This is a genomic window from Streptomyces sp. NRRL B-1347, from assembly GCF_000720325.1.
GTDB lineage: Bacteria > Actinomycetota > Actinomycetes > Streptomycetales > Streptomycetaceae > Streptomyces.
Genome location: NZ_JOJM01000026.1, coordinates 1 through 57,671, shown reverse-complemented (window position 1 = coordinate 57,671; position 57,671 = coordinate 1). Strand labels below are relative to the sequence as shown.

The window sequence follows — 57,671 nt, the reverse complement described above, 5'->3', positions numbered from 1 at the left end:
AACAGCGCGTCCGGGCCCGTGGCACGGCTCTACGGTGCGGCCCATGGGACTTGACTGGAGGGCGCGGGCCACGGCGCACCGCGACGCGGTCCGTGGGGGGACGCGCACACACCGGATGCCGACGCGGGACGAGGTGGTGACCGACCGGCGATGGGGGGCCGACCTGCGGGCCGCCGTCTTCTGTTCGCTCGCCCTGCTCGTCCTGATCGTCCTCGTCGACCTGGGCGCGGGCACGCTGAGCACGCCCCGCGTCGGCCTGTGGGCTGCGCTCGCGGTCCTCCTGTACGTGATCCTGCACCCGGCGCGGGTCACCGCGGGCCCCGGCTGGCTCGCGGTGCGCGGCCCGCTGCGGCGGCGGCACGTGTGCACCAACCTGCTGACCAGCGTCCACGTCAGCGAGACCGTCGCCGCGCGGCTCGTCCTGTGCGACTCGCTCGGCCACCGGGTCGAGTTCGACCCGCGGGTCCTGGCCGAGAACCCGCTGCTGCTGCACCGCCTGGACGAGGGGGCTCGTGCCGCCCGGGCCTGCGGGCTGCTGAGCTGCGGCGCGACCGAACTCGACCGGCTCATGGCACGCCTGGACGGCGGGAGCGCGAAGGCGGTGTTCAAGGCGTCCGGGATGTGCTGATGCATGGCCGAGGCGCGGTGTTTTGTCTGTGGGGCGTGGCTGGTCGCGCCCGCGCGGCGGAGCCGCATATCGGGACAGCCCCGCGCCCCTACGGGGCGCCGTCGTACCGCACGCCCGTCAGCTGCTCAGATGCCTCCCACAGGCGGGCGGCGGCCCGGTCGTCGAAGGTCCACTTCGCGCGCAGGGACGGTGCGGGGGCGCCGCGCCAGTTGAGCAGCCGCGGCCCGGTGAAGGAGTCCGGGCGCACGCCGGGCGCCGTGGCCGCGTAAAGGGTGGGCAGCGCCCCCGCCTCCGCGGGCTGGGCGACGAGGCGGTTGCCGAGCGCCATGACCGTCTCCGCCGCCTTGCGGCCCTCCATCCGGGGCCCGGCCGCCTGGAGGTTCGTCGAGGCGTAGCCGGGGTGCGCGGCGGCCGCGACGACGTCGGCCCCCGCGGCCGCGACGCGCCGCGCCAGCTCGTGCGTGAACAGCAGGTTCGCGGTCTTGGAGCGGCCGTAGACGAGCCAGCGGCGGTAGCGGCGCTCGCTGTTGAGGTCGCGCATGTCCACGTTCGCGAGCAGGTGGAGCATGCTGGACACGGTGACGACGCGGGCGCCGGGCGTCCGCAGCAGCTGCGGCAGGAGCAGCCCGGTGAGCGCGAAGTGCCCGAGGTGGTTGACGCCGAACTGCGTCTCGAACCCGTCGACGGTGCGGCGATGGGGGAGTGCCATCACGCCCGCGTTGTTGACGAGCAGGTCGAGCCGTCCGCCGTGCTCGCGGTCGTGGCGCTCGGCGAACTCCCGTACGGAGCCGAGGTCTCCGAGGTCGAGCCGCCACACCGCCGCGTCGGCGGACGGCACCTCGGCGGTCAGCCGCTCCAGGGCCTCGGCGCCGCGGGTCTCGCTGCGGCAGGCGAGCACCACCCGCGCGCCGTGCCGGGCCAACTCCCTTGCCGTGCAGTAGCCGAGCCCGCTGTTGGCCCCGGTGACCACGGCGTGGCGCCCGCTCAGATCGGGCATGTCTGCGGCGGTCCATCCCATGCGGGCGAGCGTACGCCGCAACGGCAGGGCGGACGAGCGGCGAATTCAAGCCCGTCCGGCGTTCGAGGACGAGCCGACGCGGCCGAGTGTAGGAGGGAATGGACGCCGGAATTCAAGCCTGTCCGGCGTCCGGGGACGAGCCGACGCGGCCGAGTGTAGGAGGGAATGGACGCCGGAATTCAAGCCCGTCCGGCGTTTGAGGACGAGGCCGAAGGCCGATATCCCGCGCAAGACGCCCACGTCAGGAAGACGCCCACGTCAGGAAGAGGCCCCGCCGTCCACGACGAGATCCGTGCCCACTACCGACGCCGCGTCGTCCGACGCCAGGTACAGCACCGCGGCCGCGATCTCCGCCGAGTCCACGATCCGGCCGAGCGGCGACTCGTTCCGCATGCGCGCGGCGCGGTCCGCCTCGCTCTCGCCGGGCCGCAGCGACATGGAGGTGGCGGACGCGCCGGGGGACACGGCGTTGATGCGCACGCCGTCCTGGATGTGGTCGAGGGCGGCCGCGCGCGTCAGGGCGGACACCGCGGCCTTGGAGGCGACGTAGCCGGCGATGCCCGGGCGGCGCTTGTGGGCGCCCAGGTTGGAGGCGATGTTGACGATGGCGCCGCCGCCCGGCTGCTCGCGCATCTGGCGCACCTGGGCCTGGAGGGCGAACAGCACGCCGCTGACGTTGACGTCGAGCAGCGTGCGCCAGTCGTCCTCGGAGATTTCGGCGACGGGCGCGCCGCCCTTGAAGACGCCCGCGTTGTTCACCGCCACGTCGAGCGAGCCGAAGCGGTCGACGGCGGCCCGCACCAGGGCCTGGACCGCGGCGGCGCTCGCGACGTCGGCGACGTGCGCGAGCCCCGTGCCGTCGGCCTCCTCGATCAGTGCGACGGTCTCCTTGAGCGGGGCCTGCGAGCGCCCGGCGACGACGACGTTCGCGCCCTCGGCGGCGAGGGCGAGCGCGACGGCGCGGCCGAGTCCGGACCCGCCGCCGGTGACGAGGGCGGTGCGGCCGGTGAAGCGGTTGCGGGAGGCGACGGGCATGGCGGACTCCTGTGGAGGCGGGCGCGGCGGGACCCGGCCCCCATTTTGGACCGAGCGATCCAATACTAGGCCCCGAGCCGTGCCGCGTACACCCCCACCCGCACCTCGTCGTCGTCCAGGCACTGCCCCGTCACCAGGTCGAAGCGCTGCTTCAGCAGGGGCGAGGCCACGAACACCCGGCCGTCCGCCGAGCCGAGCAGGCCGCGCGAGAGCACGGTCGCGCCGGAGAACGGGTCGCGGTTGTCGATGGCGTACACGCGCCCGGACCGGTCGAGGAACAGCGCCGCCTGCCGCCGCCCGTCGGGGAGCAGCACGGCCACCCCGCGCCCCGGCGTGAGGCAGGACGCGGCGCACACGGTCAGCCACCCCCCGTCGAGCCGCAGCTGCACACTCGTGTCGGTCGCCGTACCGGTAGCCGTCTCGGTTGCCGTCGTCACGCGGAGGTTCCTTCCAGGTCGGCGGCCCGGCGGGAGCCGATGGCCAGCAGGGGCAGGTCCGGCTTGATCTGCTCGCGCTCCGGCACGAAGGCCACCGTCGGGTCGGGGGCCCCGGGCGCGTTCACGAACGACACGAAGCGCGCGAGGCGTTCGGGGTCGTCGAGGGTGGCCGCCCACTCGTCGCGGTAGTGCGCCACGTGCTCGGCCATCAGCGCCTCGAGCTCCGCGCCCAGGCCCAGCGAGTCGTGCACGACGACGTCCCGCAGGTGCTCGACGCCGCCGTCGATCCGCTCCAGCCACGTCGAGGTGCGCTCCAGGCGGTCCGCCGTACGGATGTAGAACATCAGGAACCGGTCGATCAGCCGCACGAGGGCGGCGTCGTCCAGGTCCTGCGCGAGCAGGTCGCCGTGGCGCGGGGTCGCGCCGCCGTTCCCGCCGACGTACAGGTTCCAGCCGCCGGACGTGGCGATGACGCCGAAGTCCTTCGAGCGGGCCTCCGCGCACTCCCGCGCGCAGCCCGACACGGCCGACTTCAGCTTGTGCGGCGCGCGCAGGCCCCGGTAGCGCAGCTCCAGGTCGATGGCCATGCGCACCGAGTCCTGCACGCCGTAGCGGCACCAGGTCCAGCCGACGCAGGACTTCACCGTGCGCAGCGCCTTGCCGTACGCGTGCCCGGACTCGAAGCCCGCGTCCACGAGCCGCGCCCAGATCCGCGGCAGCTGCTCGACCCGGGCCCCGAACAGGTCGATGCGCTGCCCGCCCGTGATCTTCGTGTAGAGCCCGAAGTCCCGCGCCACCTCGCCGATCACGATGAGCTTCTCCGGGGTGATCTCACCGCCGGGCACGCGCGGCACGACCGAATAGGAGCCGTTCTTCTGGAGGTTGGCGAGGAAGTGGTCGTTGGTGTCCTGGAGCGCCGCCTGCTCGCCGTCGAGGACGTAGCCGTCCACGCCGATCGCGGGCGCCAGCGAGGCGATGATCGAGCCGACGGCGGGCTTGCACGTCTCGCAGCCCTCGCCGCCGCGCGCGCCCTCGCGGCCGTGGGTGTCGAGCAGCTCCGCGTACGAGGTGACGCGGCGGACCCGGACGATCTCGTACAGCTCGGCGCGGGTGTGCGGGAAGCAGCCGCACAGCCCCTGGTCGGCGGAGTCCGGCAGGAGCCGGCCGATGAGCTGCACGCAACTGCCGCAGCCCGTACCGGCCTTGGTGCACTTCTTCACCTCGGGCAGCGTCGCGCAGGACTGGATCGCGGCCTTCGTGACGTTGTGGCAGGTGCAGATCACCGCGTCGCCGGGCAGCGCCTCGGGGCCGAGCGCCTGCGCCGCGCCCGCGCCCGCGGGGAGCACCAGCTGCTCGGCGGGGACCGGCGGCACCTGCCCGGTCAGCGCGCGCAGCGTGCCGTACGCCTCCGCGTCGCCGACGAGGACGCCGCCGAGCAGCTCCCCGCCCGCGCCGACGACCAGCTTCTTGTACGTGCCCGAGCGCGAGTCGGAGTAGACGACGTCGAGACAGCCCTCGGCGGCCCCGTGCGCGTCGCCGAACGACGCGACGTCCACGTCGAGCAGCTTCAGCTTCGTGGACAGGTCGGCGCCGGTGAACGCCTGCCCCGTGCCGGACGCGATGGCGTCCGCGGCCGTGCGCGCCATCTCGTACCCGGGCGCGACCAGGCCGTACACGCGGCCGTCGGCGGCCTGCGCGCACTCGCCGATCGCGTACACCGCCGGGTCGCCGGTGCGGCACAGGCCGTCGACGGTGATCCCGCCGCGCTCGCCCACCGGCAGGCCGCAGTCGCGGGCCAGCTGGTCGCGGGGGCGGACGCCTGCGGAGAACACCACCATCTCGGTGGCGAGCTCCGAGCCGTCGGACAGGCGCATCGCCGCCACCGTGCCCTCGTCCGACGCGACGACCTCCTGCGTGCCGACGCCCGTGTGCACGCTCAGGCCACGGCCGGTCAGGGTGCGCAGGAGGGCCGCGCCGCCGCCCTCGTCCACCTGCGCGGGCATCAGGCGCGGCGCGAACTCCACGATGTGCGTGGCGAGTCCGAGCCCCTGGAGCGCGCCCGCCGCCTCCAGGCCGAGCAGTCCGCCGCCGACCACCGCGCCCGTCGTGGCGTGCTTCGTCGCGTACTCCTCGATGGCGAGGACGTCCTCGATGGTGCGGTAGACGAAGCAGCCCGTGGTGTCGCTGCCGGGCACCGGCGGCACGAAGGGGTACGAGCCGGTGGCGAGCACGAGCGTGTCGTACGCCACCGTGAAGCCGGAGCGCGCGGTGACCGTGCGCGCCTGCCGGTCGATGCGCTCGACCGGGTCGTCCACGCGCAGCTCGATGCCGTGCCGGGCGAGGAACTCCGGGTCGGTGAGGGAGAGTTCGTCGGGGGTGCGGCCCGCGAAGTACGAGGTGAGCTGGACGCGGTCGTAGGCCGGGCGGGGTTCCTCGCACAGGACGAGGACGCGGTGCGTGGCGGTGACCCCGCGCTCGGCCAGCTCCTCCAGGAAGCGCTGGCCGACCATGCCGTGGCCGACGAGGACGAGGGTGGGCGGCATGTCAGTGGCCTCCGTCGTGGGTGAGCAGATGCAGCGGCGGGGCGCCGTCGTCCGGCAGGGGCTCGTCCGCCTCCCAGGCGCGGGCGAGCGCGCCGACCGCCGCGAGATCGCCGAGCAGGACGCCGCCGACGAGCCGGTCGCCGCGCACCACGACCTTGCGGTACGTGCCGCGCGTGGCGTCCGCGAGCCGCAGCACGTCGTCGTCGGGGCGGGCGTCGGGCTCCCCGAACGCGGCGACGTCCAGGGGGCGTTCGGCGTGCGGGAGCGTCAGCCGGGTCAGCGAGCGGGTGCCCGTGTACGGGCGGGCGGAGCCAGGCGCGGTGAGCGCCGCGGCCAGCGCGTCGGCCTGGTCGAGCGCGGGCGCGGCCAGACAGGGCGCGCGGCCCGCGTGCTCGGCGCAGTCGCCGACGGCGTGGACGCGGGGGTCGGCGGTGCGCAGGGCGTCGTCGACGACCACGCCCCGGCGCACGTCGAGGCCCGCGGCCCGGGCGAGCCCGACCCGGGGGCGGACGCCGCAGGCGAGCACGGTCAGATCGGTGTCGAGCACGAACCCGTCCGCGAGCTCGACGGACGTCACGGCGCCCTCGCTCTGGCGCACGCCCCGCACCCGGCACTCGGTGTGCACCTCCACGCCGAGCCGCGTCAGGTGCTCGCGCACCAGGTGCGAGGCGGCCGGGTCCAGCTGGCGCTCCATCAGCCGGTCGCCCTGCTGGGCGAGCACGACCCGGGCGCCCCGGTCGGCGAGCGCGCGGGCCGCGCAGACGCCGAGCAGGCCGCCGCCGATGACCACGGCGCGGCAGCCCGGCGTCACCGCGGCCGAGAGCGCCAGGCAGTCGTCGAGGGTCCGGAACGCGTGCACGCCGCCGGGCAGGTCCGTGGCGCCCGGCGGGAACAGGCCGCGCAGCGGGGGCAGGACCGGGTTCGCGCCGGTGGCGAGCACCAGCGTCCCGTACGGCACGCGGGAGCCGTCCGCGCACTGGACCACCCGCTCGGCGCGGTCGATCCGCACCGCCCGGGTGCGCAGGTGCGCGGCCGGGGCGGGCAGCGCGATCACCTCGGGGGCGAGGCGGCCCGCGAGCACGTCCGTGAGCAGGACGCGGTTGTACGGGGCGTACGGTTCCTCCCCGATCAGCAGCGCGTCCGCCCCGAGCCGCGCGGCGAGCCGGGCTCCGGCGAGCCCGGCCCCCACCACGACGACCCGGGGCGCCGGGCCCTTCCCGCAGTGACTGGTCATGCCCCGCAGCCTGCGGGCCGGGTGTTACCCGACGGCCACCACGGTGTTTCCCCGGGGGAACGGTGACCTCCGCGCTCGGCCCGGGGCGCTGTGAGGGCCCGGGGCAGCTCCGGGCTGTGCCCACCCGTCCCGCCCCCTGGGCGGACCAGCTGCCCACAGCGGGAAGCTAAGGCCGGGTGCCCGTCAGGTGGGCGAAGACGACTACGTTGCCCTGGTAGCCCGTGCGCTTCGAGTACGCGCCGCCGCAGGTGATCACCCGTAGCTCGGCCCGCGCCGCGGCCCCGTACACCTTCTCGTCGGGGAAGGCCTTCGCGGCGTAGACCTCCACCGCGTCCACCGCGAAGAGCGCGACCGTGCCGTCGCGCCGCTCCACCTCGATGACCTGGCCCTTCTTGAGCGCGCCGAGGCGGTAGAAGACGGCGGGCCCGTCCGCGTTGTCGACGTGCCCGGCGACGATCGCCGTACCGCGTTCGCCGGGCGTGGTGCCCGCCTCGTACCAGCCGGCGAGGTTGTCGTGCCGGGGCGGCGGCACGTCGAGGCTGCCCTGGCGGGTCAGGCCGAGCCCCATGAGCGGCGCGTCCACGCCGATGGCGGGGACCCGGACGCGGTCGGGCGGCGAGGGCGGCAGCGGCGCGGCGGCGGGCGCGGACCGGGCCCCCGGCGACGCGGCCTGCGCGGCCGAGGGCTGCGGCGGCGGATGCTCCGCCGTGCCGCTGTGCAGGAGCCACGCGCCGGCGCACAGGGCGAGCGCGGTGACGGTCCCTATGAGCGCGGTCCCGGCCTTGCCGCGGGCCGCGCGCGGGCGGTCTGCCATGGCGTCCCCTCGGGGTTCGGGGCCCCTCCCCGCCGCCGCGGCCGCGAGGGACGCTGCGGCCCGGCGGGGGGAGGGGACGGTGGTACCTGCGGACTGCGGAGGGTGTCCGTCAGATCCTGTCGCCTCTCGCCCGGCGATGCAGGAGCCAGGTACCGCCCGCGGCGGCGACGGCGAGAGCGGCCACGCCTGCCGCGGTCTGGACGGGATCGGGACCGAGCGCGCCGCCGACCCCCGTCTTCACGTGCCCCCTGGGGTGCGCGGGCTGCTGCTCGCGCGCGGCCGCCGTGGAGGTGAGCGTCACCGTCAGATCACCGGCGACCTGGCGGCCCCGGGCGGCGGAGCCGGAGCAGCGGGCCACGATCTCGTACGTCCCGGGCTGCGCCGACGGCGGCACCTTGAACCGCCCGGAGGCCTCGGCCGCGCCCGCGGCGGACGCCAGGGCGAAGGTGCCCGCGCCCACCGCGCTCGCGTCGCCCGCGGCGGTGCCGTCCGCGCCGCACGCCGCCGTGCGCACCGTGACCGTGGTGCCGGGCGTCACCGGCGACGGCGAGATGTCGAGGCCGCCCGCGCCCGCGGCGGCCGCGGGTCCCGCGAGCAGGACCGCCGAGGTGACGGCGAGCGCGGCGGTGGTCGTCAGCTGGCGGGCGGTGCGCATGGGGCGTGCTCCTGTCGGGCCGCGTACGGGACACACCTCCGAGGTAACGTGCCCTGCGGCCCGCACGCCTGCTGATGCCCCATCAGAAATGCCGCGCCGGTCCGGCCCCCGATGGACCGGCGGCCGCGTTCCAGCAGGTCACCGGCGTACGGGCGGAAAGACACCGAAGGCGTGGCGCGGCACCTGTGAATGGGTGACCCGGCCTCAGATCACGTCCCGGGGCGCGCCCTCGTACAGGTCGGCGACCGTCGCCATGAGCCGCTCGTCGAGGGGGAAGTCCTGGTCGTCGACGCGCCGGACGGGGGAGACGCCCCAGGAGTTCGTGACGAAGGCGGCCCGGTAGGCGGGCAGGTCCCGCAGGAAGACCGGCCCCCGGCGGGTGGGAAGCCCGGCGTCCGCGAGCAGCGGTTCGAGCAGGCGCATGGTGATGCCGCCCAGGTGCGGCGCCTCGGGCCAGACGACCTCGCGTCCGTCGAAGAAGGCCACGTTCGTCACCGCGCCCTCGCTGATCGCGCCGTCCGGGCCGGTGAGCAGCGCCTCGTCGTAGCCGAGGCGGGCCGCCTCGCGCCGGTGGTAGACCTGCCCGAAGCCGCCCAGGTGCTTGATGTGCGCGACGGGCCGCACGTACGGGACGGACTTCAGGGACTGCGCCCGCCCGGCCATGGTCGCGGGCAGCTCGACGGGCGGGCGGACGGTGACCATCAGGGACGGCTCGCCGTCGGGGGCGTGCACGTAGACGCGTACGGCGGCGTCCCGGAGCGGCTCGCGGCCGGAGCCGTCCGCGGCGAGCGCGTGCCGGATCGCCGCGCGCACCCGCTCGCCGTCCAGGCCCTGGTCGAAGAGCTCGCGGGTCGCCGCGTCGAGCCGGTCGATGTGGAGCGCGAGGCCGCGCACCGCGCCGCCCCTGACCTGCATCGCGGTGAAGTGCCCGAAGCTGTCGAGGGCGCGTGCGCGCAGCTGCTCCGCGGTGGCGGGGGCGCCGTCGATCTCAAGTCGCTCGGGGGCGGCGGGGTTCGATGTCGTCATGGGGGACACCGTACGTACGTGATCATCGGTGCGGGCGGGAGGGCGGACGGCGCCCGCGGCCGGCCTGCCGTCAGCTCGCGCTCGGCGCGCTCGGCCCACACCCGGCCCGCGGTCAGTCCTCGATCAGGCGGCGCGGGCCCGGTCCGTGCGCGGCCAGCTCGTCCCACGGGTTCGACAGGGCGCACTTGTCGAGCGAGAGGCAGCCGCAGCCGATGCAGTCCGCGAGGTTGTCGCGCAGCCGCTGGAGGGTGCGGATGCGCCGGTCGAGGTCGTCCCGCCAGCACTCGGATATCCGGGCCCAGTCCGCGCGGGTCGGCGTGCGGTCCTCCGGGAGCAGGGCGAGCACCTCGCGGATCGTGGCCAGCGGGATGCCGAGCCGCTGCGAGGTGCGGATGAAGGCGACGCGGCGCAGCGTGTCCCGGCTGTAGCGGCGCTGGTTGCCGGTGGTGCGACGGCTGTTGATGAGCCCTTCCCGCTCGTAGAAGCGCAAGGCGGACGGTGCCACTCCGCTGCGCTCGGCGAGCTCGCCGACGGTGGCTTCCTTGGCGTCCGGTGCGAGATGCGAGGTCATGCCGCCACATTAGTCAGCGAAGCCGCTTGACCTGAACCAAGGTTTAACTAAGAGGCTTGCCGCATGAACACCACCACCGATGCCTCCCCGTCCCCCGCCGCCCTGTCCGCCACGGCCGACAAGCCCTTGAAGGTCGCCGTCATCGTCGGCAGCAACCGCGAGGGCCGCTTCGGTCCGGTCGTCGCCGAGTGGCTGCTGCGCCGGGTGCGCGAGCACCAGGGCTTCGAGGTCGATGTCGTCGACCTCGCCGACGTCGACCTGCCCACGTCCCTCTCGTACCGGCCGGACGCCGCGACCCGCGCCGAGCTCGACAAGGTCTCCCCGAAGCTGGCCGCCGCCGACGCGTTCGTCGTCCTCACCCCCGAGTACAACCACTCCTACCCCGCGTCCCTGAAGAGCGTGATCGACTGGCACCGCCCCGAGTGGGAGGCCAAGCCCGTCGCGTTCGTCTCCTACGGCGGGCTCTCCGGCGGTCTGCGCTCGGTCGAGCACCTGCGCCCGGTCTTCGCCGAACTGCACGCCGTCACCATCCGCGAGACCGTCTCCTTCCACAACGCGGGTGCCCTCTTCGACGACGAGGGCACGCACAAGGACCCCGCGGCCGCCGACGCCGCCGCGAAGACGATGCTGGACCAGCTCGCGTGGTGGGCGTGGGCGCTGCGCGCGGCCAAGGAGGTCCGCCCGTACGGGAGCTGAGCCCGTGCCCCGGCCGCGGCGGGGCTCAGGCCGCCGGCAGCCGGACGACCGCGACCGCACCGCCGTCCGGCGCGTTGGCCAGCTCCACCCGGGCGCCGACCACCGCCGCCTGGCCGAGCGCGATGGTCAGGCCGAGCCCCGTGCCCTGGCCGCGCTCGCGGGCGCCGGTCTCGAACCGCCGCGGGCCCTCGCGCAGCAGGTGCTCGGGGAAGCCGGGACCGTGGTCGCGCACGGTCACCACGGCCCCGTCGACGCTGAGGTCGACGGGGTCGCCGCCGTGTCTGCGGGCGTTGCCGACGAGGTTCGCCAGGATCCGCTCCAGACGGCGCGCGTCCGTCCGTACGAGACGCTCGCCGACGCGTCCGAACCGCACGTCGCGGTCCGTGGACTGCCCCGCGAAGAGCCCGCGCTGGACCATTGCCTCGACCAGCGCGCCGAGCGGGTGCACGTCCAGGTCGGGCCGTTCGACGTCCGCGTCGAGCCGCGCCACCTCCAGCAGGTCCTCGGTGAGCGTGCGCAGCGCGCACACCCGGTCGCGCACCAGCTCCGTCGGACGGCTCGGCGGAAGCAGCTCGGCGGCGGTGTGCAGACCGGTCAGCGGGGTGCGCAGCTCGTGCGCCACGTCCGCCGTGAACCGCTGCTCGGCCTCCAGGCGCCGCTGGAGCGTCGCGGCCATCGTGTCGACGGCCGTCGCCAGGTCCGCGACCTCGTTGCGGCCGTGCCGGAAGCCGGGCGGCAGCGGATGGCCGATGCGGGCGTCCAGGTCGCCCTGGCTGATGCGGCGGGCGATGGCGGCCGCGGCCCGCAGGTCCCGGCTGAGCCGGCTGGCGAGGGCCGCGCCGCCGAGCGCGGCGAGCGCCACCACGACGGCGCCCGACACCAGGAGCTGCTGGTCGAACTCGGCCATCTCGTCGGCCTGTTCGCGCAGGGGGAGCCGCACGGACAGGACCCGGTCGCCGACCGGGCGCGCCGCCCACACCGCCGGATCGCCGGACTCCATGTCGAGGTACGTGCTGCGCCGCCCGGCGAGCGCGGCCGCCCGCAGCGGCTCCGGCAGGCCGGGCGCGTCGATGGCCGCCTGCGTGCCGTCCCGGGTGCTGTCCTGGTCGACCTGGCCCGTCAGCTCGTACAGCTGCCGCACCCGCACCAGCTGCGCGGACGCACCGGAGCGCGCGCTCGTGCCGACCTGGTCGAGCCGTGCCTGGTGGATGAGCAGCCCGATCGCCACGGCCACGACCGCGCAGCCCGCGGCGAGCAGCGCGGCGATCTTCCAGCGCAGGCCGAGCGTGTTGAGCGCGGCGAGCACGCGGCGCGGGGGGTGCGCGAAGCGCGTGAGGCGCGTGAGGCGCCGGAGGAGGGCGGGCGTGCGGCGCTTCCCGGAGGCGCGGCCCTTCCCGGAGGCGCGGTCCTTCTCGGCATGGTTCTGCTCGGGGTGGCCCTCCTCGGTGCGGCTCGTCTCGGTGCGGCTCTTCTTAAGGGTGCGGCCGTCCATGCCGTTGATCTGTCCGGGCGTCACGAGCGGGTTCCCGGGCGGGCCGACGCGGTGGGTGACGCGGGACCGCCGTCGCCGTGGTCGCCGTGGTCGCTGTCGCTGTGGTCGCCGTCGCCGTGATCGGGGGAGCGGTCCGGCTTCTTGTAGTTCTTGGTGTCGCTGACCGTGGACATCCGCTTGCCGTCCCAGTGGTAGCGCACGGCCTGCTCGCCGCCGTCGGCGCACGGGCTGCGCACCAGCAGGTCGGTGCCGATCACCTCGACGGAGATCCGTTTGCCCGCGGTGAAGAGGACCGGGTAGACCTTGCCGCCGCGCTCGGCGTAGACGACGACCGCGCTGCGCCCGCTCTCCAGGTCGATCGCGAGCAGCAGCTCCGGCTTGCCGTCCCCGGACAGGTCGACGAGCACCGGCGGCCGGATCCCGGAGCGCCCCGGCTTCTTGATCATCGGCCGGTCCGCGAGCGTCTTGATGCGCGGGTCCGCGCGCAGCAGCTCGCGCACGTCGAGCCCGGCGAGCCCGCGGGGGCCGAGCTCGCCGATGCCGTCGAGCGGCTCGGGCGGCGGCAGCTTCGTCGCGGTCTCGGCGCCGGGCGCCGAAGGCGTCGTGCCCGACCAGTCGGGCCACAGCGGCTTCGGGCTCGGCTGCACCGACACCGGCGGTGCGGGCTCACCGGCGTCGAGGCCGTCCGTGGTCCCGCAGGCGGAGAGCACGACGGCGGTCAGGACGGCCAGGGGCGCGCCCAGGAGGAGGCGGAGTCGCAGAGTCATGGCGGGACCGATGGACGAAAGGGGCTTGGCGGCGGCCGGCCCGGGGAAGCACCGGGGATCCGGCGTGGGACCGGCCACCTGGGGTCGACGGTAGGAAGGACGCATCACAGGAACCGGGAGGTTGTGTAACAGTCGTCACCAAAGCCGTGAAAACCCCCAGCTCGGGACCTTCGGCCAGGCCGGTAGCCTCCCAGCGCGCAGGGCTTTCCCCGCGCCCAGGACATTCCCGTACGAGAGGAACACGCGCCGTGACGGAACCGGGCAACCCCACCTTCCTGCTGGTCCTGACCACCACGGACACCGCCGACAAGGCGGACACCCTGGCGCGCGGCGCGATCGAGGCCCGCCTCGCGGCCTGCGCCCAGATCAACGGACCCGTCACCTCCGTCTACCGCTGGCAGGGCGCCCTGGAGACGGCCCGCGAGTGGCAGCTGCTCCTGAAGACGACGGACGAGCGGTACGCCGCCCTGGAGTCCTGGCTGGTCGAGGCCCACGACTACGAGACGCCGGAGATCATCGCCACCCCGGTGACCCGCGGCACCGCGGCCTACCTCGACTGGGTCGCGGCGGAGACGGCCGAGTGACCGAGCGACTGCCGTTCTTCGTGTACGGAACGCTGCGCCCCGGTCAGCGCAACCACGCCTTCCTGCACGGGCGCGTCCTGACCCGCACGCCCGCCCGGCTGCCGGACGCCGTCCTCTACGACGGGCCCGGCTACCCGTACGCGGTGCGGACCCCCGGCGCGGGCCCCGTCCACGGGGACCTGCTCACCGCGCGCCCCGAGACGTACGGGCGGCTGCTCGCCGACCTGGACCACCTGGAGGAGTACGTCCCCGGCGACCCCCGCAGCCTCTACCTCCGCGTGGCCCGCGACGTCGTCCGCGAGGACGGCACGACGGCGCGGGCCTGGGTGTACGTGGCGGGCCCGCAGCTGGCCGCCCGCCTGCGGGCCACGGCGACACCGCTGCCCGGCAACACCTGGCCGGTCCTGGACCGGATCACGCAGGCACCTCCAGGCGGACCGCGCACACCTTGAACTCCGGCATCCGCGACACCGGGTCGAGCGCGGGGTGGGTCAGGACGTTGGCCCGCCCCTCGCCGGGCCAGTGGAACGGCATGAACACGGTGTCGGGCCGGATGCCCGGCGTGACCCGCGCGGGCGCGGTGGCCCGGCCGCGCCGCGACACCACGACCACCGGATCCCCGTCGGCCACCCCGACCCGCGCCGCGAGCCGCGGATGGAGCTCCACGAAGGGCCCCGGCGCGGCGGCGTTCAACTCGGCCACGCGCCGCGTCTGCGCCCCCGACTGGTACTGGGCGAGCACCCGCCCCGTGGTGAGCAGGACCGGGTACTCCGCGTCCGGCTCCTCGGCGGCGTCCCGGTGCGTCACCGGCACGAACCGCGCCCGCCCGTCCTCGGTCGCGAACCGCTCCAGGAAGAGCCGGGGCGTCCCGGGGTGCCGGGCACCGGCCGCGGCTGTGCTCTTCCCGTCCGCGCTCGCTCCGTCCCCGTGGCCCACCCCGTCCGCGGCCTCCGGGCAGGGCCAGAACACCCCCTCGCCGTCCCCCTCCATCAGGCGTCCGTACGTGATCCCCGCGTAGTCCGCGACGCCGCCCGCGCCGGCCCGCCGCAGCTCGTCGAAGACCTCCTCCGGCTCGGTCGGGAACCCCTTCCCGTGCCCGAGCCGGTCCGCGAGCCCGTGCAGCACGTCGAGGTCGCCGCGCACCCCGGCCGGGGGGTCCACCGCCTTGCGGCGCAGCAGCACCCTGCCCTCCAGGTTCGTCACCGTGCCCGTCTCCTCGGCCCACTGCGTGACCGGCAGGACCACGTCGGCGAGCGCGGCGGTCTCCGAGAGCACCACGTCCGCGACGGCCAGGAAGTCCAGGGACCTGATCCGCTCCTCCACGTGCGCGGCCCGGGGCGCCGACACCACCGGGTTGGAGCCCATGAGCAGCAGCGCCCGCACGTCCCCGCCGAGCGCGTCAAGCAGTTCGTACGCCGAACGCCCGGGCCCCGGCAGGGAGTCCGGGTCCACGCCCCACACCGCCGCCACGTGCGCCCGCGCCGCGGGGTCGGTCAACTTGCGGTAGCCCGGCAGCTGGTCGGCCTTCTGGCCGTGCTCACGGCCGCCCTGTCCGTTGCCCTGGCCGGTCAGGCAGCCGTACCCGGAAAGCGGTCGCCCGGGTCTGCCCGTCGCCAGGCACAGGTTGATCCACGCGCTCACCGTGTCCGTGCCCTTCGCCTGCTGCTCGGGGCCGCGCGCGGTCAGCACCATGGCGTGCTCGGCGGTGCCGAACCTGCGTACGGCCTCCCGCAGTCGGGGCACCGGCACGCCCGTGATCCGCTCCACGTGCTCGGGCCAGTGCGCCATCGCCGCCGCCCGCGCCTGCGCCCAGCCGCTGGTGCGCGCGGCGACGTACTCCTCGTCCACGTGCCCCTCGGCCACCACCAGGTGCAGCAGGCCGAGGGCGAGCGCCAGGTCCGTGCCGGGGCGCGGCGCCAGATGCAGATCGGCCTGCTCGGCGGTGCGGGTGCGGCGCGGGTCGACGACGATCAGCGAGCCGCCGTTGTCCTTCATCTCCGTCAGATAGCGCAGCGCGGGCGGCATCGTCTCCGCCAGGTTCGACCCGACGAGGATCACGCACCCGGTGCGGGCGACGTCCGCCAGCGGGAACGGCAGCCCACGGTCCACCCCGAACGCCCGCTGCCCCGCCGCCGCGGCGGACGACATGCAGAACCGTCCGTTGTAGTCGATCTGCGACGTCCCCAGCACCACCCGGGCGAACTTGCCGAGCGCGTACGCCTTCTCGTTGGTGAGCCCGCCGCCGCCGAACACCCCGCACGCGTCCGCGCCGTGCGCCGCGCGCGTGCCCGCCAGGCCCTCGGCCACGCGGTCCAGGGCCTCCTCCCAGGTGGCCGGTACGAGCCTGCCCGTGGCGTGGGATCGGACGAGGGGCTCGGTCAGACGCACCCGGGAGGAGAGCACCTCGGGTGCCGTACGGCCCTTGCCGCACAGCGCGCCCCCGTTGACGGGGAACGCGGGCCGCTCCACAACCTTCACGCCTTCGCCCTCGCGCGCAAGCCCCATGCCGCACTGGAGCGCGCAGTAGGGGCAGTGGGTGGGCGTGACGGTGCCTTGCGCGGCGGCCTGGGCGGGGCGGGAGGGCTGCATGCCCCCACCCTCCGCCGCCCGTGTTTCCCTCCGGCCCCCTCCCGGTTACACCTGCGGTACGCGGACCTCCACGCCTCTCCACGGCTGCTGTGAGGAAGGGCCTCAGCGGGCGGCCGCCAAGGCCCGGGGTATGCCCGGTTCCTCGCGGCCGAGGAAGCGGGGGTCCGGTTCGAACACCGCGTCCGCCGCGGCCTTGCCCGCCGCGAACACCTCCCGCACCGCGCCGAAGTACCAGGTCGAGTCGTGCCGGTCGTCCACCCCGACGCCGTACGGCTCGATTCCGGCCGCCCGGCACAGCGCGACCGCCCGGCGGATGTGGAAGCCCTGGCTGATCAGGACCGCGCGGTCCACGCCGAAGACCTTCTTGGCGCGCACGCACGAGTCCCAGGTGTCGAAGCCCGCGTAGTCACTGACGATGCGCCGGTCCGGCACGCCGTGCCGGGTCAGATAGGTGCGCATGGCGTCCGGCTCGTCGTAGTCCGTGCGGCTGTTGTCGCCGGTCACCAGGACGACCTCGATGCGTCCCGCCTCGTACAGCTCGGCCGCCGCGTCGAGGCGGCGGGCCAGATACGGCGACGGGCCGCCCTTCCAAAGACCCGCGCCGAAGACCACCGCGACCGGCGTGCGCGGCACGTCCGCCGTGGTGCGCAGGCGGCTCTCCGACGTCACGAACAGCCACGCGGACGGCAGCAGCGCGAGCACGCACACCGCCATCACGCCCTGCACGAGCCGCCGCCTGCCGCGCCGCGTCCGCGGCAGCCGAGGCCGCAGCCGCGCCCATCGAGGTCGCGCCCACCGAAGCCGCGGCCCCGTCCACTTCCCGACCATGCCCAACCCCCGTCCCCCCGGCCCCCGCCCGTGAGCCGGACGAAACGAGCCGTGATCGCGCCGCAACAGCCAGGCAACGCGCCCTCGCCATGCTCGCTCCATGACGCCGTCGCCCCCGCACCCGGACACCAGGGCCCAGCTCATGCCCCCCATCGGCAGTCAGCCCGGCGCCCGGTCCGGTCCCGTATCCCTCAACGGCTCCCGCCGCCCCAGGAGTTCCCGGCCCGCGCACCTCGGCCCCGACCCCTCCCTGGTCGTCGTGGCGCACGGCAGCCGCGACCCCCGCGCGCTCGCCACGGTCACCGCGCTCCTCGACGCCGTCCGCGCCCGGCGCCCCGGACTCGACGTCCGCCTCGGCCACATCGAACTCAACGAACCCCTGCTCGGCGACGTCCTCCACACCCTCGGCACCCTCGGCACCCTCGGCACCCTCGGCACCCGAGCCCGCCCCGCGGGCGCCGCCCCGTCCGCCGTCCTCGTACCCCTCCTCCTCGGCCACGGCCACCACGCCCGCCACGACATCCCCGCCACGGCCGCCGCCGCCCGCGCCGTACACCCCCGGCTGACCACGCGCGTCGCCGCCCCGCTCGGCCCGCACCCGCTGCTCGCCGAGGTCCTGCACGCCCGGCTCACCGAAGCGGGCTGGCCCGCCGCGCCCGCCGCCACCGGCGGCCACGGCGTCGTCCTCGCCGCCGCGGGCTCCCGCGACCCCGCGTACGCCGCCGACACCCGCCGCGCCGCCGCCCTGCTCGCCCGGCGCCTCGGCGTCCCCGTCACCCCCGGCTACGCCGCACCCACCGCCGCGACGCCCACCGGCGTGCCCGCCGCCGTGCGCGCCCTCGCCGCCACCGGCGTCCGCCGCGTCGCCGTCGCCTCCTACTTCACCGCGCCCGGCCGCTTCGCCACCGAGGCCGCCGCCGCCACGCCGTGGCTCGCCGCCGCCCCGCTCGGCGCGCACCCGGCCCTCGCCGCGCTCCTGCTGCACCGCTACGACCAGGCACGTTCCGCCGCGCCCGCCCCGGCGCCGCCGCTCCACCCGACGCCCGCCTGACGGGGCCGCGGCGCGCCCTGTCGGCGCCTGCGTCTACTGTCGGTGCATGGCAGGCACCGCACCGCACGCGCAGACCGAGCACCCGGCGTACTCCTCCGCCTATGACGCCGCCGCCGCCGAGCGCTGGGCCGCCGAGCCGGACAAACGGCCGGGGCGCACCGCCTTCCAGCGGGACCGCGCCCGCGTCCTGCACTCCGCCGCGCTGCGCCGCCTCGCGGGCAAGACCCAGGTCGTCACCCCCGGCACGAAGAGCCAGGCCTGGGACGCCAGCGCGCGCACCCGCCTCACCCACTCCCTGGAGTGCGCCCAGGTCGGCCGCGAGCTGGGCGCCGCCCTCGGCTGCGACCCCGACCTGGTGGAGACGGCCTGCCTCTCCCACGACCTCGGCCACCCGCCCTTCGGGCACAACGGCGAACAGGCGCTGAACGACCTCGCCCAGGACTGCGGCGGCTTCGAGGGCAACGCCCAGTCCCTGCGCCTGCTCACCCGCATCGAGCCCAAGCGCTTCGTGCCGAGCTCCGCCACCGGCGACCTGGTCAGCGTGGGCCTGAACCTCACCCGGGCCGCCCTGGACGCCGCCACCAAGTACCCCTGGCCGCGCGGCGCCCACCCCACCGACCCGGACTCCGCGAAGTTCGGGGTCTACGAGGACGACCGGCCCGTCTTCGACTGGGTCCGCAAGGACGCCCCCGGCCACCGCACCTGCTTCGAGGCGCAGATCATGGACTGGTCGGACGACGTCGCGTACTCGGTGCACGACGTGGAGGACGGCCTGCACGCGGGCCACATCGACCCGAACGCGCTGCACGCCGAACCCGAGCGCCAGGACGTCTACGCGGTCGCCATCGGCCGCTACGTCCCCGCGGACACCGACCCCGAAGAGCTCGCCGCGGCCCTCGACCGCCTCCAGGACCAGGAGTGGTGGCCGCACGGATACGACGGGTCCGCCGTCGCCCAGGCCCGGCTGAAGGACGCCACCAGCCAGCTCATCGGCCGCTTCTGCCTCGCCGCCGAGACCGCGACCCGCGCGCGGTACGGCACGGGCCCCCTCACGCGCTACGCCGCCGAACTCGTCGTCCCGCGCGAGGCGCGCCTGGAGTGCGCCGTCCTCAAGGCCGTCGCCGACCGTTACGTGATGCAGCGCCCCGCCCAGACCCGGCTCCGCGCCGACCAGCGCGTCTGTGTCGCCGAGCTCGCCGACGCGCTCACCCGGCGCGCCCCCGAAGGGCTCGACCCGCAGTTCCGCGCCCTGTACGACGCGGCGCCCGACGACCGCGCCGCCAAGCGCGTGGTCATCGACCAGATCGCGTCCCTCACGGACGCCGCGGCCCGTTCCCTGCACGCACGGCTCACCACCCCGCACCGGAATGCCCACAGCGGTGAGTGACCATGGAGGTGAGCACTGGATGTGACGGAAAGTGGCCGGATTGGGGTACAGCCCCTTCCGTCATCACGCTGCGTGCGGGACTCTCCCAGTGGACTCAAAGGTTTCGAGGAGGCATCAAGTGGTCGACGCGGATCAGACGTTCGTCATCGTCGGAGGAGGTCTCGCGGGTGCGAAAGCGGCGGAGACGCTCCGCGCCGAGGGCTTCACCGGCCGAGTGATCCTCATCGGGGACGAGCGCGACCACCCGTACGAACGCCCACCGCTCTCGAAGGGATACCTCCTCGGCAAGGAGGACCGCGACAGCGTCTTCGTGCACGAGCCCGCGTGGTACGCGCAGGCGGACGTCGAGCTGCACCTCGGCCAGACCGTCGTCGCCATAGACCGTGCCGCGCACACCGTCCGGCTCGGCGACGGCACTGTCATCCGCTACGACAAGCTGCTGCTCGCCACCGGCGCCGAGCCCCGCCGCCTCGACGTGCCGGGCACCGGGCTCGCGGGCGTGCACCACCTGCGCCGCCTCGCCCACGCCGACCGCCTCCGCCACGTCCTGGCCGCGCTCGGCCGCGACAACGGCCACCTGGTGATCGCGGGCGCCGGCTGGATCGGCCTCGAAGTCGCCGCGGCGGCCCGGGAGTACGGCGCGGAGGTCACGGTCGTCGAGCCCGAGCCGACCCCGCTGCACTCCGTCATCGGCCCCGAGGTCGGCCAGATGTTCGCCGACCTGCACGCCGAGCGCGGCGTCCGCTTCCACTTCGGGGCCCGCCTCACCGAGATCATCGGCCAGGACGGCATGGTCCTCGCCGCCCGCACGGACGACGGCGAGGAGCATCCGGCGCACGACGTGCTCGCCGCCATCGGCGCCGCCCCGCGCACCGCCCTCGCGGAGTCCGCGGGCCTCGCCCTCGTCGACCGCGCGGACGGCGGCGGCATCGCCGTGGACATCAGCCTGCGCACCTCCGACCCCGACATCCACGCCGCCGGGGACGTGGCCGCCGTCCGGCACCCGCTCTTCGGCACCCGCCTGCGCGTCGAGCACTGGGCGAACGCCCTGAACGGCGGCCCGGCCGCCGCCCGCGCCATGCTCGGCAAGGAGGTCACCTACGACCGCGTCCCGTACTTCTTCTCCGACCAGTACGACGTCGGCCTGGAGTACTCGGGCTGGGCGCCCCCGGGCACGTACGACCAGGTGGTGGTCCGCGGTGACGCGGGCAAGCGCGAGTTCATCGCCTTCTGGCTGAGCGAGGGGCAGGTCCTCGCCGGGATGAACGTGAATGTGTGGGACGTCACGGAGACCATCCAGAAGCTGATCACGGCAGGCGCCCGCCCCGACCCGGACGCCCTGGCCGACCCGTCCCGCCCCTTGACGGCCCTGCTCGGCTAGCGGCCCTACCGGGAGTCAGACGCCGGACGGGCTGTAGACAGCCCCTCCGGCGTTTGAGGAGCGGGGTCTGGGGCGGAGCCCCAGGATCGGGAAGGGGCGGGCCAGGGGACCCCCGGTAGGGGCTCGGGGCCCGGGCCGGGGGCCGTAGAATCTGGGCGTGGCTGGGCGGATCAATGACGAGGATGTGAAGGCGGTTCGGGACGCGGTCCCGATCGACGCCGTGGTGTCCGAGTACCTCCAGCTGCGCAACGCGGGCGGCGGAAACCTCAAGGGCCTGTGCCCCTTCCACGACGAGAAGTCCCCGTCGTTCCAGGTCAGCCCCAGCAAGGGCCTGTTCCACTGCTTCGGCTGCCAGGAGGGCGGCGACACCCTCACCTTCGTGATGAAGGTCGACCACCTGACCTTCTCCGAGGCGGTGGAGCGCCTCGCGGCCAAGGCGGGCATCACCCTGCGCTACGAGGAGGGCGGGTACAACCCCTCCCACCAGCGCGGCGAGCGCATCCGCCTGGTCGAGGCGCACAAGGCGGCCGCCGAGTTCTACACGGCCCAGCTGGAGTCCCCCGAGGCGGAGATCGGCCGCAAGTTCCTCGCCGAGCGCGGCTTCGACCAGGCCGCCGCCGCGCACTTCGGCGTCGGCTACAGCCCGGCGGGCTGGGACCACCTCACCCGCTTCCTGCGCGGCAAGGGCTTCACCGACAAGGAGCTGACCCTCTCCGGTCTCTCCCAGGAGGGCCGCCGCGGCCCCATCGACCGCTTCCGGGGCCGGCTGATGTGGCCGATCCGGGACATCGGCGGCGAGGTCGTCGGCTTCGGCGCCCGCAAGCTCCGCGACGACGACAACGGCCCGAAGTACCTGAACACGCCCGAGACCCCGATCTACAAGAAGTCCCAGGTCCTGTACGGCATCGACCTCGCCAAGAAGGAGATCGCCAAGTCCAGCCGCGCGGTCGTGGTCGAGGGCTACACGGACGTCATGGCCTGCCACCTCGCCGGGGTGCCCATCGCCATCGCGACCTGCGGCACCGCCTTCGGCGGCGACCACATCAAGATCCTCCGCCGGCTCCTGATGGACAACGGCTCGGCCCGCGTGATCTTCACGTTCGACGGTGACGCGGCGGGCCAGAAAGCGGCCCTGCGCGCCTTCGAGGACGACCAGAAGTTCGCCGCCGAGACGTACATCGCCATCGCGCCCGACGGCATGGACCCCTGCGACCTGCGCCTGGCCAAGGGCGACTCCGCGGTCACCGACCTCGTCGAACCCCGCACCCCGCTCTTCGAGTTCGCGCTCCGCCAGATCGTCGCCCGCTACGACCTGGAGACCCCGGCGGGCCGCGCCGCCGCCCTCGACGAGGCCGCGCCCGTGGTCGCCCGCATCAAGAACAGCGGCGCGCAGCACGAGGTCGCCGTGCAGCTCGCGGGCATGCTCGGCATCCTCGACACGCAGTTCGTCGTCAAGCGCGTCGCGCAGCTCGCCCGCTGGGCGCGGGAGCGCGGCGGCAAGGGCCCCGCGCCCCAGCGCGGCCCCCAGGGCCTCGCCCAGGCCGCGCCCACGGGCCCCTCGGGCCCCGCGCTGAACCTCCGCAACCCCGTCTACGCCACCGAGCGCGAGCTCCTCAAGCTCGCCCTCCAGCGCCCGGAGCTCGTCTCCCCGGCCTTCGACGCGTACGGCGTGGACGAGTTCACGGCCGCGCCGTACGCGGCCGTGCGCCAGGCCGTCCTGGAGGCGGGCGGCGCCGAGTTCGGCACCCAGGACCCGCAGGAGTACCTCGTCCGCGTGCGCGACGCCGCGCCCGACGACGTGGTCCGCGCCATGGTCACGGAGCTGGCCGTGGAGGCGATCATGCGGCGCACGGTCGACGAGGCGTACGCGGGGGAGCAGCTGGTCACCGTGCGGCTGCGGGCCGTCGACCGGCGCATCCGCGACGTCCAGGGCACCTTCACCCGCCTCAGCGGCGGCCACGGGGACCCCCAGCAACTCACCGCCGTGCAGAACGAGTTGTGGGTGCTCCAGCAGTACGCCCGGGCCCTGCGCGAGCGCGGAGCGGCGGCTCTCTGAGCGGGGGTGCGGGGGCGACGGCCCCCGAATCGGGGCGAGGCGGGTCTGAGGCGCCCCGCGGCGGGTAACCGAGCGGTTACGGACCGGACTCAAAAAGTCACCGCACGCCCCTCGTGGCGGCCGTGTGTCGTACTCCACACTGGGGTGCGGTGCCTGAGTCCTCGGAGCGCGGCCGGACCGCAGACAGCGAGTGCGGGTCCGACGATTCCGCGGTTCCACACATCGTGTTCGGGACGGACAGCGGCGAGGCCGTCAACGCCGGTCCCGTTGTACCGCTGCCACACGCCTCAGCAGCGATCACCCTGGAGGTCGCCCCCGTGCAGACCCAGACCCTCACCCAGACCGACACCGCGCCGCGCGCGGACGTGGAGGCGGAACCCGACGTCATCACGACCGTGCCGCAGCAGAGCCGTGGCACCCGGCACCCGGAGCTCGCGCCGGACGAACGCCTGGCGGCGGCCGCGTCCGCGCCCGGGACGGAGGCCACCGAGCCCGCGGAGCCCGCAGAGCGGGCAGAGACCGTCGTCGAGGCGATCGAGCTGCCGAGCCCGCGCGGCCGGGCCGATACCGGCGGCCCCTCCTCCGACCTGTTCCGCCAGTACCTGCGCGAGATCGGCCGCATACCCCTGCTGACCGCCGCCGAGGAGGTCGAGCTCGCGCGCGCCGTCGAGGCCGGGCTCTTCGCCGAGGAGAAGCTGGCCGGCACCCCGGACCTGGACTCCCAGCTGGCCCTCGACCTGGACAAGCTGGTCGTCATGGGCCGCATGGCCAAGCGCCGCCTCATCGAGGCGAACCTCCGCCTCGTGGTGTCCGTGGCGAAGCGGTACGTGGGGCGCGGCCTGACCATGCTCGACCTCGTCCAGGAGGGCAACCTGGGCCTCATCCGGGCGGTCGAGAAGTTCGACTACGCGCGCGGCTACAAGTTCTCCACGTACGCGACCTGGTGGATCCGCCAGGCCATGTCCCGGGCGCTCGCCGACCAGGCCCGCACCATCCGGGTGCCGGTGCACGTCGTCGAGCTGATCAACCGGGTCGTCCGCGTGCAGCGCCGCATGCTCCAGGAGCGCGGGTACGAGCCGACGCCCGAAGAGGTCGCCGCCCACCTCGACCTGCCGCACGAGCGCGTCAGCGAGGTGCTCAGGCTCGCCCAGGAGCCGGTGTCGCTGCACGCGCCCGTGGGCGAGGAGGACGACGTGGCGCTCGGCGACCTCATCGAGGACGGCGACGCGGCGAGCCCCGTGGAGTCGGCCGCCTTCCTGCTCCTGCGCGAGCACCTGGAGGCCGTGCTCTCCACGCTCGGCGAGCGCGAGCGCAAGGTCGTCCAGCTGCGCTACGGCCTCGCGGACGGCAGGCCCCGCACCCTGGAGGAGATCGGCCGGATCTTCGGCGTGACGCGCGAACGCATCCGCCAGATCGAGTCGAAGACCCTCAACAAGCTGCGGGACCACGCCTTCGCGGACCAGCTCAGGGGCTATCTGGACTGAGGTCAGCCGACCTCCGCCACCGCCTCGGCGAACTGGGCGGCGTACAGGCGGGCGTAGGCGCCGTCGGCCGCCAGCAGCGCGTCGTGCGTGCCCTGCTCCACGATCGCCCCGTCCTCCATCACCAGGATGGTGTCCGCGTCGCGGATGGTGGACAGGCGGTGCGCGATCACGAACGACGTACGCCCGTGCGCGAGCCGCGCCATGGCCTTCTGGATGAGGACCTCGGTGCGGGTGTCGACCGAGCTGGTCGCCTCGTCGAGGACGAGGATCACCGGGTCGGACAGGAACGCCCGCGCGATGGTGATGAGCTGCTTCTCGCCCGCGCTGACGCCCGTGCCCTCGTCGTCGATGACCGTGTCGTACCCGTCCGGCAGGGTACGGATGAACCGGTCGGCGTGCGCGGCCCGCGCGGCCTCCTCGACCTGCTCGCGGGTGACCTCGCCGGCGGCGCCGTACGCGATGTTGTCCGCGATGCTGCCTCCGAACAGCCAGGTGTCCTGGAGGACCATGCCGATGGCGCCGCGCAGCTCGTCCCGCGTCATCCTCGTGATGTCCGCGCCGTCCAGCGTGATGCGGCCGCCGGTGACCTCGTAGAACCGCATGAGCAGGTTCACGAGCGTGGTCTTGCCCGCGCCGGTGGGGCCGACGATGGCGACCGTGTGGCCCGGCTTCACGACGAGCGAGAGGTCCTCGATGAGCGGCTTGTCCTCGGCGTAGCGGAACGACACGTGCTCCATCTCCACGCGGCCGCGCAGCTCGGCGGGGCGCTCGCCGGGGGCGGGGTCCGCCTCCTGCTCGTCGGCGTCGAGGAGCTCGAAGACCCGCTCGGCCGACGCCACGCCGGACTGCACGAGGTTCGCCATCGACGCGACCTGCGTGAGCGGCATCGAGAACTGCCGCGAGTACTGGATGAAGGCCTGCACGTCACCGATCGAGAGCGACCCGGAGGCGACCCGCAGACCGCCGACCACGGCCACCAGGACGTAGTTGACGTTCGACATGAAGAACAGCAGCGGCTGCATGAGCCCGCTGTTGAACTGCGCCTTGTACGAGGCCTCGTACAGCGCGTCGTTGTGCGTGGCGAACGCCTTCGCCGACTCCTCCTGGCGGCCGAACACCTTCACCAGGGTGTGCCCGGTGTACATCTCCTCCACGTGCGCGTTCAGCTGGCCGGTGGACTTCCACTGCTGCACGAACTGCGGCTGCGACCGCTTGCCGACCTTCGTCGCCACGACGAACGACAGCGGCACCGTCACCAGGGCGACGAGCGCGAGCAGCGGCGAGATCCAGAACATCATGACCAGGACGCCGACGATCGTGAGGAGCGAGCTGATCAGCTGGCCCATCGTCTGCTGGAGCGTCTGGTTGATGTTGTCGATGTCGTTCGTGGCCCGGCTGAGCACCTCGCCGCGCTGCCGCTTGTCGAAGTACGACAGCGGCAGGCGCGACATCTTCGCCTGGACGTCGCCGCGCAGCCGGAACACGGTGCGGTTGATGGCGCGGTTCGACAGCCGTGTGCCCACGGTCATCATCAGGCCGGACACCGCGAACACGGCCGTGGCGAGCAGCAGCACCTCGCCGACCGCGCCGAAGTCGATGCCCTGGCCCGGTGTGAAGTCGAGCCCGGTGAGCATGTCGGCCATGCCGCCGTCGCCGTGCTCGCGCAGCCGCTCGATCGCCTCGGCCTTGGACTCGCCGTCGGGCATGGTCCGCCCGACGATGCCCGCGAACACCAGGTCGGTGGCGCGTCCGAGGATCTTCGGCCCGAGCACGGACATCGCGACGCTGAGGATCACCGCGCCGAGCATCCCGTACATCGTGGCCCGCTCCGGCCGGAACTGCGCGAGCAGCCGCTTGCCGGAGCCCTTGAAGTCCATGGACCGGGAGTCCGGGCCCATCATGGGTCCACCCATGCCGCCAGGGGGCATTACGCGGCCTCCGCTTCCGTCAGCTGGGAGAGGACGATCTCCCGGTACGTCTCGTTGTCAGCCATCAGCTCGTGGTGGCGGCCGGTGCCCACGACCCGGCCCTCGTCCAGGACGACGATCCGGTCGGCGTCGCGGATCGTCGACACGCGCTGCGCGACGATCACGACCGTCGCCTCCCGGGTCTCCCGGGTGAGCGCGGACCGCAGCGCCGCGTCGGTGGCGTAGTCGAGCGCGGAGAACGAGTCGTCGAACAGATAGATCTCCGGGCGCTGCACGAGCGTGCGCGCGATCGAGAGCCGCTGCCGCTGCCCGCCGGACACGTTCGTGCCGCCCTGCGCGACGGGCGCGTCGAGCCCCTCTTCCAGGGACTCCACGAAGCCCTTGGCCTGCGCCACCTCCAGGGCGTGCCACAGCTCCTCGTCGGTGGCGTCCGGATTGCCGTACCGCAGGTTGCTGGCCACGGTCCCGGCGAACAGGTACGGCTTCTGCGGTACGAGCCCCACGGTCCGGGCGAGCAGCGCGGGCTCCACGTCGCTCACCGCGACGCCGTTGACGAGCACCTCGCCCTCGGTGGCGTCCATAAGCCGCGGTACGAGGCTCAGGAGCGTCGACTTGCCGCTGCCGGTGGAGCCGATCACGGCGGTGGTCTCGCCGGGCCGCGCGGTCAGCTCGATGCCCTTGAGTACCGGCTCCTCGGCGCCCGGGTAGCGGAACCCGGCGCCGCGCAGCTCCAGGTGGCCGTGGCCGCGCAGCTCCCGGACGGGAGCTGTGGGCGGCACGACGCTCGCCTCGGTGTCCAGGACCTCCTGGATGCGCTCGGCGCACACCTCGGCCCGCGGGATCATCATGAACATGAACGTGGCCATCATCACGGCCATGACGATCTGCAGCAGATACGCCAGGAACGCGGTGAGCGCGCCGATCTCCATGGCGCCGCTGTCGATGCGGTGCGCGCCGAACCAGACGACGGCGATCGACGACAGGTTCACCACCGTCATGACCACCGGGAACATCAGCGCGAGCAGCTTGCCGCTGGCGACCGAGACGTCGGTCAGCTCGGCGTTGGCACCCCGGAAGCGCTTCTTCTCGTAGTCGTCGCGCACGAAGGCGCGGATCACGCGGTTGCCGGTGATCTGCTCGCGCAGCACGCGGTTCACCGTGTCGAGCCGCTCCTGCATGGTGCGGAACAGCGGCCGCAGCCGGCGCACGATCAGACTGACGCTGATGCCGAGCACCGGCACGACGGCGAGGAGCACGCCGGACAGCGGCACGTCCTGGCCGAGCGCCATGACGATGCCGCCGACGCACATGATCGGCGCCGACACCATCAGCGTGAACGCCATCAGGACGAGCGTCTGCACTTGCTGCACGTCGTTGGTGGTCCGTGTGATCAGGGTGGGCGCGCCGAACTGGCCCATCTCGCGCGCGGAGAACGACTGCACGCGGTCGAAGACGCCGGCCCGCATGTCACGGCCGAGCTCGGCGGAGGTGCGCGCGCCGTAGAGGACGGCGCCGATGTTGCACACCATCTGGACCACGGTGACGGCCAGCATGACGGCGCCGAACGACAGGATGTAGCCGGTGTCGCCCTTCACGACGCCGTTGTCGATGATGTCGGCGTTCAGGGTGGGCAGGTAGAGAGAGGCGCAGGTCTGCAGGAACTGCAGGAGCACCAGCAGGGCGATGGGCTTTTTGTACGGACCCAGGTAGGTCCGCAGAAGTCGTATGAGCACGCTCGTCTCTCGGCAGAGTCTCGGCAGTTGGGGCGGCGGGCGAAAGCCGCCCACCATCCTGCGCCACCGACCCCGGCCGTGTGCAAGCGATTAACCCATGACCGGGTCAAAAATCAGCCCTGGTCAAGTTCTGGGCACACTGAACGCTTCGCTTCCCTCACGGAACGTGGCGGAATGCTGCATTCCGGGCTGGGGGTGCGAAGGGCTCGTCGCACGCGAAGGACTCGTCGCGCGCGGAGGGCTCGGGGTGCCGACGGCTCGGGGCGCGAAGGGTTCAGGGCGCGAAGAGCTCAGGGTGTAAAGGTGGCCGGGCTCAGGGCGCGAAGGCTCCCGGGTGCGCCTGCTCGCGCACCGTTGCGTACTGCTGGCGCACCGCCTGCCCCACCGCGAGCTCCTCGCCCGGCTCGAAGACCTGCGCGACCGCGCCCTGCCACTGCGGCAGCTGCCCGGTCAGCGCCCACGTCGCCTGGCGCGCGGCGCCGATCGCGGCGTAGTCGGCGGGCTGGACCACCACGACCTGCGTGCCGAAGAGCATCGGCGCGGCGGCCCGCACGGCGGGCAGATCGGCCGCGGACCCGAGCAGGAACACCCGCCGCACCTCCACGCCCCGCGCGCGCAGCACGTCGAGCGCGTCGCCGAGCCCGCAGAGCATGCCCTCGAAGGCGGCCCGCGCCAGGTGCTCCGGCTTCATGGACTCCCGCCGCAGCCCGGTCAGGGTGCCCGCCGCGTGCGGCAGGTTCGGCGTCTTCTCGCCCTCCAGATAGGGCAGCAGGACGAGGCCGTGGGCGCCGGGGGTCGACTTGAGCGCCAGGTCGGAGAGGGTTTCCAGGTCGGGGACGCCCAGCATCTCGGCGGTGCCGCGCAGCGCGCGCACCGCGTTCGACGTGTGGACGACGGGCAGGTGCATGCCGGTGGCGTCGGCGAGCGAGGTGATCGTGCCGCTCGGGTCGACCAGGGCCTCGTGGTGGACGGCCATCACGGAGCCGGAGGCGCCGAGCGACACCACCGCGTCGCCCCGCATCACACCGAGCCCGAACGCCGCCGCCATGGTCGCGCCCGTGCCCGCCGATATCAGCAGCCCCTCGGGCGTCGTCCCCGCGGCGTCCGCGGGCCCGATGACCTCGGGCAGCATCGCCTGGTGCCCGAGCGCGAGCTCCACCAGGTCGGGCCGGTACGCGCCGGTCGCCGCCGACCAGTAGCCGGTGCCGGACGCGCCGCCCCGGTCCGTCGTGCGCCGTGCGGGCCGCCCCAGGAGCTGCCACACCAGCCAGTCCGAGGCCTGCATGAGCAGGCTCGTACGGAGGGCCGCCTCCGGTTCGTGCTTGGCCAGCCAGCGCAGCTTCGCCACCGGCTGCGCGGCCTGCGGGACGGAGCCCACGGCCTGGGCCCAGGCCTGGCGGCCGCCGAGCCCGTCGATGAGGTCGGCGGCGGCTACCTGGGCGCGCGGGTTGTTCCCGACGAGCGCGGGCCGCACCGTCGCGCCCTGCGCGTCGAGGGGCACGAGGGCGTGTTCCTGCGCGCACACGCCGATCGCCTGGACGCCTTCGAGGAGCCCGCCGCCCGCGGCCTCGCCGAGGGAGAGCAGCCAGGCCTGCGGATCGACGTCGGTGGGCCGCGCGCCGTCGGGGCCCTCCAGCGGATGCGGGGCGTACCCCTGCCTGAGCACGGCGCCCGTGTCGGTGTCACAGACCACGATGCGTGTGAAATCGGGTGAGCTGTCCAACCCCGCGACTATCCCCATGCCGAGGATTCTGCCGCACCCGGGGGGATGCCCCGCACATACGTCCGGGAAGGCCTCGGGAACGGGTCCGGGAGGGCCCCGCGAGCGCCCCGGTCATGCGGCCGCCCCCCCGGGCATGCGGCCGCCCCCTGGGCGTGCGTCCGCTCCTGGGTATGCGTCCGCCCCGGGGCGGAAGCTCCGGCCCCGGGGCGGCGTGATGCGATGCGATGTGATGCGGCCCTAGGTGTTACTGGTGCCCCAGTCGTCCTCGGCGTCGCCCTGCCCGCGCTCGCGCAGCGACCGCACCCGCTCGGCCACGGACTCGGGCACGCGGTCGCCCACCTTCTCCGAGACCGTGTGGAAGGCCTTGCCCGCCACGTCGCGGCCCTGCTGGGCGGCGGACTCGACGGTGTTGCGCACGGCGGGGTTCTGGGACACCTCACGGAGGGACTTCTTCAGCTGCTCGTAACGCTCGCGCCCGGCGCGCGTCCCGAGCACGTACCCCAGAGCCAGTCCTGCCACGAACGTGAGCCGGTAGCGCATGACGGCCACCCTTTCCCTTGCCTCGACTGCCGACGTCGGTCGCCTGGGGATACCGATTGGCGGAGCACCCCCCTGCTTGCGCTAATGTATGTGTCGCAGCGAGCGCACGCCGCCCGGGAATCCCCAGGCAGGTGACATTGTTGCAGTGACTCTGTCACCAAGAGTCATTCCCCTGTAGCTCAATTGGCAGAGCAGCCGGCTGTTAACCGGCAGGTTACTGGTTCGAGTCCAGTCGGGGGAGCTCGGTCTCCTGTAGCTCAATTGGCAGAGCAGCCGGCTGTTAACCGGCAGGTTACTGGTTCGAGTCCAGTCGGGAGAGCTGTATGACGAAGACCCCTGAGGCGCCACGACGGCGCCCAGGGGTCTTCGTGTGCGCCGGAGGCGCCCCCCGAACCGACCCCCAACGAGCCCTCGACGGCGCCCTCCAGGCCCGCTCCCACGAACTCGTTCCACCCCTGGTGGAACCGCGCGGGCCACAGCGGGGTCCTCATGGTCGTGCGATGCCGACCAGCCGAAGCAGGAGATCGTATGAGCGGCTATGCTGCGGCAGACGGCGCGCACAAATGTGCGCGACGCGCCGTTAGGGGCGGTAGCTCAGCCGGTTAGAGCAGCGGACTCATAATCCGTCGGCCGTGGGTTCGAGTCCCACCCGCCCCACTGCGCGCTCTGCGCGCAGAATCGTTCTGACCTGCGGGAACGCTGGTCAGAGGGATGCTTTGCGTGAGGCGGTTGCCTCCACTCGGTGAGGCAACCGTGCGCCCTTGTGGCCACGGCAAGCCTCCGAACCCCTCGTGACCTGGGGTTTTAGGGATGGCGCCGATGGGATCCGTGTTTGCCGGTCCCACGGCTCCTCCGGCTGACTCCACACGCACGGAATGTCCGCGCCCTCGGTCGATCCAGGAGGCGTGCGGGACGTACGCGTCTGACTGCTGGCCATCTATCTGTTCATGGCCGCGTGTGCCGGTAGAGGCTCACTGACTGAGCGCTCGTTGCTGGCCCTGGCTGGCAGGTCGCCTCCCTTGATGAAGTCGGCCGAGCGAGTCGTCACTGGCGCCTTCGACCAGGCTGACGCCGGCGCCCCGGGTCGCCGCAACGCATCGATCGCGCTCGCAGACGGGGTGGGCCGCCAACCCGCCCCGTTCTAGTGGGAAGCCATCCGCCGCCGGGGCCCCGCACGCGCGGGGACCGCAGTCCTGGGACCCGCAGATGTGGCCGCCGGCCGGGGCCCCGCACGCGCGGGGACCACAGGGTGTGACCTGCGGCTCTGTGTCGTCGGCAGTGGATTTCCCCTTACTCCTTGCGATACCGGCATTCCATATGAATTCGTGCAAATCCCTGCCACGTACCGCAAAAGCCTCCCTTGTCGCAGCGTCCCCGCGGCGGACTTGCGTTGGAGCCGCGTCTGTAGAGACGCGTCGGTGTGAGCCTTGGTTGGGCGTCATCGGTAGGGCTGGGTGTGCCCCCCTGTATCGCGGATGGTTCTCTCTCGGGGCGTTTCTGTCGCCATCGCGCCGTATTGGGCGCTGTCGCGTGAAGCAGGCCACGACGTTCCTGCTGGGTCCCACGGCTTCTCCGGTCTGCCCCGCCTGCGCGGCACATCTGAGCCCTTGGTCGTTCCAGGAAATGATCGAGTTGTCCGGGGTGTGGGCGTCTGGTGCGGGGTTTTGCGTGTGTGGTCTGCGGGCGCCCATTCGATGGTCGCGTCGTATCTGCCTCGTGTGCGACGGCCTGCGGTGGAGATGTTGGCGATGTATCTTGGTTATGTACATCACGGACTCTTGGCGAGGAGGCTGGTATGTCCGTCACTCAGATCGATCTCGATGATGAGGCGCTGGCCGAGGCGATGCGGCTCATGGGTGTCACGACGAAGAAGGAGACCGTCAACGCGGCTCTGCGGGACTATGTGGCGCGTATCAAGCGGCTGGAGGCCGCGGAGAAGCTGGCCGCGCGGGGTGAGCGGGGCGAGTTCGAGGCCGGGGCTGCGGCGCACGCGGCTGCCAAGCGCGCCCGGCAGGCAGCCTTCGAGTGATCACGTACCTTCTCGACGCTTCCGCCCTGTGGCACCTCTTCCGTACGCCGGGGGCGTTGCGGCCCTGGGAAGGGCACATCGCCGCTGGCGTGTTTCATATCTGTGAGCCGACGCGGGCGGAGTTCCTCTACTCGGCCACAAGCCCGGCTCACCGTGACGAGCTGGCCGAAGAGCTGGACGCCTTCTGCCGGTTCTCGCCGGTGCCCAAGAACGCGTGGCGCTGGGTCGATACGGCGCAGTACAAGCTCACCCAGCGAGGGCAGCACCGTGCCGCCGGCGCCATCGATCTCCTGGTGTGCGCGACAGCGGTCCATCATGGCCATACCGTGCTCCACGTGGACAATGACTTCGCCACGGTGGCGGCGGTCCTCAAGGAAATGCAGGAACGGGACGTACGCGCCTGACGGCTGGCCATCTGGTCTGGTCGAGTGTGGCGATAGGAACTCACTGACCGAGCGGTAGTTGCTGGCCCTAGGTGGCCGATCGCCTCCCCGATGAAGTCGGCCGAGCCAGTCGTCACTCGCGTCCTCGACCAGGCTGACGCCCGCGCCGCCGGTCGTCACAGCGCGTCCATCGCGCTCGTGGACGGGGTGCGCCACCAACTCGACCTGCTCTAGCGGGAAGTTATCCACCGTTGGACTACCCCCCCGCACGCGCGGGGACCACATCCCAGGATCGTGCAGAGTCTGCGGCGTGCAGGGACCACCCCCGCACGCGCGGGGACCACAGGCCGTGACCTGCGGCGCTACACGGTCGGCAGTGGGTTTTTCCTTACTTCTTGAGATACCGGCATTCCACCTGGATATGCTCAAACCGCTGCAATATGCTGCAAAACTCCTCCCCAATCACAGCTGCCTGGCGGCGAACTCATGCTGGAGCTACGTCTGTTGAGACGCGCCGGTGTGGTTCTTGGTTGGTCGTCATCGATAGAGCCGGGTGCATTCCCGTGCCGTAGGTGGTTCTGGGTCGGTGTGCGTGTTCGCCGTCATCGCGTCGTACTTGGCGCTACGGCGTGAAGCGGTGCGCGGCACTCCTCGCTCCTCGACGGGTGGCTACTGTGCGTAGTCGTAGGTAGGTTGAGTCCAACGGCTGTCGCGGTTGCTCCCTGGGGTGTGGCTGTGCGCGCTGTGGCGGAAGCCCCGCCGTTCCGAGCGGATCATCATGTCCCGCCCTGACGTCTTGAGTCGGACTGTGAGGCAATTGCCTCACCGCGTCAGAGCAAGCAGGTTCGAGCAGGACTCGGCAGGGTCGAATCAGGTGGACACGTCCGACTCTCCGGCGAAGTCGCAGGTGAGGTGCGCCACCGCTCTAGCTTCGATTCCCACCCACCCCCTGCGCGGCGCAGGTGCAGAAACGTGGCACCTGGCACCTGGCACCAAGCGAGGCGACCGCACCGTGGCCCCACCGGACTGGTACCGGCTGGGGCGGCGAGCTCGGGCCGGAGCTACGTCTGCAGCCGCAACGTCCCCGCATGCGCCGTGGCGCGTAAAGGGCCGCCGGGCCTCGCGGACGTGCGAGGCGCGGCGGCCCGGGTGGCATCAGTGGATGCCCTATCGCGGGTTGCGGCGCGTACCCCGTCGCGTACCCCGTCGGGAGATCTTCGTCATCTCGGCCCCTCCTTCCCCTGGTCCCAGCCGGTGCGGCTGTGCTTCCGGTGGTCCCGGTCGCAGGAGAAACATCGCTGGTCGTGGCCAACGCGGGGTCTACAAAAAGTCAACGCGCCCGGTCCTGCCCCGCGCTCCCCGGTTATGTCACCGGCGGCGGCCTGCGGATTTCCCCGTGCCGACACGCCTGGAGAACCCGCCGCCGTCCCTCTCGCCGTGACTTAAAGTGCCCTGTCCAGCGGGGGCTGGACGGGCGGTCGTCTCAGGGGGGAACCATGGACGCGTACCGGTTTGTGCTGCTCGGGCCACCTGTCGTGGCGCGCGGCGGCGGGCAGGCCCTGATGATGCCGCCGCAGCAGATGGCGATACTCGCCGCTCTGGCCCTGCGGGCCGGTACGCCGGTCGGTGTGGAAGAGATCATCGACGGCCTGTACGACGAAGCGCCGCCCGCCAGCGCCACCAACGTGATCGCCAACTACGTGCTGAGGCTCCGCAAGGCGCTGGCGCCCTCGATGATCGTCCGTACCCCGGCCGGCTATCTGCTGGACACCGACCCCGCCGGCGTGGACGCGACCGCGTTCCTCCGGGCGGCGGGCGCACCGGCCCTGGACGACCCGCGAGCGGAAGCGGCACGCCTGGCCGCGGCCCTCGACCTGTGGTCCGGGCGGATCGCGCTGGCCGGGCTTCCCGGACCTTGGTGCGCCCGGCAGCGCGAGTCCCTGACCGTGCTGCGCGAGGCCGTCCGCCAGCGCCGGTTCGACCAGCAGCTGGCCCTGGGGCAGCACGCCGAGATCCTGTCGGACATCGCCGACACCTGCGCCGACCACCCCTACGCGGAGCACCTGCACGCCACCCACATGCGCGCCCTGCTGCGCTGCGGGCGGCAGGCCGAGGCGCTCCAGGTCTACCGCCAGGTGCGCCGCACGCTCTCCGAGGAACTCGGCATCGACCCCGGTCAGGAACTGACCCAGGTCCACGACGCCATCCTGCGCGGCGACGACCCGGGCCCTCCGTACGCCGCGCCCCGGCCCGCCGCTCCCGTACTCACCTCGCCGCCCGCACCCGCACCGCCCTCCCCGCCCACGGCGCCGAAGATCGTGCCGCACCAGCTTCCGGCACCCCCGGCGGACGCCACCGGACGCCACGAGTACGTCGCGCACCTGATCGGGACGCTCCGCACGACCGACCACGCGGTGGGGCTCATCACCGGCATGGGCGGCGAGGGCAAGAGCACGCTGGCCACCCTGGTCGCGCACGCCGTCGCCGACGACTTTCCCGACGGACGGCTCTGGGCCTCCCTGCACGGGGCCTCCGACGCGCCCGCCAAGCCCGGCGACATCCTGGCGGACTTCCTGCTCGCGCTCGGCGTCGCCCCGGAACGGCTGCCCGAGGGCACGCGGGAGCGGGCCGCGCTGTACCGGACGGTCACGGCCGACAAGAAGATCCTCGTCGTCCTGGACGACGCCGCCGACGCCACCCAGCTCACCCCGCTGCTCCCGCCCGCTCCCCGCAGCGCGGCCCTCATCACCTCCCGCACCCGTGTGACCACCGGGGTGAGCACGGCGGTCGTCCTGGACGGGATGGAGCAGAGCGAGGCCCAGGGGTTCATCGCAGCGATCATCGGCGAGCGGCGCGCCCAGGCCGAACCGGCCGACGTGGCCGCCCTCGCGGCGGCCTGCGGGCGCCTGCCGCTGGCCCTGCGCATCATGGCGACCCGGCTCGCCCAGCGCCCCCGCTGGAGCGTGCGGTCCATGGCCGAGCGGCTGGCCAGCGAGGACCGGCTCCTCGGCGAGCTCCGCACCGGGGATCTGAGCGTCGACCGGGCCTTCGAGCTCTCCTTCGACCAGCTCACCCCGGCCCAGGCCACGGCCTTCGTCACGCTGGCCGTCCCGAAGGTGCACCACTGGAGCCTGGCCGCCGCGGCCACGGTGCTCGACCTCCCCGAGGACCGGGCCGAGACGGTCCTCGAGGAGCTGGTCGACACCGCGCTGCTGACCTCGCCGGAGCCCGGCCACTACGCCTTCCACGACCTGGTCGTCGCCTACGCCCGTACCAAAGCGGCCCACCGGCTCGCCGACGAGGAACGCACCGCGGCCCTCACCCGCGCCACGGACTACTGCCACGCCAGCGTCCGCACCGCCCTGCGGCTCGCGGCCTCGGGCGTCATCCCGTACCTCGGTCCTGACGGTGACGTCCCCACCGCGAGTCCCGGTGCCCCCGACATCGTCGACAACGCGACCGCGGTGGCCTGGATACGCGCGCAACTCCCCGCCCTGGTGACCCTGTCCGTCCAGGTGGCGGCCGAGGGCGACCGGCACGCCGCCGCCCACAGCGTGGCCCTGCTGAGCCTGCTCAGCCGCTGGACGGACGCCGTGCCCATGGGCGCCCTCCTGGAGGCCGCCGAACCACTGGCCGTCGCGACGGCGCCCGGCGGCCGCGCCCACTCCGACGACCTCGTCCACGGCGCGGCCTGCTGCGCACTGGGTTCGCTCCGCTTCGGCGGGCCGCAGCACGACACCTCCCTCACGGCGTTCCAGGACGCGGTCCGCTACGCCGACGCCAGCCCGGCGGACGACCCGCGGACGCACCATCTCCTCAGCCACAGCCACGAGGGGGTGTCGGACGTCCTGCTCCGGCTCGGGGACCATCGCGTCGCACGCCACCACGCCCGGCTGAGCATCGAAGCGGCACGCCTGACCGGCCACGAGGCCCTCGTGCGCCAGCAGTACATCAGCGCGCTCCAGATCGAGGCGCTCGACCCCGACCGGGAGACGGACCTCGCCACCATCGCGGCGCGGGCACTGGAGTCGGCGGCCTGGTTCGAACGGGCAGGGAACCGCGACATGCGGATCGCCGCCCTGGTCCTCGCCGGACTCGCGCACCTCCACGGGGCGCGGCCCGTGGAGGCGGCCGCCGTCTACGAGCGGGTGGCGACCCTCGCCCGCACCTTCGACCGCAGCCTGATCGAGACGCTGTGTCACTACCGGGCCGCCGAGGCGTACACCGCTGCGGCCTCGAGCCCCGGCGACGCGCTGCTGCTGCGGCGCGCGCTCGTCCATGCCGAAGCAGCCGTGGAAGGCGCCTCGTTGTGCGGCGAGGACCTGATGACGGCCCGCGCCCACCAGGCCATGGGCAAGGCCCTCGCCGGGGCCGGCCGGGACGCGGCGGCCCAGCCCCACCTCCGCGCCGCCCTCTCCGGTTACACCAGACTGGCCATGACGCAGGACGCCGACCGCATCTCCGGCATCCTGGCCTCCGTGGAGGCGTCGTAGTCGTAGAGGGCGTCGTAGCCAGCGGGGAGACCGCGCACCGGCAGGCGGGTCCCGGCCCCGTGCCGCAGACGCGGCGCAGAGAGCGGGTAGATCCGTGGGCGCGAGGCTGCGGCCATGACCGACACCCTCGCCTCCGCCGCCACCTCACCCCCGGTGCCGGACCCCGCCGCGGACCGCCCCGACCCCTCCGACGCGCGGGCGCAGCGGATCGTCATCGGTGCCTCGATGACGGGCAACGCCGGTTACGGCCTGCTGTCCACCATCACCGTCCTGTACTTCAGCACCCATCTGCACCTGGCCGCCTCGCGGATCGGCCTGGCCCTCACCGTCGCCGGGGCCTGCGCGATGCTGCTCGGCATCCCGGCGGGGCGCCTCGCCGACACCACCGTGCCGCCCCGGCTCGGCGCCGCGCTGTCCTATCTGCTGCTCGCCGCGACCGAGGTCTGCGTACTGACGGTGGACTCGTACTCCGGCCTCGTGATCGTCCTCGTCGTCGCCGCGGGCTTCCAGATGACCGCGGCGACCATGCGGCAGACGATCGTGGCCCGGCTCGGCGGGCCCCGTGCCTCGGTCTTCCGGGCCAAGGTCCTCGCCCGTTCCAACCTGGCGATGATGGTCGGCATGGCGGCGAGCAGCCTGGTCATCGCCGGCGGTTCGGCAGCCGCCTACCGCGCCGCGATCCTGCTCTGCTGCGTCCTCACCGCGGTCCAGGGGCTGCTGTTCCTGGCCCTGCCGCCCGGCCTCGCGGCTCCGGGGGCCACGACCTCCGCCCCCGCCCTGGACGAACCCGGCGCGGACGGACCGGCCGCCGCGGACGGACCCGGCGCGGACGGACCCGCCCCGGACGGACCGGCCGCGGAGGCGGACCGCGCCGGGTCGCGCTGGGAGGCCTTCAGCGACCTCTCCTACCTCAGCGTCTGCCTCATCTACGCCACCCTCGTGCTGCTCGAAACCGTGGTGACCGTGGCACTGCCCCTGTGGATCACCCAGCACACCGCCGGGCCCGGCTGGCTCATCGCCGTGTTCGGCGTGGCCAACACCCTGGCCATCGCCTGCCTGCTCACCAGGACCGCCCGCAGAGTGAACACGCCCCGCAGGGCAGGCCGTGCCATGGCGGTCGGGGGCGTCTTCGCGGGAGTCTTCTGCCTGCTGACGGCCCTGGCCTCCGGGCTGCCCGTCCTCCCGGCCGTCGTCGTCCTGGTGATCGCCCTGCTCGCCTCGATCGCGGCCGAACTGCTCACCGTGTCCGCCGAGATGGAACTCACCATGACCCTGGCGCCCGAGCACGCCAAGGGCCAGTACCTGGGCCTGTCCCAGACCGCGCTCACCGCCGCCGGCACAGCGGGACCCTCCCTCGTGACGCTCGCCTGCCTCACCTGGGGCCGCCCCGGCTGGATCCTCCTCGGCGCCCTGCTCACCCTCGCCGGACTAGCCACCCCGGCCGTGGCCGCCTGGGCCGAACGCACCCGCCCCGCACCGTGACGCGCGGCGGTCCCCGCCGGTGCCGGTTCGGCTGGGGACGTTGTCGTGCGGTGGGTTCCGGAGGTGGGGACCACCGGTTGTGGTGGTGGCGTTGACAGGGGGTGTGGGGCGTCGCATCGTCGGTGGTGGTGGACTGCCGGACGTCGCTGGATCCTTCGGGCCATGGTGGTCCCGGCGGCCTCGTGACCGGCCCGGTTCCGTCTCCTCGGTACGGGCCGCCCTGATCGTTGCGGGGAGCCGCATCCCCTTCCGGCCGTCCCCGTAGGGAGACGGACATGAGCGAACCAACCGAACGCCCGGCGGTGCGTTTCGACGCCACGGTCCACCCCGGAGCCGCGAACCGCGACCTTCGCGGGGTCGCCGATCTGGACCTGGACCGGATCCCCGACCCGGAGGGCGCGGTCCGGGTGCTCGTCACCGCGGACGACTGCCGTCGGCTCCTGGAGAGCGGCTACGAAGTCCATCTGCACGCCCCGGTGCCCGTGCGGCCGCTGCCCGGCGAGCTGGTGGAGCAGGACGAGGCGGTCAGGGCCTGGCTGGAGGAGCGGCTCCAGGGGAGCCGGCGGGCGGGGGGTGCGTGATGTACCGCACGGTCGCCCAGCTCGACTCGGTGATCTCGCAGCTCGCCACCTCGTTCCCGCAGCTGTGCACGAGGCTCCAGCTGCCCGAGCCCTCCCTCCAGGGCCGCCCGGTGTTCGCCCTGCGGCTGCGCGGCGGCGCCGGGGGAAACCGCCGCGGCGTCCTCCTGGTGGGCGGCACGCACGCGCGTGAACTGATGAACCCCGACGCGCTGGTGGAGTTCGCCGTCGACCTCGTCACGAGCTATCAGAACGGCACCCCGGTCGTGTACGGGGGCCGGACCTGGACCGCCCTTGACGTCAAGCTCATCCTGGAGAGCCTCGACGTGTGGATCGTGCCCTGCGTCAACCCCGACGGGCGCCACCGGGTGATGACCGTCGACGACATGTGGCGCGGCAACCTCCGCGACAACCCGGGGACCACGTGCGACGGCGTCGACCTCAACCGCAACACCGACTTCGTCTGGGGCGTGGCGGAGGGCCAGACCTCGTGCAGCCCCTGCAGCGAGGTCTTCGTCGGGTCCGGCGCGTTCTCCGAACCGGAGACCCGCAACGTCAAGCACCTCCTGGACACGCGGCACATCCACAGCTTCGCCGACGTGCACTCGTTCTCGGAGCTCGTCCTCTATCCGTGGGGCCATGCCCACAGCCAGACCGACGACCCGGCACAGCGGTTCACGGGCCTGCCCACCGGGACCTGCGCGCCCCTCGCCGTCCCGGGCTACCGGGAGTACATCACCCCCCGGGACCTGCTCCGCTTCACGACGGTCGCGGGGCGGATCGTCGAGGCGATCGCGGCGGTGCGCGGGCGCGCGTACACCCCCCAGACGGGCCGCGCGCTGTACGCCACCACCGGTACGCAGAGCGACTACGCCTACAGCCGGCACATCGCGCAGCCCGCGCTGCACAAGACGTACGGCTTCACCCTGGAGACGGGCCCGCGGGCCGAGACCGTGCCGGACTCCTTCCATCCGCGCGACCCCACCCTCATCAAGCGCGACGCCAAGGCGGGCGTGCTTGCCCTCGCCCAGCAGAGCGTCTGCGCCTTCGACCTGATCGGAGTGCGCATCCTCGGGCGCCAGACCGAGGTGGACGCGGTGCGCCGGGTCCGCGACGAACAGCTCGCGACCACCGCGGCAGGGCGGGAGTGGATCGCTCTCATCGAGCGGGTCGAACTGCCCGTCGCCGCCGTGCTGTTGGCGGACGAGCGGCTCGCGGTCCGGGCCGCCGCGCTGATCGAGCGCGCGGGGAAGGTGATCGCGGACGCGAAGCTCGTGGTGGGCGACGACGACGTCGGCCAGGGCCTCGCCCTGCTCGACGAGCTGGCCCAGCGGGCCGGGGCCGAGGACGAGCAGGTCCGCGTCGATCTGAAGGCCGTCGGCGTGGCGCTCGACCGGGCGCGGAGGCGGCCGGCGGCCGAGGTGGTGAGGGAGCTGATGAGCCGGGGGCCGCTGGAGAAGTGACGAGAGCCTCGGGGCGGCGGCCCGCTCCTCTCCGTGAGGGGCGGGCCGCGCGCTGTCGGCCCGACTGCGCCCCAGGGCCAAATCCCGGCAAGGGTCTTGGTGGCTCGTCCCAACATGGGGATCCGAGGGCTTCCTATACTTTCGATATAACGAGGAGTTGGCTAGTCGAGGAGTCGGTTATGGTTGCCCCGTTCGACGCGACGGAGTTTCGGCGGACCCTCGGCTATCTGCCGACCGGGGTTACGGTCATCACCACCACCGGGGAGTTCGGCGAGCCGGTGGGGATGGCGTGCAATTCCTTCATGTCGGTGTCGTTGAATCCTCCCCTGATCATGATCTGTGCCGGGAAGGAGTCGGCGACGCTCGTCGACCTGCGGCGCAGCGGCGGATTCTGCGTGAATATCCTCGGCAGCGGTCAGGGAGAACTGTGCCGACAGTTCTCGGTCAAGGACATCGACCGGTTCGCCGGTGTTCCGTGGACCGAATCGGCCGCCGGTCCCGAATTGGGTGACGCCGTCGCCTGGATGTCGTGTGCCATCGAGGTCGAGCACGATGCCGGGGACCACGTCATCATCATCGCCAGGGTGACCGCGCTGCGGGTGAATCCGGACGAGCCCACGCCGCTGGTTTTCCACCGCGGGAAGTTCGGGTCGTTCCGCGAAGGTGTGGAGCCGCTCGCCGCGACGGCCGCTCTGCCCCGCCAGAAGGTCGGCGGCAGCACGCGCGTACCGCCGGTAGCTCCGGGCGCGTACGGATACGCGCAGGGATACGCGTACGGATACGCGCACAGATAAGGGGCACAGGCCGCCGGCGTCCCGTACCGCGGGCGTGCTCATGGGGCCGGGCCGGGGTATGCGCTGTCCAGATTCTGGACTTCCGGGAAATGCGCATCCCCGGAATTCATTGGTCCGGATGAGTGCGTCCTGGTGAGGGCCGGTGTGGCCGACCGGGCGGGGCGAGGTCGCCCTCCCCGCCCGATGCCCGTTCCGCTTGGCTGTTGACCGCTTGGCCTTCTTACTGGTCAGCGAGGCCGGGGACGGAATAGCGGAATCTTTCATTCGCCGTTCTTGCGCACGAGTTCCCGAGTTCCCCGGTGAAGGGGACGTGGACGTGCGGCGTATTGCAGAAACGGTTTTTCTTCTCTCATGTCGCCCATCGGGGCGGAGAAGCGACTAAACCAGACTTACGACATAAGCGCGGCTCCTGGCGCCTGGCTCATCGGGGGTGAGTCCTATACATTGGCGCATTGGTAGAAACATCGAACACCGCTCAGGCAGATTATCCCGTCCTGGGGGAATTGGAGGGGATACTTAGTGAACTTGGAGCGCCTTTGTTTCCCAAGCCAGTCGCTGGGGTTTTTGAAGTTTATGAATGGAGTTTAGACAGGGACGGCTTCGCCGTCGACGACGTCGCACACGAGCTGGGCTTCCATCCTGCCGAAAGTGAGGAGATCGTCGCCAAACTCCTGGAGCTCCAGCTCATTCAGCCGTCCCGGGACAGGGAGGCCTGGTTCATTCCGACGGATCCGGGCATCGCCTCGTCGCAGCTTCTGAACCAGGGCGAGCTCGATCTGCTCGAACGCAAGCTGGCGGTGGGCCAGCTCAGAAACGATCTGGCCCGGCTCTCGCTCCTCTTCCGGTCGAGCAAGTTCGGCAGCCAATATACAAATTCATTCGACATTGTGAAAGTGCCCGAGACGGTCAGATTGCTGCTGTCGGAGGCGGCGGCGAACAGTTCCCAGGAAGTCGTCTGCATGCAGCCCGGCAGCGGCTGGCCCGCCGACGATCTGGTCGAGTCACAGACCCGGGACTTCCAGACGCTCAAGCGGGGGGTGCGTCTGCGAGTCCTGTACCAGCACGCCGCCCGGTTCGACACGCCGACCCGTGAGCACGCGGAGAAGTTGATCGAGTCCGGCGCCGAGATCCGCACGGCAGGTGCGCTCTTCGGCAAGATCGTCATTTTCGACCGCACGGCGGCGTACATCCCGGCGAGTGGTGAGGACGGCGGTGCCGTCGTCGTGCAGGAGCGTTCGCTCATCGACTTCCTGCACTCCTGCTTCGAGCACGTCTGGGCGACCGCGAAGGAGTTCGACACCCGCCGGGCCGAAATCGATGTCATCGGCGGCGACATGAAAAAGGAGATCGTCAAGATGTTGATCTCCGGGGCCAAGGACGAAGCCATCGCCCGGCGCCTCGGCGTTTCGGTCCGCACCTGCCGCAAACACATCGGCCAGGTCATGCAGATGTTCGGCGCGACGAGCCGATTCCAGTTCGGCTATCTGGTGAAGGAGGCGAACCTCGAGGAGGACGTGTAAGGCGCGACCCGAGGACGTCTGACGCGCAACCCGACGACACCGCGCGGCGTCCGGCTTAATGCAACACGGCCGGACGTCGCGCGGTCGCGCGCTGCCCGGGGTCCCGGCCCGCACCCGCCGGGTCCGCCGGCACCGGTCGGCCGCCAGGCCCCGGCACCGTCATGTGCGCAGGTCGAACGGGGGTCGGGGGAGCTTCCTCAAGTGGAAGTGCAGCTTGATGAGCGGGCTGCGGGGTGGAGCCGCCTGGTGTTCTGTCAGACACTGTGGGCCGTTGCAAGAGTGCAACCGCGGAGTTGTTCGCTGAACACCAAGGGGGCCGCGTCCATCCATGCATTCCGCGTTTCGCAGGTCGGTCGGCAGCAGTACATGTGGCGCTTCCGAATTCACCGCGGCGGGGTAATCTGCGCGTAGGGCGATGCCCGCGATTTCCGCGGGGCGCAACCCACGCGAAACGAATGTTTAATATTTCTTGGCTATTGCCTTTGGGTCGAGTGTCGTAAAGTCCTCGTCGGTGAGTGCTTTATGGTCGGTGCTGCACCGGATGCGGCTCGGCCGATCTGCCGATCCATTTTCGTGTCCGCAGGCATCGAGCGTGATTCTCTGAATTCGGACATTCCCTTCCGGAAAATCCTTGTCGGACGTAAAGCGACTGAAGCTGAGGTGTGCTCAATGAGCGGGTCTGTCGTGTGTGCCGCCGGTCGAGGGGCGGAGAAGCCCCCGGCCGCTCGGGGACGGACGGGCGTGATCGCCCGATGACCGGGAACGGGGGAGAGCAGCAGCGGCTCGCGGTCTTCGGCGCGGGCGTGATGGGCATCGGCATCGCGACGCTCGCCGTCGGCCGCGGCGTGCCGGTCACGCTCGTGGACGTGGACCAGGCGCGCCTGGGCACGGCCCGCCGACGGCTCCGCGACGAGCTGCGGCTCGCCCAGATGATGGGCGCCCTGCCGAGGAGCGGCCCCGCCGGTGAGCTGGAGCTCGCCGACTCCGTGGCCGCCGCGGCGGACGCGACCTGGGTGATCGAGGCGATCACCGAGGTCGCCGAGCTGAAGACCAAGGTGCACCGGGAGATCGCGGCCGCGGTCGCCCCCGGCACGCTGCGGGTCACCAACACCTCGTCCATCCCGGTCGACGAGCTCGCCGGCCAGGTCTCCACCCCCGAGGACCTGGCCGGCATCCACTTCATGAATCCGCCGTACCTGATCGGCACCCTGGAGGTCGTGCGCGGTCCGCGTACGTCGGAGCGGACGATGGCGGCCGTCAAGGAGCTCCTCGCCGTCCTGGGCCGCAAGGGCATCGTGGTCGGCGACGGCCCCGGCTTCGTCACCAGCCGGGTGCTGCACCGCATGATCAACGACGCGGCGAACGTCGTCGAGGAGGGCCGGGCCACCGCCGAGGACGTCGACGCCCTGATGGAGGGCTGCCTCGGCCACCCGACGGGCCCGCTGCGGACCGCCGACCTGATCGGCATCGACAACCTCGTCGACTCCCTGTGGGTGCTGCACGAGCGCACCGGGGACGAGGGCTGTCGCCCCAGCGAGCTGCTCCTGCGCAAGGTCGCCGAAGGCAACCACGGCCGCAAGACCGGGCGTGGCTTCTACGAGTACGAGGTCCGCTGATGGCCGGTCAGGTGGAGCTGAACGAGGGCGTCCTCGACTACGTCCGCTCGGTGTCGCTGCGCGACGACGAGATCCTGCGCGACCTGGTGAACGAGACGGCGTTCATGCCGTCCCTGAACGCCATGGTGACCATGCCCGAGGAGGGGCAGCTGCTCGCCCTCCTCGTCGGTCTCACCGGTGCCTCCCGGGTCCTGGAGATCGGCACGTTCACCGGCTACAGCACGCTGTGCATGGCCCGTTCGCTGCCGCCCGGCGGGCGGATCGTCACCTGTGACATCAGCGAGCGCTGGACGAAGATCGCACGGCGGTACTGGGAGCGCGCCGGGGTCGCCGACCGGATCGAGCTGCGGCTCGGCGACGGCGCCCGGAGCATGGCCGACCTGCTCGCCGAGCACGGCCCCGAGACCTTCGACCTGGTCTTCGTCGACGCCGACAAGACCGGCTACGCCCGCTACTACGAAGAGGCGCTGACCCATCTGCGGCCCGGCGGCCTCGTCGTGCTCGACAACACCCTCTACTTCGGGCGGGTCGCGGACCCCGAGGCGCACGACGCCGACACCGAGGCCATCCGCGAGCTCAACGCCGCCCTCCACGTCGACAGCCGGGTGGAGCTCTCGCTGCTCCCGATGGCCGACGGCATCACATTGGCACGCAAGAACAAGGCGCAGTGAGAAAGGGACTTCCCATGACGGACTCGACAACGGAACTGCCCGTCGCCGCCATCGAGCAGCAGATCGGCGCGTTCCTTGAGGCCAAGACCAAGATGACCTGGGAGCCGGAGGTGGACCTGTTCGCCTCGGGCGCGGTCTCCTCGCTCTTCGCGATGGAGCTCGTGGTGTTCGTGGAGAGCACGTTCGACGTCGAGGTGGAGGGTCCCGACCTCGCCCTGGACAACTTCCGCACCCTGCGCACCATGAGCGCGCTCGTGACCCGGCTGCGCGTCGGGGGCACCGGTGCTTGACGCCCTGACGGCGCTGGTGACCGAGACGGTCGGCGACGCCGCGAGCGAGTGGGACGTCACGGGTGAGATCCCGCTCGGCGTGCTGCGCGGACTCGGCGCCAAGGGCGTGCTGTGCGCCGAGGCGAAGCCGGAGTTCGGCGGCCTCGGCCTGTCCGGCCTCGACAACGCCGAACTGACCGCGCACACCGGAGCGCTGTGCAGCTCGCTGCGGTCCGTGATGACCTCGCAGGGCATGGCCGCGTGGACGCTCCAGCGGTTCGGCGACAAGGCGCAGCGCGCGGAGTACATCGGCCGCCTCACCGGCGGCGAGCTGGCCGCGGTGGCGTTCAGCGAGCCCGGCGCGGGCAGCGATCTCGCCGCGATGAGCACCGAGATCCGCAGCGACGGCGACGACATCGTCGTCAGCGGCACCAAGACGTGGATCACGGTCGCCGGATACGCCGACTGGATCGTGGTGTTCGGCCGTCACGAGGGCGGCGGCGCCGTCGCCGTGGTGCCCGCGACGGCCCCCGGCGTCCAGGTCACCCGGGTGCCCGAACCGCTCGGCTGCCGCGCGGCCGGGCACGCCACCGTCCGGCTCGACGACGTACGGCTGCCCGCAGAGCACCTGCTCGCGGTGGCGGGCCAGCCGATCGTCATGCTGACCACCATCGCGCTCACCTACGGCAGGCTCTCGGTGGCTTGGGGCTGCGTCGGCATCCTGCGCGCCTGCCTCACGGCCGTCGCCCGGCACGTCAAGGAGCGCGAGCAGTTCGGCAAGCCGCTGCTTCAGCACCAGCTCGTCGCCCGGCACCTGGCCGAGCTCTACGCCGCCGAGCGGACGGCGACGCTCGCCTGCGAACGGGCCAGTGCCGCCTGGGACAGCGGTTCGCCGGAGCAGGTGCCCGCTTCCGTCCTCGCCAAGCACGTCGCGGCCACGAACGCGGCCCGCGGCGCGGCCGCCGCCGTGCAGGTGCTCGCCTCGGCGGGCGCGGCGGGCGGCCACGTGGTGGAACGGGCCTTCCGGGACGCGAAGTTGATGGAAGTCATCGAAGGCAGCAACGAGATCTGCCAGCTGATACTCGCCGAGCACGCCGCCGCGGCGGCGGCCTGAGCGGTCCCACGGAACGGGGGAGCGAACATGTCCGAAGCACAACCGATCGTGAAGTGCCTGGTCTGGGATCTCGACAACACCCTGTGGCAGGGCACACTCGTCGAGGACGGCCACGTGGAGGTCGACGACACCCTCCGCAAGGTCGTGACGGAGCTCGACGCCCGCGGCGTACTGCAGGCCGTGTCGAGCCGCAACGACCACGACGAGGCGTGGGCGAAACTGGAGGATCTCGGCCTCGCCGAGTACTTCGTGCTTCCGCACATCGGCTGGGGCCCGAAGTCGGAGTCCGTGCGCAGCATCGCCGAGCGCCTCAACTTCTCGCTGAAGACGATCGCGTTCATCGACGACCTGCCCACCGAGCGCGCCGAGGTCACCTACCACCTGCCCGAGGTGCGGTGCTACCCGGCCGAGCAGGCGGCACAGCTGCTCGACCTGCCCGAGTTCAGCCCGCCGGTGGTCACCGTCGACGCGCGCAGGCGCCGCGAGATGTACCAGGCCGGGTTCCAGCGCGACCGGCAGCGCGAGGAGTACCAGGGCGCCGACGAGGAGTTCCTGCGCTCGCTCGACCTGGTGATGCGGATCGGCAAGGCCAGGGACGAGGAGATCACCCGGGTCGAGGAACTGACCCTGCGGACCAGCCAGATGAACGCGACCGGCGTGCACTACTCGGACGCCGCCCTGCGCTCCCTGCTGACCGACGAGGACCACGAGGTGCTCGTGGTCTCCATGGCCGATCGCTTCGGGCCGCACGGCGCGGTCGGCGTGATGCTGATCGAGAAGACCCCGGGCGCCTGGCGCACCAAGCTGCTCGCCACCTCGTGCCGGGTCGTCTCCTTCGGCGCGGGCGCGGTGCTCCTGCGCTGGCTCACCGACGCCGCGGCCCGCGCCGGTGTGCACCTCGTCGCCGACTTCAGGCGTACCGAACGCAACCGGATGATGGAGGTCGCCTACCGGTTCGCGGGATTCACCGCCGCCGAGTGCGCCTGCCTCGCGCCGTTCTCCCCGCCCGAGGGGACCGAGTGCCTGCATCTGGAGCCGGTCCGGCAGGACCCGCCGACGACCCTGCGCGTCCACGCCCCCGAGCCGCTCGCCGGCGGGCGCGAGGCGGAGTGGCGGTAGGCGGGGACAGCACGCACGGCTGACGCGAACACGCACGATCTACGGGGGATGTCTTGCAGTTCTTGGTTCTTGGCCCGTTGCAACTGATGGACAACGAGAAGCCGATCGCGCTCGGCGGCGACCGCCGGCGGGCGACGCTCGGCCTGCTGCTGCTCAACGCCGACCGGGAGGTGGCGACCAGCAAGCTCCTCGACGGCCTTTGGGGCACCGACGAGACGCCCATGACGGCGCGGAAGGTCCTGCAGAACGCCGTGCGCGGGCTGCGCGTCACGTTCGCCGAGCACGCGCACGGCGACGCCCGCCCGCCTGCCCTGCTGACGTGCGCGCACGGCTACCAGCTGCAAGTCGATCCCGAGCAGGTCGACATGTTCCGCTTCCACCGCCTCGCGCGGGCGGGGCGGGCGGAGCTCGCGGCCGCCCGCCCCGGCGCCGCCGCGGCCACCCTGCGCGAGGCGCTCGCCCTGTGGCGCGGGCGGGCCCTCGCCGACCTCGTCGAGTCCGGGCACTCCTGGCCGGAGCTCACCGCCCTGGAGAACGCGCGGCTCGACGTGATGGAGGACTACTACGAGGCCGAGCTGGCAGGCGGCCGCCACCAGGCCGTCCTCAGCGACCTGGAGGCCATGGTCGAGGCCGAGCCGCTGCGCGAGCGGGCGTGCCACCAGCTGATGCTGGCCCTGTACCGCGCCGGCCGGCAGGCCGACGCCCTCGCCGCCTACCGGCGGGTGCGGGTGCGGCTCGCCGAGCAGTTCGGCCTCGAACCCGGCCGCGAACTGCGCCTGTTGCAGCACGCGATCCTGGTGCACGACCCGTCCATCGCGGCGCCCGCGGGCCCCGCGCGACCGGTGGTGATCACCGGGCTCGGGCAGGAGACCGAGCCCCGTGAGCGGCCGGTCGCCCGGCCGGTCCAGCTGATCCCGGCCCAGCGCTCCGTCGGCCGGAGCAGCGTCAGCACCGTGCTGATCCGCGCCGACTACCCCACCGGTAGACGGGCCGGGGACGTCGGCCGGGCCCTGGAGCGCACCGCGCGGATCGTGCAGGAGGAGGTGGGGCGGCTCGGCGGCGTGGTCGCCGGGTCGACGGGCTCCGTCACCCTCGCCCTGTTCCGGTCCGCGTCGCCGCGCGACGAGGGCTCGGGCCAGGCCGCCGAGCGCGCGGTCCGGGCCGCGATGGCGCTGCGGCAGCGCATCTGCTTCGACGTACCGGACGGCGAACGGCCCGCCCTGCGCGTCGCGGTGGCGACGGGCGAGATGCGGGTGCGCCCCGGCGGGGACGCCCGGGAGCCGCTGCCCGTCAACGGCGCCCTGCTCGTCGACAGCGAGTCCCTGCTCCAGGCCGCCGAGGACACGGAGATCGTGGTGTGCGGCCGCACCCGGAGACTGACGGGCACCGCGATCGCGTACGGCCGTGAGGGCGGTCACCGGCCGCGCTGGACGGTCAAGGGGCGCTACCGCGACTCCTACGGCAGGGCGGAGGTCCTCGACCGCGAGCCCGAACTCGGCGTCCTCAACAGCCTGCTGGAGCGGGTCCGCCGCCGCTCACGGCCGCATCTCGTGCTGGTGGTCGGCGCCCCCGGGATCGGGAAGTCGCCGCTGCTCGCGGCGTTCGAGCGGCGCGTGGAGAACGCGGCGACCGTGCGGCTCGGCACCGGGGGGCCCGCGGGCCCCGCGAGCACGCCGCAGGTGGCGCGGCTCGCCGAGCACGGCCCGCTGGTGGTGTTCGCCGACGATCTGCACCGGGCCGACCACGCGGTCCTGGAGTTCATCGAGGAGCTCCTGGAGGCACCGCAGCCGTTTCCGGTGCTCGTGGTCGCCGCGGCCCGCCCCGAGCTGTTCCGCAGGCGCCCGGACTGGGGCGCGGGCCAGCGGCACGCCAGCCGCATGACCCTCGAACCGGTGGCGGCCGAGCCGCGCGCCGAGGCACCCCGGGCCGGGCAGCTGGCGAGGCTCTGCCATGTCGCCAGTTGAGAACGCGCCCGCCCGTTGGTCCCGGGGGCCAAATTCGCCGCCCGGTCCGGTGTTCTCGAACCCGGCTGCCCACCACCCCCGCAATGTTGACTGGCCGAGCTGAGTACCCGGCCGGAGGAGTGACGAGACGATGGAGAACGAGGGCAGGCTGCGGAACTACCTCAAGCAGGCCGTAGGGGAGCTGCAGGACACGCGTGAGCGCCTGGCGGACCTGGAGCGGGCGGCCAGCGAGCCGATCGCGATCGTCGGCATGGCCTGCCGCTACCCGGGCGGCGTCGTCTCGCCGGACGGCCTGTGGGACCTGGTGGCCGAGGGCAGGGACGCCATCGGCGCGTTCCCCGCGGACCGCGGCTGGGACGTCGAAGGACGCTACGACCCGAACCCCGGCGTGCCGGGCACCTACTACGCCCGCGGCGGCGGATTCCTCTACGAGGCCGCCGAGTTCGACGCCGAGTTCTTCGGGATATCCCCCAGGGAAGCCCTCGCGATGGACCCCCAGCAGCGGCTGCTCCTGGAGACGTCGTGGGAGGCCCTGGAGCGGACCGGCGTCGACCCGCAGACGCTGCGGGGCAGCGACACCGGCGTGTTCGTGGGCCTCATGGGCCACGGCGGCCAGCGGTACGGGCTCGGCGCGGAGGAGTCCGGGCAGGGCGGCGACGGGTTCGGCGGGACCGGCAGCGCGGCCAGCGTCGCCTCCGGCCGGATCGCGTACCTGCTCGGCCTGGAAGGGCCCGCGCTCACCGTCGACACGGCGTGCTCGTCGTCGCTCGTGACGATGCACCTGGCCAGCCGCGCGCTGCGCGGCGGTGAGTGCTCGCTCGCCCTGGCGGGCGGGGCCGCGGTGATGGCGACCCTGGACACCTTCGTCGAGTTCAGCAGGCAGCGCGGCCTCGCCGAGGACGGCCGCTGCAAGGCGTTCTCCGCCGCCGCGGACGGCACGGGCTGGTCCGAGGGCGCGGGCATGGTGGTCCTGGAGCGGCTCTCCGACGCCCAGCGGCTCGGCCACCCGGTGCTCGCGGTGATCCGCGGCAGCGCGGTGAACTCCGACGGCGCCTCCAACGGCCTGACCGCGCCCAACGGCCCCTCCCAGCAGCGCGTCATCCGCCAGGCCCTCGCCGACGCGGGCCTCACCGCGGCCGACGTGGACGCCGTCGACGCGCACGGCACCGGCACCCGCCTCGGCGACCCCATCGAGGCGCAGGCCCTCCTCGCCACCTACGGCCAGGAGCGCCCCGAGGGGCAGCCGCTGTGGCTGGGCTCCCTGAAGTCCAACATCGGGCACACCCAGGCTGCCGCCGGAGTCGGCGGCGTGATCAAGATGACCCTCGCGCTGCGCCACGGCCTCCTGCCGAGGACCCTGCACGCCGATGAGCCCTCGCCCGCCGTGGACTGGGATGCGGGCGCGGTGGAACTGCTCACCGAGGCGCGCGACTGGCCCGCGAGCGACCGGCCGCGGCGCGCCGCGGTGTCGGCGTTCGGCATCAGCGGCACCAACGCCCACCTGATCATCGAGCAGGCGCCGGAGCCGGAGGCGGGCCCCGAGCCCGCCCCGCAGCCCGACGGCGCGGCCCTGCCGCTGCTCCTCTCCGCCTCCTCCACGGCCGCGCTCGCGGCCAGGGCGGAGCAACTGCACGCCCTCGTCACCGCCGGGCCGGTCCCGCCCGTGGCCGCCGCGCTCGCCACCCGCGCGCCGCGCCTCGCCCAGCGCGCGGCCGTGACCGGCGACGACCTGCTGGCGGGCCTGCTGGCCCTGGCCGACGGCAGGCCGTCGAGGGACGTCCTGACCGGCAGCGCTCGGCCGCGCGGCAAGACGGTGTTCGTCTTCCCCGGGCAGGGCTCGCAGTGGTCCGGCATGGCGCTCGACCTGTACCGGGAATCGGACGTCTTCCGCGCCCAACTGGACGCCTGTGCCGCCGCGTTGAAGCCGCACGTCGACTGGGACCTGCGCGACGCGCTCGCCGGGCCCCTCGACCGCGTCGACGTGGTCCAGCCCGCCCTGTGGGCCGTGATGATCTCGCTCACCGCGCTGTGGCGGCACCACGGCGTGACCCCCGACGCGGTCATCGGCCACTCCCAGGGCGAGATCGCCGCCGCGTACGTCGCCGGAGCCCTCACCCTGGAGGACTCCGCGGCCGTCGTCGCCCTGCGCAGCAAGGCCATCACCCGGCTCGCGGGCACCGGCGGCATGGCGTCCGTCCAGCTCCCGCAGGACGCGACGGAGCGGCGGATCGAGGCGTACGGCGGCTCCGTGGAGGTCGCCGCGGTCAACGGGCCCGGCAGCACGGTCGTCTCGGGCACCCCCGGCGACCTCGCCGACCTCGTCGCCTCCTGCGAGGCCGACGGCGTCCGCGCCCGCCTCGTCCCGGTGGACTACGCCTCGCACTCGGCCCACGTCGAAGCCCTGCGCGAGGAGATCCTCACCGCGCTCGCCGACATCACCCCCGGGCCCGCCCGGGTCCCGTTCCACTCCACCGTCACCCACGAGGTCCTCGCCGGACCCGAGCTCGACGCCGAGTACTGGTACGGCAATCTGCGCAGGACCGTCGGCTTCGCCCGGGGCACGCGCGCCCTGCTCGACCAGGGCCACGGAGTGTTCGTCGAGGTCAGCGCGCACCCCGTGCTCGTCAATGCCATCGGCGAGACCGTCGAGGAGGCGGCGGCCGACGACGCGGTCGTCCTGGAGTCGCTGCGCCGCGACGACGGCGGCACGGCCCGCTTCCGCACCGCGCTCGCCAAGGCGTACGTGCACGGCGTCGACGTCGACTGGCGCATCCCGCCCGGCGCGTCCGTGGAGCTGCCCACCCACCCCTTCCAGCGCAGGCGCTACTGGCTTGAGGAGCCCACCGCGGTCGGCGACACCTCGGCCCTCGGCCTGCGCGCGGCGGACCACCCGCTGCTCGGCGCGGCCCTGCGCACGGCCGACGCGGACACCCTCGTCCTCACCGGACGGCTCGCCCGCGGCGCGCAGCCGTGGCTTACGGAGCACGGGCTCGGCACGTCCGTCCTGCTGCCCGGGACGGCCCTGGTCGAACTGGCCCTGCACGCGGGCGACCAGGTCGGCCGCGGGCACCTCGCCGAACTGACCCTGCACGCGCCGGTCCTCCTCGACGCCGATCTCGACCTCCAGGTCCTCATCGGCGCGGACACCGGTGCCGGGCGGCCCGTGAGCCTGCACACCAGCCCGGGCGGCACGGACGACTGGACCCGGCACGCCACCGGCCTGCTGACCGACGAGAGCCCCGCCGCGCCCGACGACCTCACGGCCTGGCCGCCGCCGGGCGCGACCGCCGTGCCCCTCGACGGGTTCTACGACTCCCTCGCCGAGCGCGGCTACGCCTACGGCCCCGTCTTCCGGGGCGTGCGCGCCGCCTGGCGGGACGGCGACGTGCTCTACGCGTCGGTCGCGCTGCCCGACGAGCAGGACGTGACCGGCTTCGGCCTGCACCCCGCGCTGCTCGACGCCTCGCTGCACGTGGCGGGCCTCGCCGCGGCCGACGGCGTCCGGGCCCCGTTCAGTTGGAGCGACGTGCGCCTGCACGCCACCGGCGCGCGGACCGCGCGGGTCCGGCTGACCCCGGTGGGCCCCGACGCGGTCGCCGTCCTCGTCACCGACGAGGCCGGGCAGGCCGTGGCCTCCGTGGGCGAACTGGCGCTGCGGCCGGTGGACGTGGCCGCCCTCGGGCACAGGCGCGTGGACACCTCGGCCCTGTTCGGCCTCGACCTGGTGCCGGTCGAACTGCCGGAGCCGCCCGCCGAGCCGGCCTGGGTCACGCTCGCCGCCGACGGACAGGACCGCCCGGCCGCGCCGGTGTCGGCGACGGCCGCGCTGTGGACCTGCCCCGAAGGCGACCTGGAGGACGTCGTCGACCGGACGCTGCACGTCGTACGGGAGTGGCTCGCGGAGCCGCACCTCACCGACGTCCCGCTCGTGGTCCTCACCCGCGCCGACGACCTCACCCACCGCGCGGTGACCGGACTGCTCCGCACCGCGCGCAGCGAACACCCCGGCCGACTGCGCCACATCGACATCGACGACCACCCGCTGGCGCGGGCCGCGCTGCCCGCGGCGATGGCCGCCGGACACCCGGAGCTGACCCTGCGCGGCGCGTCCGCCGCCGTGCCCCGGCTCAGCCGCGCCGCCGCGGCACCGGCCCTGACCGAGCCGGGCGAGCGGCCCTGGCGCCTGGGCCTGACCTACGGCGGCGACCTCGAAAGCCTGTCGCTCACGCCCTGCCCCGAGGTGCTGCGCCCGCTGGAGCCCGGCGAGGTCCGGGTCGCGGTGCGGGCGGGCGGCCTGAACTTCAAGGCCGTGCTCCTCGAACTCGGCATGGTGGCCCGCGACGAGTGGTCGTCCCTCGGCGAGGGCGCGGGCATCGTCCTGGAGGTCGGCGCCGACGTCACCGGACTCACCCCCGGCGACCGGGTGATGGGCCTGTTCACCGGCGGCCTCGGCACGGTCACGGTCACCGACCGCAGACTGGTCGCCCCGATGCCCAAGCACCTGACGTTCGCGCAGGCCGCAGGGGTGCCGGTGGTGTACCTGACGGCGTACTACGGGCTCGCGGACCTGGCCGGGCTCAAGGCGGGCGAGTCGCTGCTCCTGCACGCGGCGACCGGCGGCATGGGCTTCGCCTCCCTCCAGCTCGCCCGGCACTGGGGCGCCGAGGTCTTCGGCACCGCCAGCTCCGCCAAGCGGGACGTGCTGCGCGCCTGGGGCTTCGACGACGACCACCTCGCCGACTCCCGCAGCCTCGGCTACGCCGACCACTTCGCGAAGGCCACCGGCGGCCGCGGCGTGGACGTGGTGCTCAACTCGCTGGCACACGAGCACGTCGAGGAGTCCCTCGCCCTGCTGCCGCGCGGCGGCCGGTTCGTGGAGATGGGCAAGACCGACATCCGCGACGCCGACGAGATCGCGGCGGCGCACCCCGGCGTGCGGTACCGGGCGTTCGACGTGATGGAGGCCGGGTTCGACCGCATCGCCGAGATGCTCGAAGAGATCCGCGTCCTGTTCGACGAGGGCGCGCTGCGGCCGATGCCGCTGACCACGTACCCCGTGCACCGCGCGCCGGAGGCGTTCCGGTACCTCAGCCAGGCACGGCACGTCGGGAAGATCGTCCTCACCCTGCCCGCGCCGCCCGACCCCGACGGCACGGTCCTCGTCACCGGCGGCACCGGGGTGCTCGGCGGACTCGTCTCCCGGCACCTCGTCGCCGAACACGGCGTACGGCGCCTCCTTTTGACGAGCAGGCGCGGTCCGGCGGCCGACGGCGCGGACGCCCTGGTCGCGGAGTTGCGGGCGGCGGGCGCCGAGGTGTCCGTGGTGGCGTGCGACGTCTCCGACCGGGAGTCCGTCGCGGAGCTCGTCCGCTCCGCGCACCGGCTCACCGGTGTGGTGCACGCGGCGGGCGTCCTGTCCGACGGGGTCCTGGAGGCCCTGACGCGGGACGACCTCGACGCCGTGCTGCGGACGAAGGCGCGCTCGGCCCAGTACCTGCACGAGCTGACGCAGGATCACGACCTGTCCCTGTTCGTGCTGTTCTCCTCGGTCGCCGGAGTCCTCGGCAGCGCGGGCCAGGGCGGCTACGCCGCGGCGAACGCCTACCTCGACGGCCTCGTCGCGCACCGGCGCGGCCTCGGCCTGCCCGGCACGTCCATCGCGTGGGGCCTGTGGGCGCGGGAGAGCGCCATGACAGGCCATCTGAGCGAGGGCGACAAGGACCGGCTCGCCCGGATGGGACTCGGCGCGATCGACGACGAGCAGGGCCTCGCCCTGTTCGACGCGGCGCTCCGGCTGCACCGTCCGCTGGCGGTCGCGGTCCCCGTCGACGTGGCCCGGCTGCGCGAGAGCGGGCAGCCGGTGCCGGAGCTCCTGACGGGCCTGGACCCGGCCGGGCAGGTCCGGCGGCGCGTCGTGGCGTCGTCGGCCGCGGCCGCCACCCGGGCGGACCGGCTCGTCGAGCTGCCCGAGCGGCAGCGGCGCAAGGAACTCCTGGAACTCGTACGGGAGTCCGCGGCGGTCGTCCTCGGCCACAGCACGGCCGACGCGGTCGACGAGGACAGCGCGTTCAAGGAGCTCGGCTTCGACTCCCTCACGGCGGTGGAGCTGCGCAACCGCCTCGGCAACGCCACGGCACTGCGGCTGCCGCCGACCGTCGTGTTCGACCATCCGACACCGGCCGGGCTCGCCGCGTTCCTCGACGGGCTGCTCGTGCCCGCGGCGGAGACGACCGTGGGGTCACTCGTGACCGAACTCGACCGGCTCGCCGTGGCCGACCTCGACGAGGACGAGCGCGGCCTGCTCGCCAAGGGGCTGCAGGAGGTGCTGCGCCGCCTGGCGGCGCCGGCCGAAGCGGGCGGGGAGGAACGGGACTTCACCGAGGCCTCCGACGACGAAATCTTCGACTTCATCGACGGCGAACTCGACATCGCGTGATCTCGCCTGTTCCGAACGAAAGGGGGCTGCCCGGGATGTCCACCGAGCAGAAGCTTCGAGAGTATCTGCGGCGGGTCACGACGGACCTGCAGCGAGCGCGGCGGGAGCTGCACGACGTCCGGGCCGCCGCCCGCGAGCCCATCGCGATCGTCGGCATGGCGAGCCGCTTCCCGGGCGGCGCCCGCACCCCCGACGAGCTGTGGGAGCTGCTCCGCGACGGCGGCGACGCGCTCACGGAGTTCCCCGCCGACCGCGGCTGGGACCTCGACCGGCTCTCCGACCCCGACCCGGAGACGCCGGGCACCACGTACCTCACCAAGGGCGGCTTCCTGGCCGACGCGGCCGGGTTCGACGCCGAGTTCTTCGGGATCTCGCCGCGCGAGGCGCAGGCGATGGACCCGCAGCAGCGCGTCCTGCTCGAAGCGTCGTGGGAGGCGCTGGAGAGCGCCCGCATCGACCCGGCGTCGCTGCGCGGCAGCTCGGGCGGCGTGTTCGTCGGCGTGATCCCGCAGGAGTACATGCCGCGCGCGGGGGAGACGCCCGAGGAGCTGGAGGGCTTCGTGCTCACCGGCGGCACCACGAGCGTCGCATCGGGCCGGATCTCCTACGTCCTCGGCATGCTGGGCCCGACGGTGACCCTGGACACGGCCTGCTCGTCGTCGCTGGTGTCGATGCACCTGGCGGAGCAGGCACTGCGGAGCGGGGAGTGCGACATCGCCCTCGCGGGCGGCGCCACCGTGATGTCGGGCCCCAGCGTGTTCGTGGAGTTCTCGCGGCAGCGCGGCCTCGCCCCCGACGGCCGCTGCAAGGCGTTCGCGGCCGCGGCGGACGGCACCGGCTTCTCCGAGGGCGTCGGCGTGCTCGTGCTCGCGCGCCTTTCGGTGGCGCGGGAGCGCGGTCTGCCCGTGCTCGCCCTGGTCCGGGGCAGCGCGGTGAACTCCGACGGCGCCTCCAACGGCCTGACCGCGCCCAACGGCCCCTCCCAGCAGCGCGTCATCCGCCAGGCCCTCGCCGACGCCGACCTGTCGCCCGCCGAGGTCGACGTGGTGGAGGCGCACGGCACCGGCACGAAGCTGGGCGACCCGATCGAGGCCCAGGCCCTGCTCGCCACGTACGGGCAGGCGCGTACGGCCGACTCCGATGACCAGCCGCTGCTGCTTGGCTCGTTGAAGTCGAACATCGGTCACACGCAGGCCGCCGCGGGTGTCGCGGGCGTCATCAAGATGGTCATGGCGATGCGCCACGGCGTCGTGCCCAGGACCCTCCACGTCGACGAGCCGACCTCGGCGGTGGACTGGTCCTCGGGCGCGGTCGAGCTGGTCACCGAGGAGCGCCCCTGGCCGGAGACGGGACGGCCGCGCCGCGCCGCCGTCTCCTCGTTCGGGATCAGCGGCACGAACGCCCACGTGATCCTTGAGCAGGCTCCGGTGGAGGAGCCGGTCGTGGTGGAGGAGCGGTCGGGTTCGTTGCCGGTGGTGCCGGTGGTGGTGTCGGCGCGTTCGTCGGAGGCGTTGCGGGCGCAGGCGGAGCGGTTGGTGTC

At 73.2% G+C, this 57,671-nt stretch carries 43 protein-coding genes and 3 tRNA genes; 29 read left to right on the top strand and 17 right to left on the bottom strand.

What is annotated here, in order from left to right:
• Positions 1-43: 43 nt before the first annotated feature.
• Entirely contained in the window at positions 44-628 is a 585-nt protein-coding gene (locus tag IG74_RS0122485) for a hypothetical protein (RefSeq protein ID WP_234334410.1), read from the top strand.
• A gap of 88 nt (positions 629-716) precedes the next feature.
• Here the strand turns inward: IG74_RS0122485 and IG74_RS0122480 are convergent, their stop codons facing one another.
• The 9 genes from IG74_RS0122480 to soxR all read right to left on the bottom strand — a co-directional run bounded on the left by IG74_RS0122480 (position 717) and on the right by soxR (position 9,961).
• The gene (locus tag IG74_RS0122480) at positions 717-1,646 is read right to left on the bottom strand and encodes an oxidoreductase (RefSeq protein ID WP_030680150.1); all 930 of its coding nucleotides are present in this window, start codon (positions 1,644-1,646) and stop codon (positions 717-719) included.
• A gap of 258 nt (positions 1,647-1,904) precedes the next feature.
• A complete protein-coding gene (locus tag IG74_RS0122475) occupies positions 1,905-2,681 on the bottom strand; it encodes an SDR family NAD(P)-dependent oxidoreductase (protein ID WP_030680148.1) in 777 nt (258 codons plus the stop codon).
• 65 nt (positions 2,682-2,746) lie between these two features.
• Positions 2,747-3,118, bottom strand: coding sequence for a nitrite reductase small subunit NirD (nirD, locus tag IG74_RS0122470; protein WP_030680147.1), 372 nt, complete (start codon positions 3,116-3,118; stop codon positions 2,747-2,749).
• On the bottom strand, positions 3,115-5,661 hold the full coding sequence (gene nirB, locus IG74_RS0122465; protein WP_030680144.1) for a nitrite reductase large subunit NirB: 2,547 nt from the start codon (positions 5,659-5,661) through the stop codon (positions 3,115-3,117). Before nirB ends, nirD begins: the two co-directional genes overlap by 4 nt.
• A 1-nt stretch (position 5,662) precedes the next feature.
• A complete protein-coding gene (locus IG74_RS0122460; protein WP_030680127.1) occupies positions 5,663-6,895 on the bottom strand; it encodes an NAD(P)/FAD-dependent oxidoreductase in 1,233 nt (410 codons plus the stop codon).
• Positions 6,896-7,061: 166 nt separating this feature from the next.
• Positions 7,062-7,709 carry a class F sortase gene (locus tag IG74_RS0122455; RefSeq protein ID WP_051855157.1) on the bottom strand — a complete coding sequence of 216 codons (648 nt, stop codon included), beginning with the start codon at positions 7,707-7,709 and terminating at the stop codon, positions 7,062-7,064.
• 109 nt (positions 7,710-7,818) lie between these two features.
• A complete protein-coding gene (locus IG74_RS0122450; RefSeq protein WP_030680121.1) occupies positions 7,819-8,364 on the bottom strand; it encodes a hypothetical protein in 546 nt (181 codons plus the stop codon).
• A gap of 204 nt (positions 8,365-8,568) precedes the next feature.
• Positions 8,569-9,390 carry an aminotransferase class IV gene (locus tag IG74_RS0122445; RefSeq protein WP_030680118.1) on the bottom strand — a complete coding sequence of 274 codons (822 nt, stop codon included), beginning with the start codon at positions 9,388-9,390 and terminating at the stop codon, positions 8,569-8,571.
• A gap of 112 nt (positions 9,391-9,502) precedes the next feature.
• The gene (gene soxR, locus IG74_RS0122440) at positions 9,503-9,961 is read right to left on the bottom strand and encodes a redox-sensitive transcriptional activator SoxR (protein ID WP_030680113.1); all 459 of its coding nucleotides are present in this window, start codon (positions 9,959-9,961) and stop codon (positions 9,503-9,505) included.
• 63 nt (positions 9,962-10,024) lie between these two features.
• On the opposite strand from soxR, the gene IG74_RS0122435 reads away from it, so the two are divergent.
• Positions 10,025-10,657: an NADPH-dependent FMN reductase gene (locus IG74_RS0122435; protein WP_030680110.1), complete on the top strand. Its 633-nt coding sequence runs from the start codon at positions 10,025-10,027 to the stop codon at positions 10,655-10,657.
• A gap of 25 nt (positions 10,658-10,682) precedes the next feature.
• On the opposite strand, the gene IG74_RS0122430 is transcribed toward IG74_RS0122435, so the two are convergent.
• A complete protein-coding gene (locus IG74_RS0122430; protein ID WP_234334409.1) occupies positions 10,683-12,173 on the bottom strand; it encodes a sensor histidine kinase in 1,491 nt (496 codons plus the stop codon).
• The gene (locus IG74_RS0122425; RefSeq protein WP_199818875.1) at positions 12,170-12,916 is read right to left on the bottom strand and encodes a hypothetical protein; all 747 of its coding nucleotides are present in this window, start codon (positions 12,914-12,916) and stop codon (positions 12,170-12,172) included. Before IG74_RS0122425 ends, IG74_RS0122430 begins: the two co-directional genes overlap by 4 nt.
• 248 nt (positions 12,917-13,164) lie before the next feature.
• On the opposite strand from IG74_RS0122425, the gene cutA reads away from it, so the two are divergent.
• Entirely contained in the window at positions 13,165-13,500 is a 336-nt protein-coding gene (cutA, locus tag IG74_RS0122420) for a divalent-cation tolerance protein CutA (RefSeq protein ID WP_030680102.1), read from the top strand.
• Complete coding sequence (locus IG74_RS0122415) at positions 13,497-13,952, top strand: gamma-glutamylcyclotransferase family protein (RefSeq protein WP_078868963.1); 456 nt, start codon at positions 13,497-13,499, stop codon at positions 13,950-13,952. The genes cutA and IG74_RS0122415 overlap by 4 nt, the downstream gene beginning before the upstream one ends.
• On the opposite strand, the gene IG74_RS0122410 is transcribed toward IG74_RS0122415, so the two are convergent.
• Positions 13,915-16,089 (bottom strand): molybdopterin oxidoreductase family protein, encoded by a 2,175-nt coding sequence (locus IG74_RS0122410; RefSeq protein WP_037825892.1) that lies wholly within the window; start codon positions 16,087-16,089, stop codon positions 13,915-13,917. The genes IG74_RS0122415 and IG74_RS0122410 overlap by 38 nt on opposite strands.
• A 102-nt stretch (positions 16,090-16,191) precedes the next feature.
• Complete coding sequence (locus IG74_RS0122405) at positions 16,192-16,917, bottom strand: SanA/YdcF family protein (RefSeq protein ID WP_078868962.1); 726 nt, start codon at positions 16,915-16,917, stop codon at positions 16,192-16,194.
• A 100-nt stretch (positions 16,918-17,017) separates the two neighbouring features.
• On the opposite strand from IG74_RS0122405, the gene IG74_RS0122400 reads away from it, so the two are divergent.
• From IG74_RS0122400 to IG74_RS0122380, 5 genes are all read left to right on the top strand, one after another.
• Positions 17,018-17,968, top strand: coding sequence for a sirohydrochlorin chelatase (locus IG74_RS0122400; protein WP_030680094.1), 951 nt, complete (start codon positions 17,018-17,020; stop codon positions 17,966-17,968).
• A 46-nt stretch (positions 17,969-18,014) separates the two neighbouring features.
• Positions 18,015-19,355: a deoxyguanosinetriphosphate triphosphohydrolase gene (locus IG74_RS0122395; protein ID WP_030680091.1), complete on the top strand. Its 1,341-nt coding sequence runs from the start codon at positions 18,015-18,017 to the stop codon at positions 19,353-19,355.
• A gap of 118 nt (positions 19,356-19,473) precedes the next feature.
• Positions 19,474-20,736, top strand: a complete 1,263-nt coding sequence (locus tag IG74_RS0122390; protein ID WP_030680087.1) for an NAD(P)/FAD-dependent oxidoreductase — start codon at positions 19,474-19,476, stop codon at positions 20,734-20,736.
• Positions 20,737-20,893: 157 nt separating this feature from the next.
• Complete coding sequence (dnaG, locus tag IG74_RS0122385) at positions 20,894-22,792, top strand: DNA primase (protein WP_030680083.1); 1,899 nt, start codon at positions 20,894-20,896, stop codon at positions 22,790-22,792.
• A gap of 149 nt (positions 22,793-22,941) precedes the next feature.
• Positions 22,942-24,276, top strand: a complete 1,335-nt coding sequence (locus IG74_RS0122380; protein WP_030680080.1) for an RNA polymerase sigma factor — start codon at positions 22,942-22,944, stop codon at positions 24,274-24,276.
• A 2-nt stretch (positions 24,277-24,278) separates the two neighbouring features.
• Here IG74_RS0122380 and IG74_RS0122375 read toward each other — a convergent pair whose 3' ends face one another.
• The 4 genes from IG74_RS0122375 to IG74_RS0122360 form a co-directional block, all read right to left on the bottom strand.
• Positions 24,279-26,189 carry an ABC transporter ATP-binding protein gene (locus IG74_RS0122375; RefSeq protein ID WP_030680077.1) on the bottom strand — a complete coding sequence of 637 codons (1,911 nt, stop codon included), beginning with the start codon at positions 26,187-26,189 and terminating at the stop codon, positions 24,279-24,281.
• A gap of 14 nt (positions 26,190-26,203) precedes the next feature.
• Positions 26,204-27,937, bottom strand: a complete 1,734-nt coding sequence (locus IG74_RS0122370) for an ABC transporter ATP-binding protein (RefSeq protein WP_030680074.1) — start codon at positions 27,935-27,937, stop codon at positions 26,204-26,206.
• A 313-nt stretch (positions 27,938-28,250) separates the two neighbouring features.
• A complete protein-coding gene (locus IG74_RS0122365) occupies positions 28,251-29,678 on the bottom strand; it encodes an FGGY family carbohydrate kinase (RefSeq protein WP_030680071.1) in 1,428 nt (475 codons plus the stop codon).
• 219 nt (positions 29,679-29,897) lie between these two features.
• On the bottom strand, positions 29,898-30,200 hold the full coding sequence (locus tag IG74_RS0122360; RefSeq protein WP_030680068.1) for a hypothetical protein: 303 nt from the start codon (positions 30,198-30,200) through the stop codon (positions 29,898-29,900).
• A 168-nt stretch (positions 30,201-30,368) separates the two neighbouring features.
• Here IG74_RS0122360 and IG74_RS0122355 point away from each other — a divergent pair.
• The 20 genes from IG74_RS0122355 to IG74_RS0122260 form a co-directional block, all read left to right on the top strand.
• Positions 30,369-30,441: transfer RNA gene (locus IG74_RS0122355), tRNA-Asn, on the top strand.
• A 5-nt stretch (positions 30,442-30,446) separates the two neighbouring features.
• Positions 30,447-30,519: transfer RNA gene (locus IG74_RS0122350), tRNA-Asn, on the top strand.
• A 264-nt stretch (positions 30,520-30,783) separates the two neighbouring features.
• Positions 30,784-30,857: transfer RNA gene (locus IG74_RS0122345), tRNA-Ile, on the top strand.
• Between the two features lie 1,138 nt (positions 30,858-31,995).
• Positions 31,996-32,229, top strand: a complete 234-nt coding sequence (locus IG74_RS0122340) for a type II toxin-antitoxin system VapB family antitoxin (RefSeq protein ID WP_030680065.1) — start codon at positions 31,996-31,998, stop codon at positions 32,227-32,229.
• Complete coding sequence (locus IG74_RS0122335) at positions 32,226-32,633, top strand: PIN domain nuclease (RefSeq protein WP_030680063.1); 408 nt, start codon at positions 32,226-32,228, stop codon at positions 32,631-32,633. The genes IG74_RS0122340 and IG74_RS0122335 overlap by 4 nt, the downstream gene beginning before the upstream one ends.
• Before the next feature lie 90 nt (positions 32,634-32,723).
• Positions 32,724-32,846 (top strand): hypothetical protein, encoded by a 123-nt coding sequence (locus IG74_RS54215; protein ID WP_267885586.1) that lies wholly within the window; start codon positions 32,724-32,726, stop codon positions 32,844-32,846.
• Between the two features lie 1,262 nt (positions 32,847-34,108).
• Positions 34,109-37,105 carry an AfsR/SARP family transcriptional regulator gene (locus IG74_RS0122325; RefSeq protein WP_078868961.1) on the top strand — a complete coding sequence of 999 codons (2,997 nt, stop codon included), beginning with the start codon at positions 34,109-34,111 and terminating at the stop codon, positions 37,103-37,105.
• A 114-nt stretch (positions 37,106-37,219) separates the two neighbouring features.
• Complete coding sequence (locus IG74_RS0122320) at positions 37,220-38,587, top strand: MFS transporter (RefSeq protein WP_030680051.1); 1,368 nt, start codon at positions 37,220-37,222, stop codon at positions 38,585-38,587.
• 275 nt (positions 38,588-38,862) lie between these two features.
• Positions 38,863-39,168, top strand: coding sequence for a hypothetical protein (locus IG74_RS0122315; protein ID WP_030680048.1), 306 nt, complete (start codon positions 38,863-38,865; stop codon positions 39,166-39,168).
• Complete coding sequence (locus tag IG74_RS0122310) at positions 39,168-40,628, top strand: M14 family zinc carboxypeptidase (RefSeq protein ID WP_158857724.1); 1,461 nt, start codon at positions 39,168-39,170, stop codon at positions 40,626-40,628. The genes IG74_RS0122315 and IG74_RS0122310 overlap by 1 nt, the downstream gene beginning before the upstream one ends.
• A 179-nt stretch (positions 40,629-40,807) precedes the next feature.
• The gene (locus tag IG74_RS0122305; protein ID WP_078868960.1) at positions 40,808-41,422 is read left to right on the top strand and encodes a flavin reductase family protein; all 615 of its coding nucleotides are present in this window, start codon (positions 40,808-40,810) and stop codon (positions 41,420-41,422) included.
• Positions 41,423-41,958: 536 nt separating this feature from the next.
• On the top strand, positions 41,959-42,942 hold the full coding sequence (locus tag IG74_RS48070; RefSeq protein WP_051855151.1) for a helix-turn-helix domain-containing protein: 984 nt from the start codon (positions 41,959-41,961) through the stop codon (positions 42,940-42,942).
• Positions 42,943-43,694: 752 nt separating this feature from the next.
• Positions 43,695-44,558 carry a 3-hydroxyacyl-CoA dehydrogenase family protein gene (locus IG74_RS0122295; RefSeq protein ID WP_030680040.1) on the top strand — a complete coding sequence of 288 codons (864 nt, stop codon included), beginning with the start codon at positions 43,695-43,697 and terminating at the stop codon, positions 44,556-44,558.
• Positions 44,558-45,229, top strand: coding sequence for an O-methyltransferase (locus IG74_RS0122290; protein ID WP_030680038.1), 672 nt, complete (start codon positions 44,558-44,560; stop codon positions 45,227-45,229). The genes IG74_RS0122295 and IG74_RS0122290 overlap by 1 nt, the downstream gene beginning before the upstream one ends.
• Before the next feature lie 14 nt (positions 45,230-45,243).
• Positions 45,244-45,519: an acyl carrier protein gene (locus tag IG74_RS0122285; RefSeq protein WP_030680036.1), complete on the top strand. Its 276-nt coding sequence runs from the start codon at positions 45,244-45,246 to the stop codon at positions 45,517-45,519.
• Complete coding sequence (locus IG74_RS0122280; protein ID WP_030680033.1) at positions 45,512-46,612, top strand: acyl-CoA dehydrogenase family protein; 1,101 nt, start codon at positions 45,512-45,514, stop codon at positions 46,610-46,612. Before IG74_RS0122285 ends, IG74_RS0122280 begins: the two co-directional genes overlap by 8 nt.
• A 27-nt stretch (positions 46,613-46,639) precedes the next feature.
• A complete protein-coding gene (locus IG74_RS0122275; RefSeq protein WP_030680031.1) occupies positions 46,640-47,731 on the top strand; it encodes an HAD-IIIC family phosphatase in 1,092 nt (363 codons plus the stop codon).
• A gap of 86 nt (positions 47,732-47,817) precedes the next feature.
• A complete protein-coding gene (locus IG74_RS0122270) occupies positions 47,818-49,695 on the top strand; it encodes a BTAD domain-containing putative transcriptional regulator (protein ID WP_051855150.1) in 1,878 nt (625 codons plus the stop codon).
• Positions 49,696-49,843: 148 nt separating this feature from the next.
• Positions 49,844-56,131, top strand: coding sequence for a type I polyketide synthase (locus IG74_RS0122265; RefSeq protein WP_420709931.1), 6,288 nt, complete (start codon positions 49,844-49,846; stop codon positions 56,129-56,131).
• Between the two features lie 35 nt (positions 56,132-56,166).
• The coding region (locus IG74_RS0122260; RefSeq protein ID WP_030680025.1) for a beta-ketoacyl synthase N-terminal-like domain-containing protein at positions 56,167-57,671 on the top strand (1,505 nt) is incomplete at its 3' end.

What these genes read in the sequence shown, in the direction of transcription:
- IG74_RS0122375 (WP_030680077.1), bottom strand. Translation starts at nt 26,189, where the DNA reads ATGGGTGGACCCATGATGGGCCCGGACTCCCGGTCCATGGACTTCAAG.
- IG74_RS0122285 (WP_030680036.1), top strand. Translation starts at nt 45,244, where the DNA reads ATGACGGACTCGACAACGGAACTGCCCGTCGCCGCCATCGAGCAGCAG.
- IG74_RS0122320 (WP_030680051.1), top strand. Translation starts at nt 37,220, where the DNA reads ATGACCGACACCCTCGCCTCCGCCGCCACCTCACCCCCGGTGCCGGAC.
- IG74_RS0122410 (WP_037825892.1), bottom strand. Translation starts at nt 16,089, where the DNA reads ATGCAGCCCTCCCGCCCCGCCCAGGCCGCCGCGCAAGGCACCGTCACG.
- nirB (WP_030680144.1), bottom strand. Translation starts at nt 5,661, where the DNA reads ATGCCGCCCACCCTCGTCCTCGTCGGCCACGGCATGGTCGGCCAGCGC.
- IG74_RS0122405 (WP_078868962.1), bottom strand. Translation starts at nt 16,917, where the DNA reads ATGGTCGGGAAGTGGACGGGGCCGCGGCTTCGGTGGGCGCGACCTCGA.
- soxR (WP_030680113.1), bottom strand. Translation starts at nt 9,961, where the DNA reads ATGACCTCGCATCTCGCACCGGACGCCAAGGAAGCCACCGTCGGCGAG.
- IG74_RS0122480 (WP_030680150.1), bottom strand. Translation starts at nt 1,646, where the DNA reads ATGGGATGGACCGCCGCAGACATGCCCGATCTGAGCGGGCGCCACGCC.
- IG74_RS0122425 (WP_199818875.1), bottom strand. Translation starts at nt 12,916, where the DNA reads ATGACTCTGCGACTCCGCCTCCTCCTGGGCGCGCCCCTGGCCGTCCTG.
- IG74_RS0122455 (WP_051855157.1), bottom strand. Translation starts at nt 7,709, where the DNA reads ATGGCAGACCGCCCGCGCGCGGCCCGCGGCAAGGCCGGGACCGCGCTC.
- IG74_RS0122340 (WP_030680065.1), top strand. Translation starts at nt 31,996, where the DNA reads ATGTCCGTCACTCAGATCGATCTCGATGATGAGGCGCTGGCCGAGGCG.
- IG74_RS0122270 (WP_051855150.1), top strand. Translation starts at nt 47,818, where the DNA reads ATGGACAACGAGAAGCCGATCGCGCTCGGCGGCGACCGCCGGCGGGCG.
- IG74_RS0122315 (WP_030680048.1), top strand. Translation starts at nt 38,863, where the DNA reads ATGAGCGAACCAACCGAACGCCCGGCGGTGCGTTTCGACGCCACGGTC.
- IG74_RS0122290 (WP_030680038.1), top strand. Translation starts at nt 44,558, where the DNA reads ATGGCCGGTCAGGTGGAGCTGAACGAGGGCGTCCTCGACTACGTCCGC.
- IG74_RS0122400 (WP_030680094.1), top strand. Translation starts at nt 17,018, where the DNA reads ATGACGCCGTCGCCCCCGCACCCGGACACCAGGGCCCAGCTCATGCCC.
- IG74_RS0122310 (WP_158857724.1), top strand. Translation starts at nt 39,168, where the DNA reads ATGTACCGCACGGTCGCCCAGCTCGACTCGGTGATCTCGCAGCTCGCC.
- IG74_RS0122365 (WP_030680071.1), bottom strand. Translation starts at nt 29,678, where the DNA reads ATGGGGATAGTCGCGGGGTTGGACAGCTCACCCGATTTCACACGCATC.
- IG74_RS0122450 (WP_030680121.1), bottom strand. Translation starts at nt 8,364, where the DNA reads ATGCGCACCGCCCGCCAGCTGACGACCACCGCCGCGCTCGCCGTCACC.
- IG74_RS0122305 (WP_078868960.1), top strand. Translation starts at nt 40,808, where the DNA reads ATGGTTGCCCCGTTCGACGCGACGGAGTTTCGGCGGACCCTCGGCTAT.
- IG74_RS0122435 (WP_030680110.1), top strand. Translation starts at nt 10,025, where the DNA reads ATGAACACCACCACCGATGCCTCCCCGTCCCCCGCCGCCCTGTCCGCC.
- IG74_RS0122395 (WP_030680091.1), top strand. Translation starts at nt 18,015, where the DNA reads ATGGCAGGCACCGCACCGCACGCGCAGACCGAGCACCCGGCGTACTCC.
- IG74_RS0122295 (WP_030680040.1), top strand. Translation starts at nt 43,695, where the DNA reads ATGACCGGGAACGGGGGAGAGCAGCAGCGGCTCGCGGTCTTCGGCGCG.
- IG74_RS0122445 (WP_030680118.1), bottom strand. Translation starts at nt 9,390, where the DNA reads ATGACGACATCGAACCCCGCCGCCCCCGAGCGACTTGAGATCGACGGC.
- IG74_RS0122460 (WP_030680127.1), bottom strand. Translation starts at nt 6,895, where the DNA reads ATGACCAGTCACTGCGGGAAGGGCCCGGCGCCCCGGGTCGTCGTGGTG.
- IG74_RS0122475 (WP_030680148.1), bottom strand. Translation starts at nt 2,681, where the DNA reads ATGCCCGTCGCCTCCCGCAACCGCTTCACCGGCCGCACCGCCCTCGTC.
- IG74_RS0122275 (WP_030680031.1), top strand. Translation starts at nt 46,640, where the DNA reads ATGTCCGAAGCACAACCGATCGTGAAGTGCCTGGTCTGGGATCTCGAC.
- IG74_RS0122360 (WP_030680068.1), bottom strand. Translation starts at nt 30,200, where the DNA reads ATGCGCTACCGGCTCACGTTCGTGGCAGGACTGGCTCTGGGGTACGTG.
- IG74_RS54215 (WP_267885586.1), top strand. Translation starts at nt 32,724, where the DNA reads ATGAAGTCGGCCGAGCCAGTCGTCACTCGCGTCCTCGACCAGGCTGAC.
- IG74_RS0122485 (WP_234334410.1), top strand. Translation starts at nt 44, where the DNA reads ATGGGACTTGACTGGAGGGCGCGGGCCACGGCGCACCGCGACGCGGTC.
- IG74_RS0122325 (WP_078868961.1), top strand. Translation starts at nt 34,109, where the DNA reads ATGGACGCGTACCGGTTTGTGCTGCTCGGGCCACCTGTCGTGGCGCGC.